Here is a 57,671-nt window from a genome sequence, read left to right as displayed (position 1 = left end):
CACGAACGGCGGCTTCGAGGCGGACGACGCCAGCGGCGGCCCGGTGACGCCGCCGTCGGGGTGGACGGTCGTCGGGAGCAATCCCAGCATCGGTGTCGACGATTCGAACCCGAACACCGGTTTGAACGAGGCGTTCCTCGGTACCATCGGAACCACCGGGACGCTTCAGCAGACGCTGACGACCGTCGCGGGCACGACCTACACCATCAGCTTCGCCTTGGAGAACGGCGATCCCACGGGCGGCCTCAGTTCTTTCGCCGCGGACTTCGGCGGCCTGCTCCTGTCCGACACGTTCGCGACATTGCCGACGTCCTACAACACGTACAGCTTCACGGCGACGGCCACCGGCACCTCGACCGTCCTGGCCTTCACCGAGCAGAACGATAATTCCAACTGGTTCCTCGACGACGTCTCGGTCACCGCGGCCAGCACGACGGTGCCCGAACCGTCGACCATGCTGCTGTTGGGCTCGATGCTGGCCGGCTACGCGCTGATGTTCAGGTTGCGCCGCAGATAGCCGGGGGCCGAGGCGCCCTACGGCCGTCGCATCGAACCGCCGCCGATCACATCGGAAAGAGCAATGAAAGCCGCAATTCCCCAGGCCGTTCCGACCGAGCCGGACAGCGGAGCCGTCTCGCTCGCCTTCATTCTGGGGCTGCTCGGCATTGCCGCCGATGCCGCCCAGATCCTCCATCAAAGCGGTAAGCCCACCCTCGGCGAGGCCGACTTGCTGCGGGCCGTAAAGCAATTTCCGGTGAAGGCCAAGGCGGTCAACTCGAGCTTCGACCGGCTGGCCAAGACCGCATTTCCCGCCTTGGCGGCGCTCAAGGACGGCACCTGGCTGGTCATCGGCCGCGTGGGAGAGGGCAAGCTGCTGGTGCAGGACGCCCGGACGACACGCCCCGAGGCGCTGACCCAGGAGGCGTTCGTCGAGCGCTGGAGCGGCCGGCTGATCCTGCTGACCCGGCGCGCGGCGCTGACCGATTCGGCCCGGCGCTTCGACATCGGCTGGTTCGTGGGTGCCGTCAAGAAATACCGCGGCCCCCTCACCGAGGTGCTGATCGGATCGTTCTTCCTGCAGATATTCGGTTTGCTGACGCCGCTGTTCTTTCAGGTCGTGATCGACAAGGTGCTGGTCCATCGCGGCCTGTCGACGCTCGAAGTGCTGGCGATCGGGCTCGGCCTGCTGTCGTTGTTCGACGTCGTGATCGGCGGACTCAGGACCTACCTGTTCACCCATACCTCGAACCGGATCGACGTCGAGCTGGGCGCCCGGCTGTTCCGCCACCTGCTGTCGCTGCCGATGGCCTATTTCCAGGCGCGCCGGGTCGGCGACACGGTGGCGCGGGTTCGTGAGCTGGAGAACATCCGCAACTTCCTGACCTCGTCCGCGATCACGATGGTGCTGGACCTGTTCTTCGCCGTGGTCTTCCTGGCGGTGCTGTTCATCTACAGCCCGTTGCTGACGGCCGTGGTCGCGGGCGCCCTGCCGTTCTACATCGCCCTCAGCCTCAGCGTGACGCCGCTGTTCCGCAGCCATCTCGCCGACAAGTTCCGCCGCAGCGCCGACAACCAGGCTTTCCTGGTCGAGGCGGTCGCCGGCGTCGAGACGGTGAAGTCGATGGCTTTGGAGCCGGTGCTGCAGCAGCGCTGGGAGGAACAGATCGCGGGCTATGTCACCGCCGCGTTCCGCGTGGTGCGCGTTGCGATCGTGGCCACCCAGAGCGCCACCTTCATCAGCAAGGTGGTGAACGTGCTGGTGCTGTTCCTGGGTGCCAAGCTGGTGATCGAGAACGAGCTGACCGTGGGCGAACTGGTCGCGTTCAACATGCTGTCCTCGCAGTTGACCGCGCCGGTCCTGCGCCTGGCCCAGCTGTGGCAGGATTTCCAGCAGGTCCGTCTGTCCATCGACCGGCTGGGCGACATCCTCAACACCAAGCCCGAGCCGGGCCAGCGCGGCATGGCCAGCCTGCCGCCCATCACCGGCAACATCCAGCTCGAGGCCGTCACCTTCCGCTATCGCATCGACGTGCCGCCGGTGCTGGGCGACCTGTCGCTGACCATCCCGGCCGGCCAGGTGCTGGGCGTGGTCGGATCGTCCGGGTCCGGCAAGAGTACGCTCGCCAAGCTGATCCAGCGGCTCTATGTGCCGGAGAACGGTCGCGTGCTGATCGACGGCATCGACCTGGCGCTGGCCGATCCGTCCTGGCTGCGCCGGCAGATCGGCGTGGTGCTGCAGGAGAACGTGCTGTTCAACCGGTCGGTGCGCGAGAACATCGCCTTGAGCGATCCGGCCATGGGCATGGAGCGAGTGATCAACGCGGCACAGCTGGCCGGTGCGCACGAGTTCATCGCCGGCCTGCCCGAAGGCTACGACACGATCATCGGCGAGCGGGGCGCCTCGCTGTCCGGGGGCCAGCGGCAGCGCATCGCGATCGCGCGTGCCCTGGTCTCCAGCCCGCGCATCCTGATCTTCGACGAGGCCACTTCAGCGCTCGACTACGAGAGCGAGGCGGCGATCCAGGCGAACATGCGCCGCATCTGCCAGGACCGCACCGTGGTGCTGATCGCCCATCGCCTGTCGACCCTGCGCGGTGCCGACCGGATCATCGTGGTCGAGAAGGGCAAGATGGTCGAGGACGGCACCCACGACACGCTGCTGCGCGCCGGCGGCCGCTACGCCCATCTCTGGAACCTGCAGGAGGGGCCGCGCAGCCTTTCCGCCATGACGGGAGCCTGAGCCGCCATGGCGCGCATCATTCCGTTCTTCGTCCGGCCCAGTGCCGCGGGTCCGCGCAACGCGGTCGAGCGCGCGTTCCTGCCGGCGGCACTGGAGATCGTCGAGACGCCGGCGTCGCCGACCGCACGCCTGTCGGCGCTGCTGATCCTGCTGTTCCTGGCCTCCGCCCTCGTCTGGTCCTATTTCGGACATGTCGACATCGTGGCATCGGCCCCGGGCAAGATCATGGCGCTCACCAGCACCAAGGTGGTGCAGCCTTACGAAACCGGCGTGGTGCGGGCGATCCTGGTGGCCGACGGCGACAAGGTGAAACAGGGCGACGTGCTGGTCGAACTCGATCGGACGGTATCGACGGCCGACCGGTCGCGCTATGCCGACATGCTGCTGCAGGCGCAGCTGGACCAGGCCAGGCTGAACGAGCTTATGGTACCGACGGGTGGTGATCCCTTCGCCCGTGTCGCCGCCGCTGCGGACCTGCTGGCCGCGGCGCGCGCCCGGCTCGATGCCGAACAGCGGGAGGAAGCCGCCAAGGTCGCGCGGCTGGACACGCAGACGGCGCAGAAACGGTCCGAAGAGGCAGCGGTCGAGGCCGGGATCGCCAAGATCGACGCCGCCTTGCCGCTGGTGCGCGCGCGCGCCACCATCCGCGAACATGCCATGACCGCCGAATACGGCAACAAGCTCGACTACCTGCAGCAGCAGCAGCAGTTGGTCGAGATGGAGCACGAGCGCATCGTGCAGCTGCGCAAGCATGACGAGGCCGAAGCCTCGCTCGTGGAACTGGGGATCGAGCGCGCGCAGACCGAGGCGCAGTTCCGGCGCACGGTGCTGACCGATCTGGCCAAGGCCAACCGGGAAGTGGCCGAGGCCTCGACCGAACTGGCCAAGGCCGACCGGAAGCAGACGCTGGAGAGCCTGACCGCTCCGGTCGACGGCGACGTCCAGGACCTGACGGTTCATACTCTGGGCGGTGTCGTGACGCCGGCCCAGCAGATCCTGCGCATCGTGCCGTCCAGCGGCGGGATCGAAGCGGAGGTCGTGGTCGCCAACCGCGACGTCGGCTTCGTCCAGACCGGCCAGGAGGCGGAGATCAAGATCGACACGTTTCCCTTCACCCGCTACGGGCTCATCCCCGGCCATGTGCGTGAACTGGCGCGCGACGCGGTCGAGGAGCCGCGCGCCGACCAGCGCCGCCAGGGATCCCAGAGCACGGGCGACGATCCGGCCAGCATCGAGCGGTCCGGGCAGCTCGTCTATACCGCCCGCATCACGCTCGACCGCAACAGCCTGACGATCGACGGCCATACGGTCGAACTGGCGCCCGGCATGTCGATCACGGCGGAAATCAAGACCGGCAAGCGACGGGTCCTGGACTATCTGCTTTCATCCTTCCAGCGCTACTCGCACGATGCCTTGCGCGAACGCTAGCTGCTGAACGGCCACACGGGGATCGCATCGCGACGGCGGGAGACTAGATTGGAAAACGGCATTCATTTCATCTCGGGTCTGCCGCGGTCGGGATCGACGCTGCTGGCCGGGATCTTGCGGCAGAACCCGCGCTTCCACGCGATGATGACCAGCCCCTTGGGCAGCATCTACATGGCGATGCAGGTCGCGGTCAGCCGCAAGAACGAGGCCGCCGTCTTCATCGACGAAGCGCAGAAACGCGCGCTGCTGAGCGGAGTCTTTCCCAATTATTACGGTGGGATACACCGGGAAAAGGTCGTGTTCGACACCAATCGCCTGTGGTGCACCAAGCTGCCGGCGCTGGCGGATCATTTCCCGAACGCCAAGATCATCTGCTGCGTCCGAAACATCTCGTGGATCATGGACAGCATCGAGCGGCTGGTCCGCCGCAACATCCTCGACCTCTCTGCGATCTTCGGTTTCGATCCCGGCGGCACCGTCTACACGCGGGTCAATCGGCTGGCGGTGAGCGACGGCATGGTGGGATACGCACTCGACGCGCTGCGCGAGGCGTTCTTCGGCGAGCAGGCGGACCGCCTGATCCTGGTGGAATATGCAGCGCTCACCCGCCGGCCGGCCGAGACGATGGCACGGGTCTACGACTTCATCGGCGAGGCCCAGTTCGACCATGATTTCGACCATGTCGAATACAGCGCCGACGAGTTCGACGCGCCGCTCGGTTCGCCCGGCCTGCACACGGTGCGCCGCAAGGTCGAGTTCATCGAGCGGCCGACGATCCTGCCGCCGGAGCTGTTCCGCCGCTTCGAGGCGGACGCGTTCTGGACCAATCCGGAATCGAACATCCACAACGTCGCCGTCGTGCGGCACGCCGAATGAGCCCCGTAGAACCCTGTTCCTAGCCCTGCACGGTCGTATCGGGCCGATCGGCGCCCTCGGCCTGCTCCTCATGCCAGCGGCCCTGGGCATCCTGGAACGAGATGGCCGCCTCCTCGCCGGAAAGACGCTGCTCCGCCGCCGCGCGCTCGGCCGCCCGGCGGGCCACGTCGTGCGAGACATAGGTTTCGGAAAAGACGTGGTCGACCTGATAGGCCCAGCCCCCGTCATGTTCGACGATCTTGTAGACGACTTTGGCCATCGGTGTCCTCCTGAAGCTCACGCATCATGAACGGTTTGCGCGTCGGGCAGTTGCGCGGCCGTGAAGTTGAAATACCGATTTCCCATTCCCGTTGGACAAACCGGTCGATAGCCACCATATGGGAATGCCTCCTTCCCGTGGACGTTCGTTTTTCATGTTGTCCCGACGCGGCGTCCTCCAAGACCCGGTCCATCGGCCCCGATGACCGCTCCGGTGGCAGGCTTCCCGATGTATGATTTCGCCGACCTGCAGGCCGCGAACGATGCCGTCTGGCAGGTCGTGGCGGCGCGGCTGGCGGCAGCGGGCCACGATGTTCCAGTCGGCCTCGATCGCAGCCGTACGGTCGACCAGCTGTGGCAGGATCCGGCACTGGTGCTGGCGCAGAGCTGCGGCTATCCGCTGCTGACCTCGCTGCGCGGCCGGGTGCGGCTGGTGGCGACGCCCCGCTATCGGGCCGGCGGCTGCGCCGGCGCCTGGTGGGGCAGCGCGCTCGTCGTCCGGGCCGACGACGCCAGCCCCGATCTGGCGACCTTCCGGGGGCGGCGCTGTGCCGCCAACCAGCCGCATTCCAACACCGGGATGAACCTGCTGCGCGCGGCCGTGGCCGAACTGGCGATGGGGCAGCCGTTCTTTCGCACCGTCACCTGGACCGGCTCCCATCGCGGCAGCCTGGCGCTGGTCGCCGATGGCGGCGCCGATCTGGCGGCGATCGATGCGGTCACGCTGGCCCATCTGGGGCGCATCGAGCCGGAACGCGTCGGACAAACCCGCATTCTCGGCTGGACCGCCGCGACGCCGGGACTGCCGTTCGTCACCGCGCGCGACACGGACGATGCGACGGTCGACATCATGCGCGCGGCCCTCGACGAGATCGCGAGCGACCCGGCCCATGCCTGGATCCGCGGCATCCTGTTGCTCGACGGCTTCGACCCCGTGCCCGAGGCCGAGTACGAATGCATCCTGGCGCTCGAACAGCGGGCGATCGACCTCGGGTATCCGCAGCTCGTCTGAATGACGGCACTCCGGGCCGACGCCGGTTTCGTCACGATGGAGAAATAGCTACTCGGCCGGCTCTTCCTGCCGGACACGGCCGAGCGTGATGGACGGCACCAGCGATACCATCAGCGCGATGATGAGGGCGACCGCCAACATCGCCCAGAACATCATGTGCAGCGAATGCTGCAACGCCAGGCGCACCGCGGGGTCGCCGGCGATCGCGTCGGCCGGGGCCTGCAGCAATTGCTGCAGCTGGGTGCCGGTGATCGCGACGCCATTGGTACCGTGGGCGAGGCCGAAATTGACCACCGCGCCGAACACTGTGGCGCCGATGGTGCTGCCCAGGTTGCGGGCGAAGATGTTCGATGCGGTCACGCTGCCGCGCTGGGACCAGGCGACGATTTCCTGGATCAGCACCAGCGAGCTGACGCTGAGCAGGCCCATGCCCAGGCCCATGACGAGGGAACCCGCGGCCGCCGCGACCGGGGAGCTGTCCGGGCCCAGCGTCACGAAGAAGATCGCGCCGACCGGGATCAGTCCGCTGCCGATCAGCATGATGCGGCGCAATCCCACGCGCTGGAACGAGCGCGCGGCGATGGTGGCACCGGTCGGCCAACCCAGCACCATCATGGTGAGGGCAAGGCCCGCCACGATCGCGGAACGCTGCAGCACGACCTGGACATACATCGGCAGGAACGTCGTCAGGCCCATGAGCGCCATGCCGGCCAGCAGGGTGGCGCCGTTCGCCGCCGCGATCGGCCGGCGGCGCCACAGCGCGAACGAGATCATCGGATCGGGCGCGCGCCGCTCCTGGGCGACGAACAGGATGGAGCAGACGACGAACAACCCGCCGGCGATCAGCGTGTTGGCCTCGTTCAGGCTGCCGGCCTCGGTCAACGCGTACATCAGGGCCGCGATGGCGATCGCGAACAGCCCGGCGCCGGCATAGTCGATCGAGCGCTTCTGCCGCTTGACGTCCTCGCGCAGGAAGAACGTGAAGCCCACGGCGGCAGCGAGGCCGATCGGCGCATTGATCCAGAATACCCAGGCCCACGAGAGGTCGCGGATGATCAGGCTGCCGGCGAGCGGCCCGACCACCGCCGAGAAGGCCCAGACGCTGGCGAGCCAGCCCTGGACCTTGCCGCGCTCGTTCGCCGGATAGAGATCGGCAACGATCGTGAGCGCCATCGGCTGCACCGCGCCGGCGCCGACGCCCTGGATCAGCCGGAAGACGATCATCGAGGGCATGGACCAGGCAAAGCCGGCGAAGATCGACCCCACGACGAAGATGGCGATGCCGATGAGCATGACCGGCTTGCGGCCATAGAGATCCGACAGCTTGCCGAACATCACCGTCATGGCGGTCTGGGTCAGCAGGAACGACGAGAAGACCCAGCTATAAAGATCGAGGCCGCCCAGCTCTGCCACGATCTGCGGCATGGCGGTCGAGATGATCGTCGCCTCGATCGCCACCATGAACATCGATGCCATCACCGCGGCCACGACGAAGCCGCGCGACGATTTCACAGGTTGAGACACGGGATTCGATACCTTGCTGGTCGCGCGCGTCGATCACGTCGCGCGGTGGCCGAGGCGGTGCCGGCAAGCGACTGCCGCGGGCATCGGTCTCGTCATGGGCTATGCCCAAGCTTGGCACGAACCCGGAAAACCGGGGAAGCGCGTGTTTGGGGGAGGGGCTATGCGTACGGCCCGTGCCCGGATCTCAGCGCACCCCCATCCGGCGGCTGACCAGCAGCGAGAACAATCCCACGCAGCCCATCACGCTCAGATAGATGCCGGGGCTCATCGGGTTGCCTGTGACGTCGATCATCGTGAGGACGACCACCGGCGTGATGCCGCCGAAGAAAGTCTGGGATGCGACATAGCTGATGGAGGAACCGATCGTCCGCCGGCTCGCCGGGAACAGCTGGGTCAGCACGGTGCCGACCGGGGCATAGTAGAAGCTGTAGAACACCAGGCCGATCACCGCCTGGATCAGCGCCAGGGTGCCGACGGTTGGATAGGCGTGCAGCAGCAGGAACAGCGGATAGGCGATCACGATGCCGACGATGATCGAGCAGCTCATGACGATGACATTGCCGAACCGGTCGGCCAGGATGCCCGCGACCATCGGAAAGATCGTGCTGACCAGCCCGCCGGCGATGCTGCCCGCGAAGGCCGCGGTCGGCGGCAGGTGCAGCTGCGTGATCGCATAGGTCGGCATGTAGATGTTGACGTAGCTGGCGACATTGCCGGCGCAGACCACGCCGGCGCCGACCAGCATGCGCAGCTTGTCGTGCCGCAACGCGTCGCGCAGCGGATGTGCCGTGGCCGGTCCCGCTTCGAAATCCGGTGATTCCGCGATGCCCTGGCGGATGTAGAGCGCCACCGGGCCGATCAGCAGGCCGAACAGGAACGGCACGCGCCAGCCCCAGGCGTTCATCGCCTCCGGTGCCAGCACGCTGTTCAGCACGAAGCCGAAGGTCGCGGCGACGACGATCGCCAAGCCGGTCGTGGAGAATTGCAGGCTGGCGAAGAACGCGCGGCGGCGCGGGTTCTGCTCCGCCAGATAGGTATTCGCCGACCCGAACTCGCCGCCGGCCGAGAAGCCCTGCAGCAGTCGGGCGGCGACCAGCAATGCCGGTGCGGCGACACCGATGCTCTCGTAGTTGGGCAGGATGCCGGTGATGAGCGTGCCGATCAGCATCAGCCCGGCCGACAGCACCAGCGCCTTCTTCCGGCCGGACCGATCGGCATATTGCCCGATCAGGACCGCGCCCAGCGGTCGTACCAGATAGGCGGACGCGAAGGTGAGCAGCGTCAGGAACAGCCCGACCGTCGGATTGGACGCGGGGAAGAACTGGTGCGAGATCACGACGGCGAAGGTGCCGTAGATCAGCAGGTCGTACCATTCGAAGAAGGTGCCGATCGTGGCCGCGACCACTTCGCGCGTGCGGCTGGCGGTCCGGGGCGGCGGGCTCGTCGGCATGGCAATGTCCTTGGCGTCGAAAATCGCGGAAGTCGATCTGCGGGAAAGCGAGCATGCGCCGATCGTGCGGCGGCGCAAAGGGCTCGATCGCTTCGTCCTGCAACGAACCGATCCTGCATGACGCCGGCCCTCGGACGGGTGACAGTGCCGGCCCGTCCATCAGGAGATCCCGAAATGCAAAAATCCGAAATGTACGAATGCGCCCAAGGCGGTCTGGTCGTTCTGGCCCAGTGGCAGGCGGCGCCTGGCCAGGCGGAGCGGGTAGCCGAAATCCTCGGCCGCTACCTGCCCCAGGCCCAGGCCGAGGCCGGTGTCAGGCTGTTCCTGATCGCCCGCGGCAAGGAGGACGCGGACCGCTTCGTGTTCTACGAGCTGTTCGCCGACGAGGCCGCCTTCGCCGCCCACCAGCTGACCGCGCATTTCAAGGCGCTGATCGTCGGCGAAGCCCTGCCGCTGCTCGCCGACCGGCAGCGGACGCAATACGTCCTGGTCCGACCCGAGGCAGCTTAGAGGGCTAGTACCACCTTCATCGCGCGGCTGCGGTCCCCGGCCAGCTCGAAGCCGCGGACCGCCTCGGCCAGCGGCACGACTTCGGTCAACAAGGGCGACACGTCGATCGTCCCGGCCGCCAGGAAATCGACCGCCCAGGCGAATTCCTCGTGGAAGCGGAACGTGCCGCGCAGGTTGATTTCCTTGGCGACCAGCAGGTTGACCGGCAGGGTCATCGGGCCGCCGCCAAGGCCCAATTGCACGATGGTGCCGGTCGGGCGCGTGACGTCCAGCGCGCCGGTCAGGGCGGCGGCGCTGCCCGATGCCTCGAACACCGTATCGAAATAGCCTTTGTCCGCCTTGAAGGGGGCGAGGGCATCCGTATCGCTCGCGGTATTGAGGGCGATATCTGCGCCGATCTTGCGCGCCAGCGCCAGGGGCGTGTCCGTGATGTCGGTCGCGACGATCTCGCGCGCGCCGGCCTGGCGGGCGACCAGGATGGCGAGTGCGCCGATCGGGCCGGTACCGGTGACCAGCACGCGCTTGCCCAGCAGCGGTCCGGCCTGACGCGCCGCATGCAGGCATACGGACAAGGGTTCGGCGAATGCCGCCAGCTCCAGCGCCAACCCGGTCGGAACGGGCAGGGCCTGGGCCTCGCCGCACACCAGCACTTCACGGAAGCCGCCCTGGACATGGGGCATGCGCATGGCGCTGCCGTAGAAGCGCATCTCCAGGCAATGGTTCGGCTTGCCCTCCAGGCAGAAGCGGCAATGGCCGCACGGCTGGCTCGGGTTGACCGCGACCCGGTCGCCGGGGCGGACGCGGGTCACGGCGCTGCCGACCTCCATCACCTCGCCGGCGATCTCGTGGCCGAGGATCATCGGTTGCTGCAGCCGCACCGTGCCGAAGCCGCCATGCTGGTAATAGTGCAGATCGGATCCGCAGATGCCGCCGGCACGGATACGGACCTTGACGTCGTTCGGACCGACGGCAGGGATCTCGACCTCTTCGATCCTGAGGTCGCGGGGCGCGTGGATGACGGCGGCTTTCATGGCATGGCTCCGTGGAACGGTCGTGGGATCGATGAAGCGCTCGACGCTCATCGAAGATCTTGCTCCGGGAGCATATAGAATGTTGTGATATTTCACAGCAAGGTTTAGCGTGATGCCTGCCGGGGATGTTTCGCTCAAGAAGCGCCTGGGCTGGCAAGGCAAAAAAAGGGAGGTGCCAATGAAGATCGTCTCGATCGAGACGTTGCGAACCGAGGAGTTCGCGAACGTCATCTGGGTCCGCGTCCATACCGACAGCGGCGTGATCGGATTGGGCGAGACCTTCTATGGTGCGGGCGCCGTCGAGGCGCATATCCACGATACGCTGGCCGGACGCCTGCTCGGCCGCAACCCGCTGCATATCGAGGCGATCCACCGCGACATGCTGAACCTGCCGATGGCGCAGTCCAGCACGGGCGTGGAATATCGCGCGGCCTCCGCAGTCGACATCGCGCTGTGGGATACGTTCGGCAAGGTGTGCGACCAGCCGGTCCACCAGATGCTGGGCGGCCTGTGCCGGCCGAAGCAGCGCGTCTACAATACCTGCGCCGGCTATGGCTACGTCCGCTCGACCAACATCAAGCCGGTGTCCAACTGGAACCGTGCCGAGGCGGTGGCCGCCGGTCCCTACGAAGACCTGAACGGCTTCATGACCCGGGCGGACGCGGTGGCCGAGAGCCTGCTGGAATCCGGCATCACCGCCATGAAGATCTGGCCGTTCGACCCGGCGGCGATGGAAAACGACGGCATGTCGATCTCGCCCGCCCAGCTGAAGACGGCGCTGGAGCCGTTCGAGAAGATCCGCAAGGCGGTCGGCGACAAGATCGAGATCATGGTCGAGTTCCACTCGCTGTGGAACCTGCCGATGGCGAAGAAGCTGGCCCGGATCCTCGAGCAGTATGATCCGACCTGGTACGAAGACCCGATCCGGATGAATTCGCCCCAGGCGCTCGCCGAATATGCCCGCTCCACCAGCGTGTGGACCTGCGCCAGCGAGACGCTGGGCAGCCGCTTCCCCTACAAGGAAATGCTCGACCGCGACGCCATGCATGTGGTGATGGCCGACCTGTGCTGGACCGGCGGCCTGACCGAAGGCCGCAAGATCGCCGCCATGGCCGACACCTACCATCGCCCCTTCGCGCCGCACGACTGCATTGGCCCGGTGGGCTTCATCGCCGGCATCCATGCCTCGTTCAGCCAGCCCAACACCTTGATCCAGGAGAGCGTCCGCGCCTTCTACACCGGCTGGTACAAGGAACTGGTCACGGTGCTGCCGGTGATCGAGAACGGCTTCGTGCTGCCGATGGACGGCCCCGGCCTGGGCACGGAACTGCTGCCGGCCGTGTTCGAGCGGTCCGACCTCATCGTCCGCCGGTCGGTGGCCTCGTGATGAAGGGGCAATTGTTCGATCTCGCCGGTCGGACCGCCCTGGTCACCGGCTCGTCGCGCGGCCTGGGGCGCGCCATGGCCGAGGGCTTGGCCGTGGCCGGTGCCGCCGTCGTGCTGAACGGCGCCGACGGCACGAGGTTGGCCACCGCGGCAGCCGAGATGCGCGCTGCCGGCCATACGGTGCACGAGGCCCGCTTCGACGTCACGAACGAGGAGGAAATCACCGCCGCCTTCGAGGCGCTGGATGCGCAAGGCGTCGCGGTCGACATCCTGGTCAACAACGCCGGCATCCAGTTCCGCCGCCCGATGATCGAACTGGACACCGTCGATTGGCGCCGGGTGATCGAGACCAATCTGACCAGTGCCTTCGTCATCGGGCGCGAGGCAGCGAAGCGGATGATCCCGCGCGGCCATGGCAAGATCGTCAACATCGGCTCGCTGACCAGCGACGCGGCGCGCGCGACGGTCGCGCCCTACACGGTGGCGAAGGGCGGCATCAAGATGCTGACCCGCGCCATGACCGCCGAGTGGGCCCAGCACGGCATCCAGGCCAATGCGATCGGTCCCGGCTACATGCTGACCGACATGAACCAGGCCCTGGTCGACGACCCGACCTTCAACGCCTGGGTCGTCGGACGGACGCCGTCCAAACGCTGGGGCAAACCTGGCGAGCTGGTCGGCACCGCGGTTTTCCTGGCCTCCGCCGCCTCCGACTATGTCAACGGCCAGATCATCTATGTCGATGGCGGCATGCTCGCCGTGCTTTGACGCCCCTCATCCAGAAAGAACAAAAATGACAGGGACACTCTCGCGCCGGGCGTTCGTCGCCGCTTCGACCTTCGCCCTTGCCGCCCCCACCCTGATCGGCCGCGCCCAGGCTGCGACGGTGCTGAAGGTCTCGACCTCTTATCCGAACGATCCGAAATTCTCGACGGCGCGCATCTGGTACGACCTGTTCCTGCCGCGCCTGCAGGCGGCGACCGGCGGGGCGGTCACCACGCAATTCTTTCCGGATAACCAACTGGGCCAGGAGGCGGACGTCGCCAACCAGGTCAGGCTCGGCGTGGTCGATGCCATGCTGGTCGGCGCCTCGATCTGGACCAACCTGGTGCCGGAATTCGGCGTGTTCGACCTGGGTTTTCTGTTCCAGGACTACGACCACCTGCTGCGTGCCACCGCCACGCCGGCCGGCGCCGGGCTGCAGCAATTGCTGGTCGACAAGGCGGGGACCCATTTCCCGGCCTGGGGCCGCAACATCGGTGCCCGCAATTTCATCACCAAATTTTCCTTCAAGGAACCGGCCGACCTGGCGGGACACAAGATCCGCTGCCTGCCCAGCCCGACGGTGACCGAGACGGTGCGCCTGATGGGGGCTGCGGCGACGCCGATGGCGTTCGGCGAGATCTATACCGGCCTTCAGGCCGGCGTGATCGACGGCATGGAGCATGATGCGCCCACCATCCTGTCGGCCAAGTTCTACGAGACGGCCAAAACCTTCACCTACACCCGTCACATCCACACGCCGTTCGGCGCCTTTGTCAGCGACCGCACGCTGAAGCGCCTGCCGGCCGACCAGCGCGAGGGATTGCTGCGGGCGATCCGCGAGGCGACCGACGACTGGTTCACCCGCGCCGCGAGCGTCGAGAGCGACGCCGTGAACGAGCTGAAGGCCAAGGGCGTGGAGGTGCACGAATGCGACCGCGCCGCCTTCCGCGAGCGCGTGATGCCGCTGTGGGACACGTTCGCCAAGTCCACCCCCGGGGCGAAGGCGATGATCGACGCGGTCCGCGCGACCGAGAAGGCTTGAGCCGGTGACCCGGCTGTCGCGGCGCGGCGCGTGGCCGCGTCTCGTGGCGGCGCTGCTCTGGGCGGTCGAAGTCGCCGCGGCGGTTCTGCTCGTCGTCGATCTGTTCGTCGTGATCGGTTCGGTGCTGTCGCGCTATCTGTTCGACGCCTCCGTGGTCTGGAGCGACGACGTGGCCCGCACGCTGCTGCTGGCCGTCAGCTTCCTGGGGGCCGCGGCGGCGCTCGCCCGGGGCGAGAATGCCGGGGTGACGTTCTTCGTCGACCGCCTCGCCCCGCGCCACCGCATCCGGGTCGAGGCGGTGGTCGACGTGGTCATCCTGGCCGTGGCCTGTGCGCTTGCCTGGAACGGCTGGCAATTGCTGGCCGACACGGCGGGGCAGACGGTCGGTGCCGGCATCCCGCAGGAGGCGTTCTTCGGCCCGTTGTGCCTGGCCGCGCTGGCCTTCGCCGTGTTCGCGCTCGACCGTCTGCTGGCCCATGACCGAAGCCGTTTGCTGGTGGCAATCGCGGTGGTCGCCGTCATCGCGGTGGTCTTCTGGGGCTGGGGTGCCTATGCGCCGGATACCCTGCCGGGCATGCCGTGGCTGATGGGGCTCGCATTCGTCGGATCGCTTGTTGCCGGCATGCCGATTGCGTTCGTGCTGGCCTTGTCCACGCTCGTCTATATCTGGATGGGCGACCTGCTGCCCGGCGAGATCTTCGCGCAGCAGATGGCGCGTGGCATCGACAATTTCGTGCTGCTCGCCGTGCCGTTCTTCATCCTGGTCGGCTATCTGATGGAAGCGAACGGCATGTCCGTGCGCCTGATCGCGCTGCTGCAGCGCGGCGTCGGCCGCCTGCGCGGCGGCCTCGACGTGGTGATGGTGCTGAGCATGGTCGTGTTCTCCGGCATCTCCGGCTCCAAGATGGCCGACGTAGCCGCCGTCGGGTCGGTGCTGGTGCCGGCGGCCCGCAAGTCCGGCCAGAAGGCCGGCGATGCGGTGGCGCTGCTCGCCGCCTCCGCGGTGATGGCGGAAACCATCCCGCCGTGCGTCAACCTGATCATCCTGGGCTTCGTCACCAACCTGTCGATCGGCGGGCTGTTCATGGCCGGGCTGCTGCCGTCGGCGCTGATGGCACTCGCGCTCATCGGCCTGGTGATCCTGCTGGGCAGCCGGACGACCACGCCGGTCGTCCTGGGTGCGGAGACCGGCGGCAAGCGCGGCATGTGGACGAGCGGCCTCGCGGCATTCGGGCTGATCGCGATGATCTTCGGCGGCTATCGCTCCGGCTTCGCGACGGCGACCGAAATCTCCGCCTTCGCCGTCGCCTATGCCGTCGTGATCGGGGCGCTCGCGTTCCGCGAGACCAGTTGGCGCGGCCTTGGGACCGTGCTGCGTCATGCGGCCGTGCGATCGGGCATGGTGCTGTTCATCGTGGCGACGGCACAGAGCCTCGCCTATGTGCTGACCCTGCAGCAGATCCCGCACGCGATCGCGGAGCTGCTCGTGTCGATCTCGGCTGCGCACGGCAGCTGGCTGTTCCTGCTGCTGTCGATCGCGATCCTGATCGTCATGGGATCCGTATTGGAAGGGGCCGCGGCGCTCATCATCTTCGGCCCGCTGCTGATGCCGGTCGCCCGCCAGCTCGGCATCGACCCGCTGCACTATGGCGTGGTGCTGGTCATCGGCATGGGCATCGGCCTGTTCGCGCCGCCGCTCGGCCTTGGACTCTATGGCTCTTGCCTGATCGGCGGGGTTAAGCTCGAAGAGACGGTCTGGCCGATCATGAAGTACCTGGGCCTTCTGCTCGCGTGCCTGATCCTGATCGCGCTCGTTCCGCAGATCACCACGACGTTGCCGCGCCTCGCCGGATATTGACGACGATCGGACGGCGCGCAGGACTGGTACGTTGACGCTCTTGGCAAACCAGCAAAAACCGACGATATAGTCGGAGGATTGGTCAAAAGCATACTCCGATCGGCCGCATTGCGGCCGGGCGGCAAATCAACAACAAGAGTGGGGAGGAAGTCGGTGTCGATCGCAGCATCGCAGCAGACCGCCATGGACGGTGCCGTCCGGCATCTCGTGAGCAAGTACAATCCCAAGGGCAACCGCGTCGGTTGGCTGATGATGTCGTCGATCCTGGTGGAGGCCTGGGACCTCTACTCGATCGCGTTCGTCCTGGTCTTCATCCGCGACCAGTATCATCCGGACCCGTGGCTTCTGGGCCTGGCCGCCGCCGGCACCCAGGGCGGTGCCCTGGTCGGCGCGCTCTTGGGCGGCTGGCTGTCCGACAAGATCGGCCGGCGCGTGATGTTCCTGGCGACGATGATCCTGTTCATCATCCTGGCCTTGATGCAGGCCTTCGTGACCAGCGTCGGCTGGCTCGTGGTGGTGCGCTTCGTCCTGGGCGTTCCGCTCGGCAGCGACATCTCCAACGGCTACACCTACATCATGGAATCCATGCCCAAGGGCAAGCGCGAGATCATGGGCAACCGCTGGCAGTTCATGTTCGCGATCGGCGAAGTGGCGACGCTCGCGGTCATCGCGGTGTTTCTGGTCGCCAACCTGGACCATGAGATCATCTGGCGCGTGACGCTCGGCCTCGGCGCGCTGCCGGCGCTCGTCATCCTGCTGATGCGCCACGACCTGCCGGAGACGGCGGTCTGGCTGATCCGTCACGGTCGGTTCCGCGAGGCCAAGCAGGTCTCGAACCAGATGTTCGGCGACAATCTCGACATGCTGCCCGACGAGGACATCGTGGTGCCGAAGCCGCGCCCGTCCGCGTTCCTGGCCGACATCCGCAAGGACCCGATCCGCTGGCGCGCCACGCTCTACGGCTGGATCGCCTGCTTTGCGCAGGGCAGCGAGTTCTCGACCTTCGCGTTCTATCTGCCGGTGCTGTTCCTGATGGTCGGTGTGTCGTCCGTGCTGGGCATCGACCTCGTCACCATGGCGCTCTATTGCATCGCCGCCATCGCCGGCTGGGTCGGCCCGCTGCTAACCCCCAAGATCGGCCAGCGCGGCATCAGCATCGCCGGCTTCTCGATCGTGCTGGTCTCGCTGCTGGTCGCGGCTGGCGCGCTCTATACCGGCCACACCATGATCCTGCCGTTCGCGGCGGCGACCATGCTGTGGGGCCATTATTGGGACGCGTCCAACTGCATGACGATCCCGACCGTCGTCGCCAAGCCGGAATATCGCGGCACCGCGAGCGGTTTCGCCTACATGTTCGTGAAACTGCCCTCGTTCCTGGCGATCTTCCTGTTCCCGACGCTGTTCGCGGCGGTGGGCCAGGCGACGGCAACGCTGATGGTCGCCATCTTCCCGTTGATCGGATTGCTGGCCGCGATCTTCATCCTGCCGGAGGTCTACGGCTACGAACACGACTGACAGGGGCGCGGGGGTGGTCGTGCGATGCGGCGCGCGGCCACCCCCGCGGGCACTGTGGATTATCTGATTTTAGGGGGTCTATTGCAGCGGGTTCATACTATTCCGTAAGCCCGGCCATGAGAGCTGGCGAACCGAAAGAACAGAAAGACGGTGAGCCAGTTCAATCCACCTCGACCAGCAGCGGATGGTCCAGGTCGTCGAACAGATTGTCGCTGCCGTCTTCGGTCTGGACCATCAGCACGACATATTCCGAGGGCGCCTCGAGTGCCGTGACGCTGCGGTGCCAGACGTCGCGCCGATAGGTGACGCCCTGCGTCGAACCGGCGACGAACGCCCGCGCGCTCGCCAGCAGCGGCCGGCCGTCCGCCGCGGTCCCGCATACCACGATCAGCGATCTGCCGCCCTTCAACGGGATGAAGGTCTGGGCCGAATGGGGATGGCGCTCCAGGCGCGTGATCTCGACCGGGCCTCGAACCGGTGCCTCGACCCGCAGCACCGCCATCGTCACGCGCGTGGCCGCGGCCGTATGCTCGAACGTATCGGCGCAGGGCATCAGCGGCGGCTCGCCGCGATGGGTGACGACATCGCCGAACGGCGCGAACGCCTCGGCGGTCAGCGGAACGGCGGTGATCGTCATCATTGAAGCCTCGATCGAAGCGGGCGGGCGAGGGCCCATCCATAACTCCTGTTGTAATATTTCACAATATGTCTATCGTTGCTGCAGAGACTGGCGCACGACGTCGGCCAAGGGGAGGGTGCGTAGTGACCGAAGGCAAGCGAGCGGTGCGTCGGCTGGAAAGCATCTCGACGGATGTCGGAACCGCGGATCAGGCACCCCGGGCCCGGCAGAACCGGATGAACCATTTCGAGCTGGCCTACGACCGGATCGAAAGCCTGATCGTCACCTGCGCGCTGAAGCCGGGGCAGGTGCTCGCCCTGCAGGATCTCCAGGACCTGACCGGCCTGGGGCGCACGCCGGTCCACCAGGCCGTGGCACGCTTCGCAGCCGATACGCTCATCCTCATCCGCCCTCGCCATGGCCTTCAGGTTGCGCCGATCGACCTGGCGCGCGAGCGGGTGCTGCTGGCGCTGCGTGCCGATCTGGAGCGATTCGTGATCCGGCTCGCCGCCGAACGCTCGGGCGCTTCCCACCGCAACCAGATGCTGCACCTGCAGCGCACGCTCCGCGAACGCCGTGACGTCATGGACATCGACGAGTTCAACCTGTTCGACCGGCGCCTGGATCGGCTGATCCTCGCGGTCGCCGGCGAGCCGTTCCTGGAGCATGCGCTGCGGCCGCTCCACACCATGTCGCGGCGCATCGGCTGGATCCACTACGCCCAAATCAAGGGCGCGCTCAGCCTGCAGACGACGATCGACTGTCATCTGGCCGTGCTCGAGGCGGTGGCCAATCGCCATATCGATCGCGCCATCGCCGCGTCGGACGAGCTGGTCGCCTTCGTCGACAGCATGTTCGACGTCATGGAACGCGAGATCGACCCGTCGCTGCTGGATTGCAGCATCGAACCCATCAAGACGCGCTGAGAGGGCCTTATGCGGATCGTTTTCCACGGCGCCAATGCCGCATCGTTCAGTGAGGGTTTCGCCGAACTGGTCGGCGCGGATGCCGAAATCATCGTCCTGCCCGACGCGCTCGAAAGCGTCGCCGATCGGGCGGCCTATGCGTCGGCCGACGCCATCGTCGGTGCCAAGTTCGATGCCGGCCTGCCGCGCCCGGAACGGCTGCGGCTGTTCCATGTGCCGGGCGCCGGCTATGACGCGGTCGATCTGGCGGCCCTGCCGGCCGCGGCCGTGGTGTGCAACTGCTTCGGCCACGAACAGGCCATTGCGGAATATGTCATGGCGGCGCTGCTGCGCCGGCAGATCCCGCTGGACGATGCCGACCGGCGGCTGCGGCAGGGCGACTGGACCTATTGGGCCGGTGCCCGAAGCCGGGTCCATGGCGAGATCGCCGGCTCGACCATCGGGCTGCTGGGCTTCGGCCATATCGGCAAGGCGATCGCCGCGCGCGCCAAGGCGTTCGAGATGAATGTGCATGTCGCCAACCGCAGCCCGGTGGCACCATCGGCCCTGGTCGACCGCGCCTATACGCTGGACCAGCTGCCGGCCTTCTGGGCGGCGGCCGACGCGTTCGTCGTCTCCGTGCCCCTGACCGACGAAACGACGGGCATCGTCGGCGCCGCGGCCTTCGCGGCGATGAAGCCGGAGGCCGTGATCCTCAACGTCGGGCGCGGCGCCACGATCGATGAGCAGGCGCTGTATGACGCCTTGCGGACCGGGCGCATCGCCGGCGCGATGATCGATACCTGGTACCGCTATCCCTCGTCGTCGGACCCCCATCCGCAACCGGCGAAGCTGCCGTTCGCCGAACTGCCGAACATCCTGATGACGCCGCACATGTCCGGTTGGACCATGGGTACCATCACCCGGCGGCAACGGACGATCGCCGACAACATCCGGCGCCGCCTGGCGGGCGAAGCCTGCACCAACGTGGTGCGCGACGCGACCTGACAGCCCGCGACCGGAGAGATCGCGCGAACGCGACATCCACGATACGCACGACGCCGGCAAGACCGGCCTTAGGGGAGGAACGATGATGAAGCTCACGAAAGCATTGCGATCGGCGGCACTGGTCCTGACCGCCTGCGCCGGTTTCGCGCTCGCGACCACCGGTGCCTCGGCCCAGACCGTCACCGACATCGTCAAGCGCGGCAAGGTCCGCATCGGCGTGCTGGTCGGCGCGCCGCCCTACGGCTCGATCGATGCCCAGGGCGCGCCGGTCGGCTATGACGCCGATGTGGCGACCCTGGTCGCCAAGTATATGGGCGTGCCGCTGGAGATGGTGCCGCTGACCCCGCCGTCGCGTATTCCGGCGCTCGAGGCCGGCAAGGTCGATTTCCTGGTCGCGACCCTGGCGCCGACCGCGGAACGCGCCAAGGCGGTCATGTTCAGCATTCCCTATAGCGCCTTCCAGGTCGGCATCTGGGCGAAGAAGTCCGATCCGATCAAGGCCTGGGCCGATCTCAAGGGCAAGCGGGTCGGCGTCAATCGCGGCTCGAGCGTCGAGGGCGAGCTGGTCAAGCGCGAGAAGGAGCTGAACCTGACGATCTCGCGCTTCGAGGATGACTCGACGACCATGCAGGCACTGTTCTCGGGCCAGGTCGAGGCGGTGGCCAGCCCGGACGCGCAGTCCAACGCGGCGATCAAGGCGCGCGGCGACGTGGACATGGAACAGAAGTTCATCTTCTCGACGCAGCCGAATTCCATGACCATGAAGAAGGACGCGTTCGAGCTGCACCAGTATCTGAACAACGTCATCTACCTGATGAAGCTCAACGGCGAACTGGACGAGATCAGCCGCAAGTGGGTCGGCTCTCCGTTGCCGAACCTGCCGACGTTCTGATCGCGCTTGCGGCTATCGGCGCGCCGCCGGGGTGGCGGCGCGCCTGCAGGGGAGGTGGCCGATGGGCTTCCAGTTCCAGTTCGAGCCTGTCATCGCGGAATGGCACCTGATCTTCGAAGGGCTGCTGCTGACCATCTGGCTGTCGCTGGGGGCGATCGTCCTCGGCTCGGCGCTCGCCGTGGTGCTGACCGCTGCGCGCCAGCTGTGCGGCCGGGCCGTGGGCGTGGTGGTCGAGGCCTATGTCGAGCTGATGCGAAACACGCCGTTCCTGGTGCAGCTGTTCCTGATCTTCTTCGGGCTGTCGGGCCTGGGGCTGCGCCTGAGCGCGGCCGAGGCGGCGCTGCTCGCCATGACGCTCAACCTCGCGGCCTATTCTGCCGAAATCATCCGCGCCGGTGTCGATTCCATCCACAAGTCCCAGCGGGAGGCCGGCCTGTCGCTGGCGCTGACCAGGCGGCAGGTGCTGCAGCATGTCGTGCTGATCCCGGCCGTCGCCAAGGTCTGGCCGGCGCTGTCGAGCCAGTTCGTGCTGATGATGCTAGCCTCCAGCATCTGCTCGTTCATCTCGGCGCAGGAACTGTCGGGCGCCACCTCGATCGTCGAGCAGCGCACGTTCCGCAGCTTCGAGAGCTACATCGTCGCCACCGTGCTCTACCTGGTGCTGGCCCTGGCGCTCAAGGCCATCCTCGGCATCGTCGGCCGCCTGGCGTTTCCCCGCGTCTCCGGGCTCGCCCGGGTGCAGACGAAGGGAGAGACGGCATGATGACCACCTTCGGCTGGCCGGAAGCGCTGTTCGTCGTCGGCGCGGTCCGCTGGACCCTCTTGCTGACGGTCATCGCCTTCATCGGCGGCGGCATCCTGGGCGGCATCGTGGCGCTGCTCCGGCTGTCCAAGAACGCGACGATCCGCTGGATCTTCACGATCTACATCCAGGTCATCCAGTCCATCCCGGTGCTGATGGTGCTGTTCCTGTCCTATTTCGGCCTGTCACTCGCCGGCATCGAACTGCCGCCGCTGCTCGCGGCGTCGCTGTCGCTCGGGATCTACGTCAGCGCCTACCTGGCCGAAATCTGGCGCGGCGCGATCGAGGCCGTGCCGTTCCAGCAATGGGAGGCCTCGGCTTCGCTGGCGCTCAGTCGCGGCCAGCAATATCGCTACATCATCATTCCGCAGGCGCTGCGCGTCTCGCTGCCGCCGACCGTGGGCTTCCTGGTCCAGCTGGTGAAGAACACCTCGATCGTCTCGGTCGTGGGCTTCGTCGAGCTTTCGCGCGCCGGGCAGCTCGTCAATAACGCCACCTTCCGGCCGTTCGAGATCTTCGGCGTCGTGGCGCTCGTCTATTTCCTGATCTGCTTTCCGCTGTCGCGGCTAAGCCGGCACCTCGAAAGGGTTCTTCATGTCGGTCGTCCTCATTGAGAACGTGCACAAGAGCTTCGGCCCGATCGAGGTTTTGAAGGGCGTTTCGCTGACCGTCGAGCGCGGCCAGGTCGTGGCGCTCATCGGACGCAGCGGCTCGGGCAAGTCGACCCTGCTGCGCTGCATGAACGGGCTGGAGCCGTTCCAGTCCGGGCGGATCGAGGTGGCCGGGCACGTGGTCGATCGCGACGACAAGCACCTGCGCGACCTGCGCAAGGACGTCGGCATCGTGTTCCAGAGCTACAACCTGTTCCCCCACCTGACCGTGGCGCAGAACATCATGCTGTCGCCGCGCATCACCAAGGGCCTGAAGACGGCGGAGGCGAAGGCGCTCGCCGAAAAGGTGCTGTCCCAGGTCGGGCTGGCGGAGAAGTTCGACGCCTATCCCGACAACCTGTCCGGCGGCCAGCAGCAGCGCGTCGCCATCGCCCGGTCGCTGGCCATGCAGCCCCGGCTCATGCTGTTCGACGAGGTGACCTCGGCGCTGGATCCGGAACTGACCGGCGAGGTGCTGGCGGTGATGGAGCAGCTGGCACGGGACGGCATGACCATGGTCCTGGTCACCCACGAGATGGAATTCGCGCGCAAGGTCGCCGACCTGACGGTCTTCATGCACCAGGGCAAGATCTGGGAAAGCGGACCGTCGCGCGCGATCCTGTCGACGCCCACGACGCCGGAGCTGCAGTCGTTCGTCGGCGCGAACATCAAGTAGCGACCGCTGAAGCGCACGGGCGACCCGGCGCGCACCCCTCTGCCGTCAGCAGCCTCGACCGGTTCAGCCCGGTTGTCCTTCATGCCGCACGCGCCGCGATGGCGACATCTTCGCGAATATGCAATCAGATGCCTGCGGCAGGATTGAACGTCGACCGCCCCGCTCTGAAAAATCGTTCGCACACAAAAGAAATGTCGTTCGCATGCAAATGAAGCCATGGTACTTTTGCGAAAGGCGCCACGGGGGAGATCCACGCGATGTATGATCATGTGCATACCGAAAAGCTGGTCGATCAATGGCTTATCGAGGATGTCGGCAACGGCGACCTGACGGCCAACCTGATCATCGATGCTGCGGCCTCCACCACGTTCGACGTCAATGCGCGTGAGGATATGGTCGTCGCCGGGATCGAGGTGATGGCGACCGTGTTCCGCCGCTACGTGCCGGGCGTGTCGATCGACATCCGTGTCCAGGACGGCGCCCGCGTCGCCAAGGGCACGGTGCTGGCCCGGGTCTCGGGCCAGGCGCGCGGCCTGCTGACGGCGGAGCGCACGGCGCTCAACATCCTCCAGCGCCTGTCGGGCATCGCCACCGAAACGGCGCGCTTCGTCGCCGCCATCGCCGGCACCAAGGCGCAGATGATCGACACGCGCAAGACGACCCCAGGCCTGCGCGCGCTGGAAAAGCACGCGGTGCTATGCGGCGGCGCCCGCAACCATCGCCTGGGCCTCGACAGCGGCGTCATGCTCAAGGACAACCACATCGCGGTGTGCGGCGGCATCTCCCAGGCCGTGGCCCGCGCCAAGGCGGCCGTGCCGATCCTGGCCAAAGTCGAGGTCGAGTGCGACCGGCTGGACCAGGTGCGCGAAGCGCTCGAGGCCGGCGCCGACGTGATCATGCTCGACAACATGAGCCTGGCCGACATGCGCTCGGCCGTGGCCTTCATCGACGGCCGCGTGCCGCTCGAGGCGTCGGGCGGCGTGCGCTACGAGACGATCCGCGGCATCGCCGAGACCGGCGTCGATTTCATCTCGTCGAGCAAGATCACCCAGTCCGCCCCGGCCGTCGACATCGGTCTCGACGAGGCGGTCTAGGGGGCGCCCGGCGATGGCGGCTCCGGGCCGGCTCGTCCTCGTCGTCGGTCCCAGCGGATCCGGCAAGGACACGCTGATCGACGGCGCGCGCGAGGCGCTCGCCGTCGATCCGGCTTGGCTGTTCGCCCGCCGCGTCATCACCCGACCAGAAAGCGCCGGCGGCGAAGCGCACGAGGCAGTCGATGTGGAAACGTTCGAGCAGCGGCGCGCGGCGGGCGCCTTCCTCGTCTCCTGGGATACCCACGGCCTGAAATACGGCCTGCCGGGCAGCCTGCTCGACGAATTGCGCGCCGGGCGGAACGTGGTCGCCAACGTCTCGCGCACCGTCATCGCGGACTTGGCCGCAAAGGTGCCGCACACCCTGGTGCTGCGCGTGTTCGCGCCGATCGAGGAGCGGGCGAAGCGCTTGGCCAGCCGGGGACGCGAGAGCGAGGCGGATGTGGCTGCCCGCTTGGCCCGCGAGGTGCCGGATACGATGGCGGGCATCGAGACCGTCATCGTGGTCAACGACGGCGACGTCCGCATCGGCATCGAACGCTTCCTGGCCGGCCTGCAGGCCCAGCCCCGTCGCCTCGTCGTCCGTGCCGTCGCCATCGACACCTGGCGCGAGAATTTCGCCTATCTGCACAGCGAATGCACCGCCGTCGTCGCCAGCGAATATCTGGGACCCAGCTTCATCGACATCGTCGCCGGCGCGCGCAGCATCCGGGCGCGCGTCCACCTGACCGACCGGCACGACATCGTCGAGCCCAGCGAGATCGGCCTGTCGGGCCAGGCCTTCGCCGCCCTGGGCGTGCCGGAGGGTACACCGGTGCTGGTCGAGCGCATGCCGACGCCGGATAGCCTCGACCTGCTGCGCCGTAAAATCCAGGGCCAGCCGCTCGACGAGGCGCAATACGACATGGTGATCCGCGACGTGGTCGAGGGCCGCTACGCCGATCGCGAGATCTCGGCCTTCCTGGTCACGGCAGCCTCGTCGCTCGACGATCGCGAGGTCGAGGCGCTGGCGCGGGTCCGGGCGCGCTTTGCGGAAAAGCTGGTGTGGGACGAGCCGATCGTCGCCGACAAGCATTCGCTGGGCGGTATCCCGGGCAGCCGGATCACGCTGATCGTCGTGCCGATCGTGGCCGCCCACGGCATCGCCATTCCCAAGACCTCGTCACGGGCGATCACGTCGGCGGCCGGCACCGCCGACGCGATGGAGGTGCTGGCGCGCGTCGACCTCAGCGTCGCCGAGGTGCGCCGCGTGGTCGATCTGGCACGCGGCTGCGTCGCCTGGAACGGACGCATCAACCACTCGCCGGTCGACGACGTGATGAACGCGATCACCCGGCCGCTCGGCATCGATTCCGTGCGCTGGTCGGTCGCTTCGATCCTGTCCAAGAAGCTCGCCGCCGGCGCGACCCATGTCGTGATCGACGTGCCGGTCGGCCCGCGCGCGAAGACGCGGACGGCGGAAGAGGCGCGCGAACTCATCGACCTGTTCGAGACCGTCGGGCGCCACCTGGGCCTGGTGGTGGAAGCCCATGCGACCGACGGCAGCGGTCCGATCGGCCGCGGCATCGGGCCGGCGCTCGAGGTGCGCGACGCGCTGCAGGTGCTCGACGGCGACCCGGCAGCACCGGACGACCTGCGCGACAAGGCGCTGTTCTTCGCCGGCCGGATCCTGGCGTGGGATCCGGCGGTCGGCCTGGAAGGCGGCGCGCGGCGGGCACGCGCGCTGCTGGAATCGGGAGCCGCCCGCGCGGCGCTCGACAAGATCGTGGCGGCCCAGGGCCGGCATCCGAAGCCGGCGCATCTGGCGCCGCTGGTGCGCGAAGTCCGCGCCGCCCGGTCCGGCATCGTCTCCGCGATCGACGGCTGGAAGATCGGCGGCATCGCACGCCGTGCCGGCGCGCCGGCGGACAAGGGTGCGGGGGTCGACCTGCTGGTGCCGGTCGGTGCCCGGGTCTCGACCGGCGAGCCGCTCTACCTGATCCGGTCGAGCGTCGATGCCGATTTCCAGACGGCGCTGGCCGAGGCGCGCCGCGACGACAGCTACCGCTTCGCCGAATGACCGGGCTGGGCGCCCGCTTGACGCTTCCGGCCCGATCGTCCAGATTATTTGTATACCAATAAAGTGACGGGAGCCGCCTCAACGAGACCATAGATCTCGCCGGCTTTCACAATACAGGGCACCTCCAAGGGGTGTTTTGTTCCGATCGATAAAAACATAATGAATACAGGGCGTCAGGTTCACTTCGAGGGGGCATTGCCGACAATGACTGGATTGATCCGTGGATATTGGCGAGGCTTGGTCGCGCTGGCGATCTTCGGCACGCTCTGCGCTTCCGACCCGGCCAAGTCTGAGGAAATCTCCGTCACCCAATGGGGCAACAGCCTCTACGGCCTGCCGTTCGCCGTCGCCATGGACAAGGAGATGTTCCAGAAGGCCGGCATCTCCATCACCGGCATCCTGGGCTCGGGCGGCGGCGGCACCACGGTGCGCAACATCCTGGCCAGTCCGACGCCCTATGGCGAGGTGGCGATCGCCGCGGCACTGGCGGCCGCCCGCGAGGGCCTGGACCTGGAGATCGTCAATGTCGGCACGCGCAGCGTCGCCGAATCCTCGATCGTCACCATGCCGGCCTCGCCGATCCACTCGCTCGAAGATCTGGTCGGCAAGAAGATCGCCGTGACCTCGCCCAAGTCGGTGTCGGAGATGCTGTATCTCCTCGACCTCAGGGCGAAGGGCATCGATGCCTCCAAGATCTCGCGCGTCTATTCCGGCGGCTACGGCCCCGGCCTGACCATGCTGGAGCAGGGTGCGGTTTCGGCGGCGGTGCTGATCGAACCGCTGTCGATCATCAAGAAGGCGCAGTACCGCACGGTGGTGGCGGCGCGCGACATTCTGCCGCCCATGACCACGTCCGTCGGCATCACGACCCGCGCTTATGCCAAGGCGAACCCGGACAAGCTGCGCGCGATCATCGCCGGCCGCCGCGCCGGCGTCGATTTCATCTACGCGCATCCGGACGAGGCCGCGGTCATCCTGCAGAAGAGCTACGGGCTCGATGCCGCCGTCGCGAAGGAGGCGGTCGACAACATGATCGGTCCGAAGATGTGGAGCGACGGCGAGTTCAATCAGACCGAGCTCGACCGCATGGTCGATGCGTTGCGCCTGATCGACGAGGTCAAAGGCACGGTCGACTGGCCGACGCTGATCGACCGGACGTTCCTGCCGGCGGATCTGCAGGGCAAGCAATGATGGAGCCGGCCCCCGTCACGAGCGCGACGGAGCCGGCGGCAGGGGCGACGGAAATCCACGCCCGTCTGAGAGGCATCACCCGCGTCTACGGCGGACGGGGCGGTGCCGCGGGGCTCCATGCCCTGGGACCGGTCGATCTCGACCTGCGCCGCGGCGAATTCTTCTCGGTCGTCGGGCCTTCCGGCTGCGGCAAGTCGACCTTGCTCGACGTGCTGTCCGGTCTGGTGCCGCCGACCGCGGGCACGGCGGAATTCGAGGGCAGGCCGATAACGGGCGTGCCCGACGGCATCGGCGTGGTGTTCCAGGAAGACGCATCCTTCGCCTGGTTGACGGTGCAGGACAATATCGCCTTCGGGCTGCGGCGGGCCGGCGTCGATGCTGCCGAGATCGCCCGGCGCGTCGCCCATGCGATCGGCTTCATGGGCCTGCGCGATTTCGCCAAGGCCTATCCGGCGCAATTGTCGGGCGGCATGCGCCAGCGCGTGTCGATCGCGCGCACCCTGGTCATGCGGCCGCGACTGATCCTGCTCGACGAGCCGTTCGGCGCGCTCGACCAGCAGACCCGCCTGCTGATGGGCGACGAGCTGCTGCGGCTGTGGCGCGAGACCAAGGCGACCGTGCTGCTGATCACCCATGCGCTCGACGAGGCGATCATGCTGTCGGACCGGACCGGCGTCATGTCCGCGCGCCCGGGCCTGTTCATCGATATCGTCGAAACCGGCTGGCCGGCCGAGCGCGACAGCCGGGTGGTCTCCGATCCGCGATTCGGCGCCATGACGGCACGCCTGTGGACGCAGTTGCGTGAGGAATCGCTGAAGATCATGGGCAACCAAGTCCCGTCGTCCTCACATTGACCCGTCGGGAAGCCGCGCATGAACGGAGGGCGACCATGAGCTCGGTAGGAACGCTGCGCTTCGCCGTGATCGCGATCATGGTCGGCCTGCTGGAACTGGCGTGCCGCACGGGGCTGATCGGACCGACGGTCATCATCCCGCCCTCGGCGATGGTTGAGAGCCTGTGGCAGATCCTCGCGGAGGGCGACCTCACCACCGACATCCTGTCGACCTTCGGCAACGTCCTGGCCGCGGCGGTACTCTCGGTCGTCGTGGGCTTCGTCGCCGGACTCGCCATCCATCCGCTGCCGCGCCTGCGCGGCGCGTTGGAGCCGCTGCTGGCCAGCTACTACGCGATCCCGACCTTCATGTTCTATCCGCTGTTCATCGTGTTCTTCGGCGTCGGCAACCGGGCGATCATCGCCATCGCGTTCCTGCTGGCCGTGGTGTCGATGGTGACGAGCACGCTCACCGGCCTCGACCGTATTCCGCCGATCCTGCGCAAGACGGCAAAGATGTACCGGATGAACCGGGTCTCGACCGCCCTGCTGATCGAATTGCCGGCGACGATCCCGCACCTGTTCACCGGCATCAAGCTGTCGGTCGCCTATGCCTTCATCGGCGTCATCGCCTCCGAATTCATCCTGTCCGGCGCCGGCATCGGCTATTCGATCTCCTACGCCTACAACAACTTCAACAATCGCGCGATGTACGGCCTGATGCTGCTGGTCGTGGTCGCGGTCACCACGGTCAACATGGTGCTGCACAGCATCGACCGCCGGTTCCAGGAGCGGTCGCGGCGATGACCGGCAAGCTGCGCAAGCCTGCCGACTTCCTGCTCCTGATGTTGGCGCTCGTGGTGATCTGGCAGGCGCTGCATTGGGTGGCGGGCGACATCGCCATTACCTCGCCGGCGGCGACATTGGCGAAGCTCGGCCAGATGCTGCACACCCCAAAGTTCTGGAGCGACATCGCCGAGACGGGCCGGGCCTTCCTGTTCGCGCTGCTGATCTCGGTGTTCGGCGGCGTGGCGCTGGGGGCGCTGCTCGGCATCAACCGGCTGGCCGCGACGGTCAGCGAACCGATCCTGGTCGCGGCCTATTCGCTGCCCAAGGTCACGCTCTATCCGCTGGTCCTGCTGATCTTCGGGCTGGGCCTGCCGGCGAAGGTGGCGTTCGGCGCGATGCACGGGCTGATCCCGGTGACGATCGTTACGATGAACGCGCTGTTGAACCTGAAGCCGGTGCTGTTGCGGACGGCACGGGTGATGCGCCTGTCGCCACTGCAATCGCTCACCACATTGCTGTTGCCGGCGGTCCTGCCCGAGATCTTCTCCGGCCTGCGGCTCGGCTTTTCGCTGAGCCTGGTCGGCGTGCTGATCGGCGAGATGTTCGCCTCGCAACGCGGGCTGGGCTTCGTCATCATGAACGCGATGAACCTGAGCGACGTCGCGACCATCATGGCCGTGGCCGTGCTGCTGACCGGCTTCGCCTTGCTGGCGAGCGGCGCGCTCGGCCTGATCGACCGGCGGATCCACCGGTAAGCGCGGCGGTCTGCCCGGGCGCCGATCCCGTCAGGGCGTGACGTTCACCCACAGCACCAACGTCGCGGTCCCGCCGGCATTGCCGAACCGGTGGGGCCGGTCGCTCGCGAAGCGGAAACTGTCGCCGGATTCCAATTGCCAGGTGCGTCCCTCGACACGCAGTTCGAGCGTGCCTTCCAGCACGAAGCCAGCCTCCTCGCCGCCATGGACATAGTCCTCGTCGCCGGTCGTGCCGCCCGGTTCGATGCGGACCATGAACAGGTTGAGCCGGCTGGCGCCGCGCGGTGCGGTCAGCAGCTCCTTGGTGATGCCGGCCTGCCAAAGTCCCAGCTGGCCGCGCTGGGCCTGCCGGACCACGACGGTGCCGGTCTCGGGCTCGCTCGCGGCGGCGCTGTCCGGGAACAGTCCGGCAAGGCCGACCCCCAGCACGTCGGCGGCTCCGGCCAGCAGCTTGAGCGATGCGGTCGACAGACCGCGCTCGACCTGGCTCAAGTGGCCGATCGAAACGCCCAGCCGCTCCGACATCTGCTGCAGAGACAGGTCGCGGGCCTTGCGCAGCGCACGCAGGCGCAGGCCAACCGAAGAATCGAGCGGCAGGGGCTGCGGCGCGGCACCAGTCGAATCCAGCGAATCCTCCGGCAGGCCCGTGATCGGCTCGCTCTCCTTCATCGTAAAATTTCATCCTCATGAAATCTCTTGCCGGATCAGCATAATTCGGCCAGCATGATTTCACCATAATGAAAATAGACGCGTCGAGCGATGACCCGTTAGAGGTCGTCCCGCGCTGTTACAGGCAGGCCAACAACGGGAGTCGAGAAATGGTGAGGACTGGAATCTTCGCAGCCGCAGCTTTGTTTTGCGCCCTCTGGGCGCCGGCAATCGGGCCGGCGATGGCCGCCGACCCGGTGCTCAAGATCGGCTCGACGCCGACGGGCGTGCCGTTCACCTTCCTCGATACCAAGACCAATACCATCCAGGGGATCATGGTCGACCTGATCACCGCGGTCGGCAAGGATGCCGGCTTTGTGGTCGAGATCCAGCCGCTGCAGTTTTCGACGCTGATCCCGGCGCTGACCACCAACAAGATCGACCTGATCGCCGCCGCCATGTTCGCGACCCCGGCCCGGCGCGAGGTGATCGACTTCACCGACACGGTCTACAGCTACGGCGAAGGCTTGGTCGTGCCCAAGGCGGACACCAAGGATTACGTCACGCTGGCGGACCTCAAGGGCAAGACGGTCGGCGCCCAGGTCGGCACCGCCTTCGTCGAGCCGCTGCAAAAGAGCGGCCTGTTCCCCGAAGTGAAGATCTACGACACGATCCCCGACATCCTGCGCGACGTGAACGCCGGGCGGATCGGCGCCGGCTTCGCCGACTATCCGATCGCGGCCTACAACCTCTCGCAGGGCGGTTTCCCTGAATCCCGGCTGGTCAAGAGCTATAAGCCCAGCATCATGGGCTCAGTCGCGATCGGACTGCGCAAGGGCGATCCGCTGCTGGCGAAGCTCAACGCCTCGCTGGCCAAGCTGCAGGCCGACGGGACGGTCAAGAAGATCCTGGCGAAATGGGGTCTGGAGTGATCGGCCGCTGAGCCGAAGCGGCTGCGGACATGACGCGTTTCCTTACCGACTCGGCGGAGTTCCTGCCGATCCTGCTGCAGGGCCTGTGGCTGACCATCCTGGTCAGCCTCGGCTCGCTCGTGCTGTCGACCATCCTCGGCCTGATCTGGGCGTTCCTGCGCGTCTCGGGCCTGTGGCCGCTGGCGATGGCGAGCCGGCTGATCGTCAACGTGATCCGCGGCATCCCCATCATCGTGCAGCTGTTCTACATCTACTTCGTGCTGCCGGACCTGGGCATCTCGCTGTCGGCGCTCCAGGCCGGCATCATCGGGCTGGGCATCGCCTATTCGGCCTACCAGGCCGAGAATTTCCGGGCCGGCATAGAGGCCATCGACCCAGGGCAGATCGAGGCAGCCCATGCGATCGGCATGGGCTGGTGGCTGGTCATGCGCCGGGTCGTGCTGCCCCAGGCGGTCAAGATCGTGCTGCCGTCCTACGGCAACATCATGGTGATGATGCTGAAGGATTCCTCCCAGGCCTCGACCATCACGGTCGCGGAGCTGGCATTGCAGGGCAAGTTGATCGCGTCCTCGACCTTCAAGAACACGACGGTCTTCACGCTCGTGGCCTTGCTCTACCTGTGCATGAGCGTGCCGCTGATCATCCTGGTCGGCCATCTCGAACGACGGGCGGCGCGGCGATGATCGAACTCGACGACGTCCACAAGCGCTTCGGCGATCATGAGGTCATCCGCGGCGTTTCGGCCAAGGTCGAGCGCGGCGAGGTCGTCTGCGTGATCGGGCCGTCCGGTTCCGGCAAGTCGACCCTGCTGCGCTGCATCAACGGGCTCGAGCGCTACGAGGCCGGCACGATCAAGGTCGAGGGCGTCATGGTCGATGCGGCGGCCCCGTCGATCCGCGCGATCCGGACCCAGGTCTCCATGGTGTTCCAGCGCTTCAACCTGTTTCCCCACCGCTCGGCCCTGGAGAATGTCGTCGAAGGCCCGATCTTCGTCAAAGGCGAGCCCCGGGCCGAGGCGATGGTGCGCGGTCGGGCATTGCTGGCCCAGGTCGGTCTCGCCGGCCGCGAGGAGGCCAAGCCCGGCCGGCTGTCCGGCGGCCAGCAGCAGCGCGTCGCGATCGCCCGCGCGCTCGCGATGCGGCCCAAGGCCATCCTGTTCGACGAGCCGACTTCGGCACTCGACCCGGAACTGGTGGGCGAGGTACTGGGCGTCATGCGCGCGCTCGCCGAACAGGGCATGACCATGGTTGTCGTCACCCACGAAATGGCATTCGCCCGCGAGGTGGCCGACCGCGTGCTGTTCCTCGACGGCGGCGTCATCGTCGAACAGGGCCCGGCGCGTGCCGTGCTGGGCGACCCGCAACATCCGCGCACCCAGGATTTCCTGCGGCGGGTGCTGAACCCGATTTGAAGAATGACACCGTCATTCCCGCTTCCGCAGGATGACGGGAAAGACGAACACAGGTCGAACCACGGAATGACCAGACCGCAGCGAAGGATCCTAAGGATGGCCGAACCCTTTCCCCTGTCGCCGTCGCTCTGGGCCGCGACCGCGCCGCCGTCCGCGGCGACACCGCCGCTGGGCGAACCAACCCGCGCCGACGTCTGCGTCATCGGCGGCGGCTATTGCGGCCTCAGCGCCGCGCTGCACCTGGCGGAGCAGGGCACCGATACGGTGTTGCTGGAGGCGCGCGAGCCGGGCTGGGGTGCGTCTGGCCGCAACGGCGGCCAGGTCATTCCGGGCCTCAAGTACGATCCGGCCGACCTCAAGGCGAAAGTCGGCGACGAGCGGGGACGGGCCCTGGTCGATTTCGCCGGGCGAACCGCCGATACGGTGTTCGACCTGATCGACCGGCATAGCATGGACGTGCCGCACGTCCGGGCCGGCTGGATCCAGGGCGCCCATACCGAAACGGGCCTGAGCGAAGTCGCACGCCGGGCGGAGCAATGGGCGGCCTGGGGCGCGGAAACCGAGTTGCTGGACCGGAACGCGGTCGCGCGCAAGCTGGGCACCGACTCCTACCTGGGCGGCTGGGTCGACAAGCGCGGCGGCGCCATCCAGCCGCTGGCCTTCGCGCGCGGCCTGGTGCGGGCGGCTCAGGCCGCTGGTGCGAGGATCCACGGCGAGACCAAGGTGACCAGGCTGGAGCCGCGCGGCACCCGCTGGCATGTCGAGACCGACCGCGGCGTCGCGGTCGATGCCGGCCGCGTGCTGCTCGCGACCAACGGCTATACCGGCGATCTGGTCCCGGGCCTGCGCCGCACGGTCATCGCGGTCAATTCCTTCCAGGTCGCGACCGAACCACTGACCGACAATCTGCGCAAGACCATCCTGCCCGAGGGGCATGTGTCGTCGGATACCCGCAAGCTGCTGCTGTATTTCCGCTTCGATCACCAAGGCCGCCTGTTGATGGGCGGCCGCGGGCCGTTCCGCGAGCCGACCGGGCCGGACGATTGGGCGCATCTGGAACGGGTGCTGGGCAAGCTGTTCCCGCAGATCAAGGACACGCCGATCGCCTATCGCTGGTGCGGCCGGGTCGCGGTCACGCGGGATTTCATGCCGCATCTCCACGAACCGGCGCCCGGCCTGCTGGTCGATATCGGCTGCATGGGCCGGGGCATCGGGCTGCAGACGACCATGGGCCGGGCGCTGGCGCGCTATCTGACTTCGGGCCAGGCGACGGACCTGCCGCTGCCGATCCTGCCGATCCGGCCGATCCCGTTCCACGGGCTCAACCGGGCCTATGTCTCGGCCTTCATCGCCTGGTACCGGATGACCGACGGTGGGGTGAAGTAGGCATCAGGCCGAAGGGTCGTTGACCGCTTCGAGCCACAGGTTCCAGGCGCGGTCGATCTGGCCGTCGTTGGTCGCGGCTGCCGCGGCAGCCTCCTCGCCGGTCAGGAAGATCGGCGGGCCGAGGCGCAGCGCTTCTGCCTGCAGCTTGGCATTGACCTCGGTATAGACCGCCCGGAACACCGCCTGGCGCACGGTCGTTCCGACGACGGTCGAGCCATGGCCGCGCATCAGGACGACCGCGCCCGGGCCCAGCCGGTCGGCCAGCGCCACGCCCAGCGCCGGGGTGCGGATCAGCATGTCGGTCGCCGGCCCTGCCGTGTCGCGGATCTCGAACACCGGTGCCGCCTCGCCCAGGAAGCCGCTCATATGGCAAATCGGCCTGAGCGGCGCGCTCGGCACGACGCCGAACGGCACGACCGCCGGCGAGTGGCTGTGCACCACGCCCATCACGTCGGCGCGTGCCCGATAGATCTCGCCATGGATGAAGCGTTCCAGGTAGGGACGTGGGCCGGACGGATCGACCGGCGTGCCGTCCAATTCGAATTCCAGGATGTCGGCGGTGCGCACCTGCGCCGGCGCCATGTTGCGCGCCAGCAGGAACCGGTCGGACCGGCCCGGATGGCGCGCGCTGACATGGCCGAAGCCGTCGACCACGCCCTGTTGGAACAGGATATGGTTGGCTGCCACAAGGTCGTCGATGACGACCACAAGGTCGTCGATGACGACGGCCAACTTCTCGTCGGCTTGGCTCATGGCGAAGCTCCTCAGATGCGGACGCGCGACAGTACGCTTTGCGGGAACAGGTCTTCCGGCGTCAGCAGGCGATGGCACACGCCCTGTTCGTAGGCGTAACGGAGAAACGCGTCGAGCGTCGTCTTGTTGCCGTCGACGCCATAGGGCCAATGATCCTCGCCGAACAGTTCCTGGGCGCGGCGCGCATGCTCGAAGCACCAGGGGATCGGAAAGCGCGGCGCCGTCACCTCGAGCGCGCGGGCGACGCTGCGGCGCTTCGCTTCCTCGAACGCCTTCAGCAGGCTCATGGCGATCCAGGGATTGGCCTCGACGGCGGAGCGCTTGATCGCCACCACATGCATGATCGGGAAGATGCCGGTCGCGCGATAGTAGTCCGCCTCGACCGCCATATAGTCCGGGAACAGCCGGACGATGTTCGGATGGTTATGCTCGAAGCAGTCCGGCGCATGGGCCGACAGGATCGCGTCGACCTCGCCGTCGACCAGCATGCCGCTCAGGCTCTTGGTCGGGGCCGGGGTCAAGCGGATGCCGGCCGGCAGGTTGAGCGCCACCTTCTCGCCGCGGCCCGGCTCGTTGACGCCGGCCTGGACCCAGTCGATGCCCGTGAGGTCGATGCCATATTGATCGACCATGAAGCCGCGCGAATAGACGGCAGCGGTCTGCGCCCATTCCGGCAGGCCGATGCGCTTGCCGGCCAGATCCCCGGGCGTGCGCACCGGGCCGTCGCGCCGGACATAGACCGAGGAATGGCGGAAGATGCGCGAGGGGAACACCGGGATCGCCGTGAACGACGTGTCGCCCTGGGAGATCAGCGAGGCATATTTCGCGAAGGACAGCTCCGACACGTCCCATTCGCGATGCTTCAGGAACCGGAAGAAGATCTCCTCGATCGGCAGGCTGAGGCTGGTGAGCCTTATGCCGTCGGGCACGATGCGGCCGGCGGTCAGGTCCTCGACGTGATCGTAGCGGCTGATCGCGAGGGTCAGGGGAACTTCATTCATGGATGATGCCTTGCGTCTGCCGTTCAGGCTCGCGATTGCGGAATAATGCTTCGAACCCGAAGCATCTTTTCCGCCTACGCCTTTGTCAAGCGGGGGCGCCGGTCGCCGATGTCGCAGGCCCGCGCCGGATGGAGTCGCGCCGGCGGGCCTGCTGCTTTTCGAGATTGCCGCGGATGCGGTCGAGCACCAGGCGCAGGAAGCCGATCTCGCCGTCGCTCAGGCCGTCGAGCGCCGTCTGGTTGACCTCGATCGCGAAGGGCAGCAGTTGGCTTTTCAGCGCCGAACCGCTTTCGGTCAGGTGGACATGGACCTTGCGCCGATCGTCGAGCGAGCGCCGCCGCTCGACATAGCCGCGCCGCTCCATGTTGCGCAGCTGCTCGACCGTGGTCTGTTCCATGGCGCCGACGCGCTGGCTCAGCTGGCGCTGGGTCAGTCCGTCCTCCTCCCACAGCGCGCGGAAGAAGTACCACATGCCGATCGGGATATCGTAGGGCGCCAACCGGTCCTGCAGTTCCTGAGCGAACTGCCGCTGGGTCGTCCGGATCGCCGCCCCGATGCTGAAGGCCAAGGGGTAGTCGACACCCTTGCCCGCCTCGCGGGATGATATGGCTTCGCTCATGGCTCCTCGCTCGCCAAAACATTCGGCGCCGAAGTATTTTAGCGCGTCATCGCCGAGCCGGTGAACGAAATCGACGGCTGCCGTCTCATTGCATCGGCTGAACCGCGCCGCACTCGCGCGATAGCCAATGGCCTGACTGGGTCGCGTCGACCGAGAAGGGCATGGTCTTGCCGCTGCCGTCCGTATGGGTCCCGGCCATCTTGACCGTGCCATGCACATGGGTCCGGTCGTCGAACTGCACGGTAACGTGGCCCTTGGCGTTGTTCTGCGGGCTGTCGCAGACCATATCGAACGACATGCTCCGGTCGGTGCGCTGCAGGTTTTCCTGATGGCATCTGCCGTTCTGGTTCGGCATCGCGCCGAACTTGTCCAGGGTCTGCTGGGTGACGCAGGACTGACTCGTCGTCGTGGTTGGCTGGCCGGGTGGGCTGACGCCCATCTTCTTCAGCTTCTCGAGGGTTTCGGCGGGGATCTGGATGCCGCCCATCGACATGGTCATCTGCATTTCCCACAGGCCGGTATCGACCGGGACGTCAGCGGCCCGCGCCGGGGCGGCCAAGGCCAGCGCGATGGCCACGCCGAACATCATGCTTCGCTTGTTCATGCATCGTCTCCGTCAGCGTCTTCAGTGCAGGACCTTGCCGATCGGGAAGGACCTGAGCTCACTCTGCGCCGCCTTGAACTCGGCGTCCTGGGCGTGGCCGCGCTCGCGGGCCAGTTGCCCGACCCGCTTCGAGACATATTCGCCGAGCGCCAGCGCGCCGATGTCGCCGTCGCCATCCTGGCCGGCCCGGCCCGACAGCGCTTCCTTCAGCGCATAGACGAACACGCCGTTGCGGTTGTCGTAGCTGTCGAGCGCTTCCTGCACCGAACTCGATGCGGCCAGGATATAGCGCCCGCTCTCATGGCCGACGTTCGCCAGATTATCGGCCGTCACGGTGCCGGAATGACAGGTGTCGAGCAGCAGCAGCGCGTCATGGGCCTGGATGCGCGACAGGGCGGTAATCAACGTGGATTCGTCGATCGCCCCTGCGGCCAGCGCCTTCATCGACGAGATGTCCGACACGTCCTGCGGCACCAGCAGGAAGCGATGGTCGTCGTCGCTCGCCACGCCGTGGCTCGCCACATAGAACAGGAACGTGTCCCGGCTGCGCACCTTATGTCCCAAGCGCTCGAAGGCGGCGAGGATGCCGGCCTTGGTCGCGTCCTTGTCGGTCAGCAAGGTGACGTCGACCGACTTGTAGAGTGGCGCCGCCGATTGCTTGATGCTGTCGGCAAAGGTTTTGGCGTCGGCCACGGCGAAATGCAGCGCCAGATTGGGCAGCGCATAATGATCGATGCCGATTGCCAGGACATAGAGCGTGCCGCGCTGGTCGCCCGATGCTTCCTCGGCGCCGGCGAAGTCTATCGTGGGCGTTTCGGCGAAGATGCTGTTGCCGCCGTCATAGGCGCGGATCTGGATGTTGTCATGGCCGGGGTCGATCGGCACGTCGATGTCGGCGGTGCCGGCCTTGTCGGCAAGCGTCGGCGCCGGGAAGCGGCCGGCGTTGCGCTCGTTGACGAAGGCGTCGATCGCGCCGACGCCCAGGCCGCGGTCGCCCAGCTTCAGATGCAGCCGCAGCTTGTCGGCGCCGGCCGGCAGCACCGCCTGGCGCTGCGGGCCGAACGGGACGGGCGCGCAACTGCCGTCGGCGACCGGAACGCAGGCGCTTGCGACCTCGACCGTCGGCTGGCGGGCGAGGCGGGCGCGGATATCGCCCAACTCCGCAAGCCGCGCCCTCGATGGTTCCGCATCGCCCGACAGGCGGGCCCGCACGGCGGCCGGCGCGTAGAGCGTGCGATAGGCCTGGGAAAAGCTGACCCATTCGGGCTGCTGGTTGTGCGCCCGGTTGAGATGGACGCCGATCAGCTCGGCACCGCCGCGATCGGCATGGTCGAACAGGCCTTCGGGCGTGAACAGGGTCCAGCGCGCACCGTCGCCATGGGTGAACAGGGCCGCGCGTTCGCTGAGCGGCGCGTCGGCGGTCAGCCCGTACCAGCGGATGGTGCCGTCGAGTAGTGCTGCGATGGCGAGATGTCCGTCCGAACTGGTCGTCACCGCCCAGGCGGCGGCAGGCACCGCGACGGAGGCGATCGGCTTGCCGTCGCGGGCGACCAGGCGCAGGTGGGTGTCGGTGCCGATCAGCACCCGCTCGTCACCGGGCAGGATGGTCAGGCTGCGCGCGAATTCCGCCTTATCGAGCGCCACCGCGGCCGAGCCCAGCCGCGGGGCGTTGGAATCCTGCCAACCGCTCGGCGCCAGCCCGGGGGCGGTGGGACGAGTGGCCGCCAGGTTGGCATCGGTGTTGGTGATCGCCGTCAGTTGCCGGGTTGCGGCATCGAAGCGGAGGATGCCCTTGCCGGTGGAGAATTCGACGGTCTCGCCGTTGGTCGAAACGGCGAAGCGGCCGCTGCGCGCCGGCCGCAGATCGGCGAGCGGCGGGTCGGGCTTCAGCGCGACCTTGCCGTCGGCGCCGATCCGGCCCCAGCCGGGATCTTCGGTCGAATAGACCGCGCCCCCGCCGGGCACGGCCAGGATATGCAGGATCGTGTCGTGTGCGGCCGGCAGGTCGCTGGCCGGACCCAGGCCGAAATCGCCCCAGCGGCGCAACACGTTGCCGGCGCTCGTCCTGGCATAGCCGCCGGCCATCAGCTGGACGCTGCCGCGATCGTCGGCGACCCAGGCGAGCGCCAGCAGTCCCGCACCCTGCAGGCCGGTCGTGTCGGGCGCGAAGACCGGCTTCAGGCTTTGGGCGTTCAGCACGTCGACATGCAAGTGGCCCTGCTTGTCCGCGTTCTCGTAGGCGACGCCCAGCAGCCCGCCGTCGGGCGACAGGGCCAGGCCCCAGGGGCGCAGGCCCGGTTCCGGCTGGAGCTCGGCCGATTTCTTGCCGTCGGCACCATAGGCCCTGACCTTGCCGTCCGACGATGTGGCGAACAGCCGGTTCTGGCGATCGAACAGGATGGCGCGCACCGGTCCGTCGATCATGCGATCATCGAACAGGGCTTTGCCGCTCGCGGCATCCCAGACGCGGATGCCGCCCTGCATCAGGGCGGCGGCGAAGCGGCTGCCGTCGGGTGAAACGGCGAGGTCGCTGACGGGGGCCGGCAGCCCCGGCAGCAGGCTGACCAGCACGCCCTTGTCCGCGTCGAAGATGTAGATGCAGAACGTACTGCTCCAGGCGCCGCCCGTGGCGCCGCCGGCGAAGACGCGGTGGCCGTCCGGCGTCAGGGCCACCGCATAGATCTCGCCTTCCTCCTTGGCACCGATCGGCGGCCGCAGCACCGATTTCTCGCGGCCGTCGGGCAGGGACCAGAGCCGGATCGTCTTGTCGTAGCCGGCGCTGGCCATCAGGTGTCCCGATGCATCGACCGCCAGGCGTGGCACGGCGCCGGTATGGCCGCCGGCTTCGATGCGCAGGAACGGCGTCTGCGGCGGTTCCTGGGCGCCCGCCGGAGCGAGCGCCCAGAACAACGCCAGGACGCCGAGGAGGGTGCTGCGGATCAACCGGCGACCTCGAAGCCGCTGGCGACGGCGGTCTGCGAGACGGCCACGCTCTGCGAGAAAGCGTCGCGCCGGGCGGCGTTGCTGCCGTCGAGCGTCCGCACGTCGGAGCCGTTGGAGACGGCCGGCGCGCTCGGCACGCTGACCGGAACCGAACGGGAGCCGTTGCCCTGCTGCAGGTCGGAGACGGGCGTATAGCCGCGCACGCCGGCGCCGGTCTCGACCAGCGCATAGTCGCCGCGCTTCACCGTAACCTTGACCGGCTCCTTGGCGGCGACCTGGCCGATGTCGGGGGCGGCCGGATCGGGGCGCAGCTTCAACGTGCCGGCGCGACGGACCGTGGCGGGCTTGGCCGGCACGGCTTCCGCCGACACGAAGGCCGGCGTGCTGCTCGGCGCCAGATTGTCGGCCGCGACGTCGAACTGCTGGCCGCGCTGGGCGATCTGGGTGTCGATCTGTTTGGCGAGCGCCAGATCGCGTTGCGCATGCTGGCGGACGACCGCCATCTGGGCCACCGCGGTCGTGCGGTCGATCTGATGGGCGGTATAGCTGTCGTTGATCATGCGCGCCTGCCGGAAACGGCAGTCCATCAACTGGTCGAACGCGAGCTGGGTCTTGTCGATCTGCGCATTCTCGCGGGTCAGGTCGCCCTGGACCTGGGTGAACATGCCGGCCTGGTCCTGCTGCTGCTGGCGAAGCGCCGACCAATAGCCGGCGGCAGCGCCGGCGGCCACGCCCGCGGCGGCACCGATCGCCGCCCCCTTTGCGTCCTTGGAGATGAGCGCGCCGGTCGCGGCCCCCAGCAGGCCGCCGATCACGGCGCCCTTCAGAATGCTCTCGCCATAGAAGTCGCCGGTCGAATCGAGCGCCACCAGCTGCGGCCGGCATGAATCCGAGCCGTCGTCCGAACCGATGCGGGAACTCTGCGTATTGAGGCCGCCCCCGGCGGCGCAGCCATTCAGCACGGCCAGCGCCGCCACGAGAGCGACGCCGCGACGGGCGGCTCCAATTCTTTTGTTCTGAGCAGTCATCGCAACACCCGTATTCATGATGGATCCCGCACGGCCGTTCGAAGAGGCCGATGGTGGGCACGGAAACAGAGGAGAAGGCAAACGGCCGGACGACAATCGCGGCCTTCATCGAGCCAAAGGTGCTGATGCGGGGCCGTTTCAACCGGCCCACTTCACTATCGCCAACTTCGAACGCTTCCGGTGAGACGAGGTTCACAAGCGTCCGCCGCCGTCGACATCATACCAACATAGTTTTTCGTTAGGTTCGAATGGTTCGATTGCGCGGCCATGAATTCCTTGAGACATTGGCGCCGCGCGACCCGCGGTAGGTTGGTATCGAACCCTGCGGCGGTCGTACTCCTCTCGCTCTCGAAAAGGGATGTCCATCAGTGAGCGACACACGGGTTGTGGCGAACGAGATGACCAATACCGGGACCGCAGCCGCGAAGGTGCGCGAGTGGCTGGCCCAGGCGACGGCGTTCCACAAGGCCACGCTGCTGCCCGAGGCGGCGGCGCTCTACGAGCAGGTCCTGGAGCTGGCGCCGTCGCACGCGATCACCCTGCATCTCCTGGGGGTGCTCCGTCATACTCAGGGGAAGTTCGACGAGGCGGTCGTCCGGCTCGAGGCCGCCGTCGCGGCAGCGCCGGAAAACCCGTCCTTTCATGCGGCTCTCGGCGCCGCCCTGCGCGGCGCCCAACGCGGCGAGGAAGCGCTGGCGGCCTACGATCGGGCGATCGAACTGCGGCCGGACTTCGCGGAGGCGCACAATCATCGGGGCATCGCGCTGCAGCAGCTGGGGCGGATCGATGCGGCGATCGAGGCCTATCGGGCGGCGCTGGCGGCGCGTCCGGACTATGCCGATGCCTACAACAACCTTGGAACCGCCCTGCGCCGTGCCGGGCGCAAGCCGGAGGCGGCGGCCGCCTATCGCGATGCGCTGGCGCACCGGCCCAATTACGTCGATGCGCTTGGCAATCTCGGCAAGCTCGAAATCGAGCTGGGGCAGAATCTCGCGGCCGTCGAGACCTATCAGCGACTGCTGGCACTGCGCGGCGACGACGTCGATGCCTTGGAGGCGTTAGGAAATCTTTTGGTCGTGCTCGATCGGGACGAGGAGGCGCTGGGCTATTACACGGCGGCGCTCGATCTGCGGCCGCGCGATGCGGGTCTGCTCGACCGACTGGCCGTCGCCCTGCTGGTGGTCGACCGCTTTCCCGAAGCGCTCGCCCTGCTGGACACGGCGGTCAAGATCGATCCTAAGCACGCATCGGCCCAGCTGCATTACGGCATCGCGCTCGAAAAGACCGGCCGGGTCGAGGAAGCGCTGACGGCATTGCGCACGGCCGGATCGCTCGATCCGGATCTGCCTCTGGTCCATTACACCCTGGGCATGTTGTGCTTCGCGATCGGCGCGCTCGACGACGCGCGATCGACCTTCGAGGCCTGGTTCGCGCGCGAACCGGACCATCCGACCGCGCGGCACATGGTGGCCGCCTTGTCCGGCAACGACGTGCCGTCGCGCGCCTCTGTGCCCTACATCGTCGAGACCTTCAACACCTTCGCCAAATCGTTCGATCGCCAGCTGGAACGGCTGGAATATTGTGGGCCGCAACTGGTCGACGGGCTGCTGCGTGCCCATGCGGCGCTCGACGGACCGACGCTCGCCGTCGCCGACCTCGGTTGCGGCACCGGCCTGTGCGCCCCGTTCGTCCGGCCGTTCGCCCGAACGCTGACGGGTGTCGACCTGTCGGCCGAGATGCTCGACCGGGCGCGGCGGCGCGGACTTTACGACGAACTCGTCGAGGCGGACCTGGTCGATTTCCTGGCCGGGCGCCCGGGCGCGTTCGATCTGATCGTCGCGGCCGACACGTTCATCTATTTCGGCGATCTGGCGACCGAGTTCGAGACGGCTGCCGCCGCTCTCCGTCCCGGCGGGCACTTCGCTTTCACGCTCGAAGATGCCGGCGACGATCCGAAGACTTCTTATGTGCTGGGTCCCTCGGGGCGGTATCAGCATGCGCAAACCTACGTTCGTGCCTGCGTCGCGGCAGCGGGATTTCGCTTGGTCGCATTCGATCCAGCCATCGTCCGGACCGAGGCGAGCCAGCCGGTCCCGGGGCACATCGTCCTGGCCCAAATGCCGTGGGCTAAATAACCACATGGCCGGCATGAAGATTATTGCAATTTTTTCACGGAACTTTTCCACAGTCGCCCATGCCGTGTGTCGTGCGGGAGTTGTTCGCATTGACAGAGCCGGGGTGTGCACGATAGCTTCAAAACATTGAAAACGCTTGATGACAAGGATGTGGCGGACGGCTGGACCGCTACTGGTAAAAGCGTTAGTTAAGCTACCGTAGTACCTTTCAGATTCCTCTCGCGAACGGTTCGGACGTGGCGATTTTCGACGTCGACAAGCTCTTGATCGAGATCAATCCGGGCGCCCCATGCGGCGAAAACCTGGAGTACGACCCGGTATTCAACGCCCTGGAGCAGGCCTCCAAAGGCAAGGACGAGCAGCAGTTCGGTACCACGGTCATTCCCGGCGAGGAGCCGGACTGGGTCGAAGTGCGCCGTCTGGCGCTGGAACTGCTCGAACGGACCAAAGACTTACGGATCTATGATCAACTGCTCCGGGCATCGCTGCGTCTCGAGAGCATGAACGGGCTCGCAGCCGGACTGTCGCTGGTGCGTAAGGTGCTCGACCAGTACTGGGACGGGCTGCATCCGCAGTTGGACCCCGACGACGATCTCGATCCGGTGGCGCGGGTGAACATCATTGCCGGCCTGTGCGATGGTTCCAGCTTCTTGCGCCCGGTGCGCGAGGCGCCGCTGGTGGCGTCGCGCACCTTCGGCCGGTTCGGCCTGCGCGATGTGACCGAGGAAGGCAAGAGCGATCCGGCCGCCGTCAATGCGGCATTTCTCGATGTGGCGGTCGAAACCCTGCAGGAGACGGCCGAGAGCGTGCGCTCGGCGATCGAGGACGTCCGCGGCATCGAGGAGGTCATCACCGACAAGGTCGGCTCCAGCAACGCGCCGGATCTGTCGGCCCTGGGTGGCGTGCTGAAAGAGATTTACCGCGTGCTCCAGGCCAGGCTGTCGGCGCGGGGTGTCGGAGCCGAGGAGGCGGGTGGCGCCGAGGGCGAGGAAGAAACGGCGGAAGGCGGCGAGGGCGCGCCGGCGCGCGGCGCTGCGGGCGGCGGCGTTCCGGGGCAGCTCAGCAATCGGGACGACGTCTTGAAGACGCTCGACCGCTTGTGCGAATATTATGCCCGGTTCGAGCCGTCCAGTCCGGTGCCGATCCTGCTCCAGCGCGCCAAGCGTCTGGTGCCGCTCAGCTTCATGGACATACTGCAAAACCTTATTCCCGACGCTGTGACGATGGCCCAGATCTACAACGGGCCGTCGGCGGAGGAATAGGCGGCGACTTCTTGAGAAGAACGACAGACCAGGCAAGAAAGAGGACGGACGTGGCGCGGTTTTCCGCCCGGCACCGCCCCGCTCCGAGGCAACCCCAGGAAAAGAGGCGACTATGGCCAAGGCAAGCAGTCAAAAATTTATCGCCCGGAACCGGGCGCCGCGCGTTCAGATCGAATATGATGTCGAGCTGTACGGCTCGCAGAAGAAGGTGCAGCTGCCGTTCGTGATGGGCGTGTTCGCCGATCTGTCGGGCAATCCCACCGAGGCGCTGCCGGGTGTCGCCGATCGCAAGGCAGTCGAGATCGACGTCGATAATTTCGACGACCGGCTGAAGGCGATGAAGCCGCGCGCTGCCTTCGCCGTTCCCAACACGCTGACCGGCGACGGCAATCTCCAGGTCGACATCACGTTCGAGAGCATGGAAGATTTCACGCCCGGCGCCATCGCCCGCAAGGTGGGGGCACTCAACCAGCTTCTGCAGGCGCGCACGCAGCTCTCCAATCTCGTCACCTATATGGATGGCAAGAGCGGGGCGGAGGAATTGATCGGCAAGCTTCTGTCGGATCCGGCACTGCTGCAGGCGCTCGCCTCGGCGCCGAAGCCGACCGAAGAGGGTTCATCGTCGGGTTCGGGGGAATAAGCCAATGTCCGAGCTGCAAAATGCGGTCGCCCAGGGCGACCAATCGGTAGAGTTCAGCGAGTTCGCCAACCTGCTCGAGAAGGAGTTCCGCCCGAAGAGCACCGAGGCCCAGTCGGCGGTCCAGACGGCGGTTCGCACGCTGGCCGAACAGGCGCTGGCCAGTTCGGTGACGATCTCGGCCGACGTGGTCAACACGATCAGCGCGATCATCGCGCAGATCGACCAGAAGCTGACCGAGCAGATCAACCTGATCCTGCACAACCAGGATTTCCAGAAGCTCGAAGCCGCCTGGCGCGGCCTGCACCATCTCGTGAACAACACCGAGACGGACGAGCAGCTGAAGATCCGGGTGATGAACATCTCCAAGAAGGATCTGGCCAAGACCTTGAAGAAATTCAAAGGTACGGCCTGGGATCAGAGCCCGATCTTCAAGAAGATGTACGAAGAGGAATACGGTCAGTTCGGTGGCGAGCCGTACGGCTGCCTGGTCGGCGACTATCACTTCGATCATTCGCCTCCGGACGTCGAGCTGCTGTCCTCGCTGGCGCAGATCTCGGCTGCGACCCATGCCCCCTTCATCTCGGGCGTGGCGCCCACGCTGATGCAGATGGACAGCTGGTCCGAGCTCAGCAACCCGCGCGATCTGACCAAGATCTTCCAGACCCCGGAATATGCGGCCTGGCGTTCGCTGCGTGAATCTGACGACGCCCGCTACATCGGCCTCGCCATGCCGCGCTTCCTGGCCCGGCTGCCCTACGGCGCCAAGACCGACCCGGTCGAGGCGTTCGATTTCGAAGAAGAGACCGAGAGCGCGGACAGCAGCAAGTATGTCTGGGCCAACTCGGCCTATGCCATGGCGCTGAACATCAATCGCTCGTTCAAGATGTACGGCTGGTGCTCGCGCATCCGCGGCATCGAGTCCGGCGGTGCGGTCGAGGGTCTGCCGACCCATACGTTCCCGACCGACGATGGCGGCGTGGACATGAAGTGCCCGACCGAGATCGCGATCAGCGATCGGCGCGAAGCCGAACTCGCCAAGGTCGGCCTGATGCCGCTGATCCACAAGAAGAACTCGGATTTCGCAGCCTTCATCGGCGCCCAGTCGCTGCAGAAGCCGGCGGAGTACGAGGATCCGGACGCGACGGCCAACGCCAATCTGGCGGCGCGGCTGCCCTACCTGTTCGCGACCTGCCGCTTCGCCCACTACCTGAAGTGCATCGTCCGCGACAAGGTCGGTTCCTTCAAGGAGCGCGAAGACATGCAGCGCTGGCTGCAAGGCTGGATCAACCAGTACGTCGATGGTGATCCGAGCCGTTCCAGCGAGCAGACCAAAGCCATGAAGCCGCTGGCTGCGGCCGAAGTGGTGGTTGAGGAGGTCGAAGGGAACCCGGGGTATTATTCCTCGAAGTTCTACCTGCGGCCGCATTACCAGCTCGAAGGCCTGACGGTCTCGCTCCGTCTCGTTTCGAAGCTGCCTTCGTCCAAGGCCGCATGATGTGTGAAGCGCGTTACGCCATCCTGGCGTAGCGCGAGGTAGTCTATTCAACGTCTATTCTAAATATGGGAGGCTCTCATGGCCCTTGATATGTTCATTCAGCTTAACGGCGTTACTGGCGAGTCCAAGGATTCGGTGCATAAGGGCGAAATCGACGTTCTGGCCTGGTCCTGGGGCCTGTCGAACAGCGGCACGTTCCATGGCGGTGGCGGCGGCGGTTCGGGCAAGGCGAATTTCCAGGACCTGTCGTTCACCAAGTATATCGACAGCTCGTCCGCAGCCCTGTTGCTCAACGCCGCCAGCGGCGAACACATCACCGACGGTTTGCTGACCATCCGCAAGTCGGGCGGCAAGGCTCCGCTCGAATACCTCAAGATCACGCTGAAGAAGATCCTCGTCAGCTCCGTCTCGACCGGCGGCAGCGGCGGTGAAGACCGCTTGACCGAGAACGTCACGCTCAATTTCGGCGAAATCAACTACGCCTACGCCGAGCAGAAGGACGACGGCACCGGCGCGCCGGCGAAGGAATTCAAGTGGAACATCGAAGAGAACATTAAGGTCTGATTCCGTTCGTCACGCTCCTCTGCTTCAGGGGAGGGGAGCGTGACGTCTCTGAATAGATATGGACGGAACCGGCGACGGGAAAATGTCGCCGGTTCCGCTATGCCTGGCAGTTGCGCCATGCGCGCATGCAGCCGAAGGAGAGACGCATGTTTGAAGACCTGCTCCGCGATGGCGATCTCTCGAAAACCCTGGCGGAATTGCAGGGGCGAGTCCGCAAGGATCCGTCGAACGCCAAGCTGCGAACCTTTCTGTTCCAACTCCTGTCGGTCGAAGGCAACTGGGACCGGGCGCTGACCCAGCTCAAAGTCGTGGGCGACCTCGAAGCGACGTCGCTCGCCATGGTACAGACCTATCGCGAAGCGCTGCAGTGCGAAGCGCTGCGAACGGCCGTCTTCGCCGGCGAACGCTCCCCTCTGCTGTTCGGCGAGCCCGAGCGCTGGATGGCGCTGTTGCTGGAGGCCCTGCGGCTGGGCAGCCATGGCGCCGTGGCGCAGTCCCAGGCGGTGCGGGCCGAGGCCTTCGATCTGGCGCCGAGCAGTACCGGCAGCATCGAGGGTGCCGGCTTCGATACCCAGAATTTCACCTGGCTGGCCGATGCGGATTCCCGTTTGGGTCCGATGATCGAGGCGATCATCAACGGGCGCTATTATTGGCTGCCGCTCAATCGCCTGAAGCAGATCGACATCGAAGCGCCGGAAGACCTGCGCGACGTGGTCTGGCTGCCGGCCCATCTGACGCTGACCACCGGCGGCGAGACGGTGGCCCTGCTGCCGACCCGCTACCCGGGTTCCGAGATCGCCGAGGATCCGGCGTTGCGCCTGGCGCGGCGCACGGAGTGGACCGACCAGGGCGAGGATCTGTTCGTCGGTCTGGGCCAGCGTATGTTCACCGCCGATACCGGCGATTACTCGATCATGGATGTGCGTCGGATCGTCCTGGACGCGCCGCCGGACGCGGTCACAGACGCGCCACCGGACGCGTAAGTCGGTATGGCCGAACTTACCCAACAGGAACGTTTGCAGCCGTCGCTGTTGGACCGGCTGGTCGATAGCGAGCCCGAACAGAAGCAGGAATCGCGCGATCAGCGCGTGCTGTCGCTGCGCCGGCTGCGCGAGGGCGTGCTGCGCGATCTGGGCTGGCTCCTGAATTGCACCAACCTGGCGTCGGTCCAGGACCTGGACGCCTATCCGCACGTCGCCGATTCGGTGCTCAATTTCGGTGCGCCCGCCCTGGGCGGCATCACGGCGTCGAATTTCAAGCAGATCCAGATCGAGATGGAACGGCGGCTGCGCCAGGTGATCGCCTCGTTCGAACCGCGCATCCTCAAGGATACCCTCAAGGTGCGGCTCGCGGTCGATGCCGACCTGATGGCGCACAATGCGGTCGTGTTCGAGATCGAAGGCGAGCTGTGGGCCCAGCCGGTCTCGCAGCGCATCTTCCTGCGGACCGAGGTCGATCTCGAATTGGGCGCCGTGAAGGTGATTGATTTCACCGGCGCCAGGGGGACCTGATGGACCCCAAGCTGCTGCGATACTACAATTCCGAGCTTCAGCATTTTCGCGAAATGTCCGGGGAATTCGCCAAGGAATTCCCGAAGGTCGCCGGTCGCCTGGGGCTCGATAGCTTCGAATGCGCCGACCCCTACGTCGAACGGCTGATCGAGGGCTTCGCCTTCATGGCCGCGCGCGTCCGGCTCAAGGTCGATGCGCGCTTTCCCCGGTTCACCCAGCATCTGCTGGATCTGGTCTATCCCCACTATCTGCAGCCGACGCCGTCCATGGCGGTGGCGCGGCTGTTTCCGGACCTGACCGAGGGCGGCCTCGCGGACGGGTTCAAGGTGCCGCGCGGCACCGGCATGCGCAGCCTGCTCGGCAAGGGTGACCAGACCGCGTGCGAATATCGCACCGCGCATGACGTGACCCTGTGGCCGCTCGAGGTGGCCGAACTCGAATATCTGGCGTCGCCCGGCGCGGTCGCGACGCTCGGTGTCGGCGAGATCCAGGGCGCGCCCGCCGCGATCCGCCTGCGCCTGAAGACGACGGGCGACATTCCGTTCGACAAGCTGCCGCTCGACCGGCTGACCCTCTATCTGGGTGGCGTTTCCGAGAAGTCGATGCGGTTGTACGAAGCGCTCGTCGCCCATACCCAGGCGATGGTCGTCCGCCCGACCCGGCGCCCGGTGCCCTGGCAGGAGATCGTGCGCAATGCGCCGGTCCGCGCCATGGGGTTCGAGCCGGAACAGGCGTTGCTGCCGTTCGGTGGGCAGTCGTTCGACGGCTATCGGCTGCTGCACGAATATTTCGCCTGTCCGGCCCGCTTCATGTTCATCGACCTGGTGGGACTGGCGCCGGCGATCCGGCGTTGCGCGGACACCGAACTCGATATCCTGATCCTACTGAAGCGGGCGGATTCCCGGCTCGACCACGCTATCGGGCCTGCGGATTTCACGCTGTTCTGCACGCCGATCATCAACCTGTTCCCCAAGGTGGCCGACCGGATCCACCTGACCGAGCAGACCGAAGAGCATCATGTCGTGGTCGACCGCACCCGGCCGATGGATTTCGAGGTCTACCGGGTGCTCTCGGTCGGCGGCGTTTCGGCCGGCAATGAAGTGACCCAGGAATTCCGCCCGTTCTTCGGTGCGACCGACCTGGGCGGCATCGATCCGGAACAGGCCTATTATGCGGTCCATCGCGAGCAGCGCCTGCTGTCGGGCCGGCAGCGGACGCGCGGCCCGCGCTCGTCCTATATCGGCAGCGAGACCTTCGTGTCCTTGGTCGATGCGCGCGAGGCGCCCTACAGCCATACGCTCCGGCAATTGGCGGTCGAGGTGCTGTGCACCAACCGCGACCTGCCGCTCGACATGCCTGTGGGCAAGGGCACGACCGATTTCACCATGCAGATCGGCGCGCCGGTCAATTCCGTTCGCTGCGTCGCCGGGCCGACCTGGCCCCGGCCGTCCCATGCGGAGGGTGACACCACTTGGCACCTGATCAGCCACCTGTCGCTCAACTATCTGACCTTGGTCGACAAGAGCCCGGAAGACGGTGCGGCGGCGTTTCGCGAGCTGCTGTCGCTCTACGCCGACCTGGGTGAGGCCAGCGTCCGCAAGCAGATCGAGGGCGTGCGCTCGATCTCCAGCAAGCCGATCGTGCGCCGGGCGATCCATCCGGGTCCGATCGCCTTCGTGCGCGGGCTCGAGGTCACCTTCACCTGCGCCGAGGAAGCGTTCGAGGGCACCGGCGGCTTCCTGCTGGCGGCTGTGCTGGAACGGTTCTTCGCGAAATACGTGACGATCAACTCTTTCACCGAGACCGTCTTCCGGACGGTCACCAGAGGCGAGATCATGCGATGGCAGAGACGGCCCGGTCAGCGCCATCTGGTCTAGAGCTGATGCAGGCTCTGGCGGAGAAGCCATATCATTTCGGCTTCTTCCAGGCGCTGCGCCGGCTCGAAAACCTATATGCCGACAAGCCGCGCACCGGGACCTCGTCCCATGCGGCGGAGGATCCCGTGCGCTTCGCCCAAGAGGTGCACATGATCGCCGCGCCCTCGACCCTGGCGGCGTTCGAGCCCGGCACCGCCGGCGGCCTGCCGCGCCTGACCAGCTATTTCTTCGGCCTGTTCGGACCGAACGGCCCCTTGCCGCTGCACCTGACCGAGTTCGCCAGCGAACGCCAGCGCCATCACGCCGACCCGACCATGGCGCGGTTCCTCGACCTGTTCCACCACCGCATGCTGTCGCTGATGTATCGGGCCTGGGCGATCAACGAGCCGGCGGTCAGCTTCGACCGGCCGGACGACGATCCGTTCGGCCGCTACCTCGGCGCCACCTTCGGCCTGGGCACGAGCGAGCTGCGCGACCGCGACGTGCTGCCCGACGAGGTGCGACTGCACTATGCCGGGCAGTTCGCGGCCCAGACGCGCCATGCCTCCGGCTTGCAGGCCATCCTGGCCGGCTATTTCGGTCTGCCGGTCCAGATCGAGGAATTCGTGCCCGGCTGGATGAAGCTGCCGGACGAACTGCGCTGGAAGCTGGGCGATTCGCCGGAAAGCGGATCGCTGGGCCAGACCACGGCACCCGGCGCCCGGGTCTGGAGTTGCCATCACAAGTTCCGCATCTCGTTCGGGCCGCTCAGCCTCGAAGAGTACGAACGCCTGCTGCCGGGCGGCGAAAGCCTGGCGCGACTGGTACCGCTCGTGCGCTTCTATGCCGGCGACGAGCTGACCTGGGACATCAAGCTGATCTTGAAGCGCGACGAGATCCCCCAGCTGAAACTGGGCGGTCGGGCGCGGCTCGGCTGGACCAGCTGGGGCCTTACGCGGCCGGCCGAACGAGACGCCGAAGACCTCGAACTCAACCCGCTGGGCCAAGCCGCATGAGCGACCGTCCAGCGGCCCATATCGTAACCCGCGACCTTTGAACGAACCTGCCTGTAGGAGCCAGTGATGACCGAGATCAGCCGCGTCGCCTTGTTCGGCAAGCTCAATCCGCTCGCCTACAAGGCGATCGAGAGTGCCACGATTTTCTGCAAGATGCGGGGCAATCCGTATGTCGAGCTGGTGCACTGGCTGCACCAGATCCTGCAGTCGCAGGATTCCGACGTGCATCGGATCATCAAGCATTTCGAGCTGGATCCCTCGCGCCTGGTGAAGGATATCACCGAGGCGCTCGACCGGCTGCCGCGCGGCGCCTCGTCGATCTCGGACCTGTCGACCCATGTCGAAGATGCGGTCGAGCGCGGCTGGGTGTTCGGCTCCCTGATGTTCGGCGAAAGCCAGGTCCGCACCGGCCACCTGATCGTCGGCCTGGTCAAGACCTCGACCCTGCGCAACGCGCTGGGGCAGATCTCCAAGGAATTCGGCAAGGTCACGCCGGACGCGCTCAGCACTCAGTTCGCCAAGATCACCGGCGGATCGCCGGAAGAGGCGATGCGCTCGACCGACGGGGCCGCATCGCCGGGCGAGACGAGCGGCGCCATGCCGCCGGCCCAGATGGGCAAGCAGGAAGCGCTGAAGCGCTTCACCGTCGACCTGACGGAAAAGGCACGCAAGGGCGAGATCGATCCGATCGTCGGCCGCGATGACGAGATCCGCCAGGTGGTCGACATCCTGATGCGCCGGCGCCAGAACAACCCGATCCTGACCGGCGAGGCCGGCGTCGGCAAGACGGCGGTGGTCGAGGGCTTCGCGCTGCGCATCATCGCCGGCGACGTGCCGCCGATGCTGCGCGAAGTCAGCCTGCTGTCGCTCGACATCGGCCTGCTCCAGGCCGGGGCCAGCATGAAGGGCGAGTTCGAGAACCGCCTGCGCCAGGTGATCGACGAGGTCCAGGCGTCGCCGAAGCCGATCATCCTGTTCATCGACGAGGCCCATACCCTGATCGGCGCCGGCGGTGCCGCCGGGACGGGCGATGCGGCGAACCTGCTGAAGCCGGCGCTGGCGCGCGGCACGCTCCGCACGGTCGCGGCCACGACCTGGGCCGAATACAAGAAATACTTCGAGAAGGACCCGGCGCTGACCCGCCGGTTCCAGACCGTCCAGGTCGACGAGCCGACCGAGGACCGCTGCATCCTGATGATGCGCGGCATCACCTCGGTCATGGAGAAGCATCACCGGGTGCAGATCCTGGACGAGGCGATCGAGGCCGCCGTCCGACTGTCCCACCGCTACATTCCGGCGCGCCAGCTGCCCGACAAGTCGGTCAGCCTGATCGACACGGCCTCGGCGCGGGTCGCGATCAGCCAGCATGCGGTGCCGGCCGAGGTCGACGACAGCCGCCGCCGCATCGAGTCGCTCGAGACCGAGAACCAGATCATCGGCCGTGAGAAGGCGATCGGCCTCGACACCGCCCATCGCGAAGAGACGGTCGCGGCCTCGCTCGCCACCGAGCGCGAGCGGCTGGCCGGCCTGGAAGCCCGCTGGCAGACCGAAAAGGAACTGGTCGACAAGGTCCTGACCCTGCGCGCCAAGCTGCGTGGGTCGACCGGCACCGTCGAGGGCACCAAGAGCGACCTCGAGGCCGCGGCAGCAGCGGAAGCGGCCAAAGTCGCGCCCGCAGAAGGCCTGGCGGCACCGGTTCCACCGGCCGAAGGGCAGGATCGCGAGGCCCTGCTGGCCGAGCTCAAGACCCTGGTTGCCGAGCTCGACACGCTGCAGGGCGACAGCCCGCTGATCCTGCCGTGCGTCGATGCCCAGGCGGTCGCCTCGGTGGTCGGCGACTGGACCGGCATCCCGGTCGGCCGCATGGTCAAGAACGAGATCGAGACCGTGCTGAAGCTGGCGGGTACGCTGAACCAGCGGGTCATCGGTCAGGCCCATGGCCTGGAGATGATCGCCAAGCGCATCCAGACCTCGCGCGCCGGCCTCGACAACCCGAACAAGCCGATCGGCGTGTTCATGCTGTGCGGGCCGTCGGGCGTCGGCAAGACCGAGACCGCCCTGGCCCTGGCCGAGGCGCTCTACGGCGGCGAGACCAACATCATTACCATCAACATGAGCGAGTTCCAGGAGGCCCATACGGTCTCGACGCTCAAGGGCTCGCCGCCGGGCTATGTGGGATATGGCGAAGGCGGCATCCTGACCGAGGCGGTGCGCCGCAAGCCCTACAGCGTCGTGTTGCTGGACGAGGTCGAGAAGGCCCATCCGGACGTCCACGAGATCTTCTTCCAGGTGTTCGACAAGGGCGTCATGGAGGACGGCGAGGGCCGCCTCATCAATTTCCGCAATACGCTGATCCTGCTGACGTCCAACGTCGGCAGCGATCTGATCATGAACATGTGCAAGGACCCGGACCTGATGCCGGACGCCGAGGGCCTGGCCAAGTCGCTACGCGAGCCTTTGCTGAAGGTGTTCCCGGCAGCATTGCTCGGCCGTATCGTCACCATCCCCTATTATCCGCTGAGCGACGACATGCTGGCCTCGATCATCCGCCTGCAGCTCGGCCGGATCGAGAAGCGGATCAGGGCCAACCACAAGATCCCGTTCATCTACGATGCCGACGTGGTCAAGCTGGTGGCGGCGCGCTGTACCGAGTTGGAAAGCGGCGGCCGCATGATCGATGCGATCCTGACCAACACCGTCCTGCCGACCCTGAGTCAGGCATTCCTCGAGCGGATGCTCGAAGGCCGTCCGGTCACCAAGGTCGAGGTCGGCGTGGCCGACGGCGAGTTCACCTATGCCTATGATTGATCGGCAATGGTAGGAATGCTGGAGAACGACGGGGCGGGGCCGCCCGGGGGAAGGAAGAGGCATGTCCTGGGACAATAAGGTCAATTGGTCGGAGGGCATGTTCCTCGGGGCCCAGCATTTCCAGCAGGCCGACCGCTATATGGAAAAGCTGGTGCGGGGCCGGACGGCGCCGCTCCGGCCGTTCGGCTGGGGCCTCACGCATCTTCGGTTCAATCGCGAGCTCCTCAGCCTGGGCAAGCTCGCGATCGAGGAAGCGCGCGGCATCCTCGAAGACGGCACGCCCTTCGCCGTTCCCGAGGACGCCGACCAGCCGATCCCGCTGGAGCCGCCCGAGACGGTCCGCGACGCCATCATCTACCTGGCCCTGCCGGCCTACCAGCCGGGCGCTGCCGAGGCGGACCGGCGCATCGGGCTCGAGACGGCGGCCCGCTTCGTCGTGGCCGAACAGGCGGTCGAGGATGCCAATGCCGACAATCGCGCCGGTACCACGGTCGAGGTCGGGCAGCTGCGGTTCCGTATCCTGATCGACGGCATGGATCGCAACGGCTTCATCTGCCTCGCCATCGGCCGCATGGTCGAGATGCGGGCCGACCGGCAGATCGTGCTGGATGACACCTACATTCCTTCGGTGGCCGATTGCCAGGTCTCGAAGAACCTTTCGAACTACCTGACCGAGATCCAGGGGCTGCTGCATCACCGGGGTGAGGCGCTCGCCGGCCGCGTGTCCGATTCCGGCACGCGCGGTGCGGCGGAGATCGCGGATTTCCTGCTGCTGCAACTGGCCAACCGCTACGAACCGATCTTCCAGCACCTGAACGAATGCCCATCGGTCCATCCCGAGACCTTCTTTGGCGTGGCCGTGCAGCTGGCGGGCGAGCTCAGCACATTCTTCACGACGACCAAGCGGCCGCCGGCGTTCGGGACCTATCGCCACCACGATCTGACGACGACCTTCGGCCCCGTCATCCGCTCGATCCGGCAGTCCTTGAGCGCCGTCGTCGAGCAGACGGCGGTCTCGATCCCGCTGCAGGAACGCAAGTACGGCATCTATGTCGCCGCCATCATGGACAAGCAGCTGCTGGCGACGGCCGGCTTCGTGCTCGCGGTCCGGGCCGACATCCCGCCCGAACGGCTGCGCCAGAGCTATCCGGCCCAGGTCAAGCTGGGACCGGTCGAGAAAATCCGCGATCTGGTGAACTCGGCGCTGCCCGGCATCGGCATCCGGCCGTTGCCGGTGGCGCCGCGCCAGATCCCGTACCATGCAGGCGTGACCTATTTCGAACTCGACCGATCCAGCCCGCACTGGAAGATCCTGCAGGCCTCGGGCGGGCTCGCCTTGCATGTCGCCGGCGACTTCCCCGGCCTCGACATGGCGCTTTGGGCGATCCGGGAATTGCAGTGAATTGTTTTTTCGGTCGTCATGGCCGGGCTTGACCCGGCCAGTCACTTGGTTAGGCCATGGCCCTTGCGTTCAGCTCCACCGTCATTCCCGCGCAGGCGGGAATCCAGCTTGAGCCGCTTTTGCGGCGACATGAGTCTTTTGTTTCCGCGCTACCTTGCGTAACGCCGGATCCCTGCCTTCGCGGGGATGACGATATGGATCGCCTTGTTTTTACACGGATCCCTGCCGCAGAGCGGCCCTGTCGGAGTGGCTTGCGCGCGCCCTGCGTGGTACTAAGCTCCGTACCCGTTCTTCAATCCACGGGCCTTGAACGAGGTGTGGTTCGAGGCGTCATGGACCGGTCGAGAACCCTTCGATGCCTTTGATCGTTTCCATGCAGACCACCGATCCCGCCCTCGGCACGCAGTCGCCCCGGCGCATCGAGATCGATCGTCGTCTGAGCATCGGCCGGGGACCGGAGAATGATCTGGTATTGCCCGATCCGGCGCGCGTGCTGTCGAAGAGCCATTGCGTGATCGAGGCCGGCAGCGGCGGCTACGTGATCGTCGATTGCAGCACCAACGGCGTGTTCCTGAACAACAGCGCCGAACGCCTGCCGCGCGACGTGCCGATGCCGATCCAGCCGGGCGACCTGCTGCAGATCGGCGGCTATGCGCTGGAGGTCACCGGTTTCCACCAGGCCGCGGCGCCGGTCGACGATTTCGAGGCGGAATTCGCGCCGCGCGCCGCGCCGCCCGTCTCGGCCGAGCCGGATCCGTTCGACGACCTGCTCGGGGATTTCGGCAGCGATTCCCGGAGCAATTCCAGCCGGCCGGCCCCGGGCAGCGCCGGCGACTTCACGCCGTTCGATCCGCCGGCCTTCGACGATCGGATGTCGGATCACCGGCAACCGGAGTCGATGCCGGACTTCCAATCGTCGCGCCCCATGCTGCCCGACAATGACGACGACCTGTTCGGTCCTTCGTCCAGCGCCGAGGAATGGACCGGCGCCTCGCAGCCGGATCATTCGGCCGGCACCTCCGCGTTCTTCGCGCCGCCGAAGGTCTCGTCGCCGGGCATTCCGGACGATTGGGACGACCTGTTGGATTTCGCGCCGCCGGGTGCCGCGGCACCACAGGCGCCGGCCGCACCCAAGGTGGTGGTGCCGGAGCAGGAAGACGAACCATTTCCGGCGCCGTCGCCGCCGGCCGTGGCTCCGGTGCCGCCGTTGCCCGAGCGCAACGCATTCGACGAGCCGTCCGATCGGGCGTCCGCTGCGCCGGTGGCCAGGCCCGTCCCGCGGGCGGTGCCCGTCGCGACGGATGCGGATCGTGGCGCAGTCGCGGCCCTGCTGCAAACGGTCGGGATCACCGGCGTGAGTCTGGACGATGCCGAAAGCGTGGCGCTGATGGAACGGGTCGGCCGCATGCTGAGCGTGCTCGTGCCGGGCCTGATCGAGATCCTGGCGGCCCGCGGTTCGACCAAGCAGGAATTTCATATCGAGCGCACCATGCTGGGCGCCCATGACAACAACCCGCTGAAATTCGCCGGCAGCGCCGACGAGGCGATGCGTGTCATGCTGCTGCAGCACGTGCCAGGCTTCCTCGCCATCGACCAGGCGGTCGACCAGGCGGTGAGCGATATCAAGACCCATCAGCTGGCCGTGCTCGCCGGCATGCAGGTGGCGCTGAAGACGGTCATCGGGCGGTTCGAGCCCGGCCAGCTGGAAGCACGGCTCGAACGCAGTTCGCTTTTGGACGGCATCCTGCCCGGCGCCCGCAAGGCGCGGTACTGGGACCTGTTCAAGACGCTGCACAGCGAGATCGTGCGCGAGTTGCAGGACGATCTGCAGAAGCTGTTCGGTGCGGATTTCGCCGAAGCCTACCGGACGCAGATCGACCGGCTGGCCGGGGGCGGCGAAGGCGGTTGACGGCGAGTGCGGGTTTGGGGATGACGCGTCACGGCGTCTCTGGAATAACGGCGCGGGGCGTGCCGGATCGACAATCGGGGGAAA

The 57,671-nt window shown here is 66.7% G+C and carries 51 protein-coding genes (1 of these 51 running past the window's edge); 39 read left to right on the top strand and 12 right to left on the bottom strand.

Going from position 1 to position 57,671, the window contains the following annotated elements:
• The 4 genes from VGV37_RS21375 to VGV37_RS21360 all read left to right on the top strand — a co-directional run.
• Positions 1-517, top strand: the 3' portion of a protein-coding gene (locus VGV37_RS21375; protein WP_326881790.1) for a PEP-CTERM sorting domain-containing protein. Its footprint begins 77 nt before the window's first position; the window shows 517 of its 594 coding nt (coding positions 78-594); its start codon lies off the left edge, out of view; its stop codon occupies positions 515-517.
• A 63-nt stretch (positions 518-580) separates the two neighbouring features.
• A complete protein-coding gene (locus tag VGV37_RS21370; RefSeq protein ID WP_326881789.1) occupies positions 581-2,740 on the top strand; it encodes a type I secretion system permease/ATPase in 2,160 nt (719 codons plus the stop codon).
• Between the two features lie 6 nt (positions 2,741-2,746).
• Entirely contained in the window at positions 2,747-4,168 is a 1,422-nt protein-coding gene (locus VGV37_RS21365) for an HlyD family type I secretion periplasmic adaptor subunit (RefSeq protein ID WP_326881788.1), read from the top strand.
• A 48-nt stretch (positions 4,169-4,216) separates the two neighbouring features.
• Positions 4,217-5,044: a sulfotransferase gene (locus tag VGV37_RS21360; RefSeq protein WP_326881787.1), complete on the top strand. Its 828-nt coding sequence runs from the start codon at positions 4,217-4,219 to the stop codon at positions 5,042-5,044.
• Between the two features lie 19 nt (positions 5,045-5,063).
• Here the strand turns inward: VGV37_RS21360 and VGV37_RS21355 are convergent, their stop codons facing one another.
• Entirely contained in the window at positions 5,064-5,303 is a 240-nt protein-coding gene (locus VGV37_RS21355; RefSeq protein ID WP_326881786.1) for a hypothetical protein, read from the bottom strand.
• Positions 5,304-5,516: 213 nt separating this feature from the next.
• Here VGV37_RS21355 and VGV37_RS21350 point away from each other — a divergent pair, with 213 nt between their 5' ends.
• Positions 5,517-6,314, top strand: a complete 798-nt coding sequence (locus VGV37_RS21350; RefSeq protein WP_326881785.1) for a phosphate/phosphite/phosphonate ABC transporter substrate-binding protein — start codon at positions 5,517-5,519, stop codon at positions 6,312-6,314.
• A gap of 48 nt (positions 6,315-6,362) precedes the next feature.
• On the opposite strand, the gene VGV37_RS21345 is transcribed toward VGV37_RS21350, so the two are convergent.
• Positions 6,363-7,838, bottom strand: a complete 1,476-nt coding sequence (locus VGV37_RS21345; RefSeq protein ID WP_326881784.1) for an MDR family MFS transporter — start codon at positions 7,836-7,838, stop codon at positions 6,363-6,365.
• 184 nt (positions 7,839-8,022) lie between these two features.
• Positions 8,023-9,288 carry an MFS transporter gene (locus tag VGV37_RS21340; protein WP_326881783.1) on the bottom strand — a complete coding sequence of 422 codons (1,266 nt, stop codon included), beginning with the start codon at positions 9,286-9,288 and terminating at the stop codon, positions 8,023-8,025.
• A gap of 174 nt (positions 9,289-9,462) precedes the next feature.
• Here VGV37_RS21340 and VGV37_RS21335 point away from each other — a divergent pair, with 174 nt between their 5' ends.
• Positions 9,463-9,798 (top strand): antibiotic biosynthesis monooxygenase family protein, encoded by a 336-nt coding sequence (locus VGV37_RS21335; protein WP_326881782.1) that lies wholly within the window; start codon positions 9,463-9,465, stop codon positions 9,796-9,798.
• On the opposite strand, the gene VGV37_RS21330 is transcribed toward VGV37_RS21335, so the two are convergent.
• Entirely contained in the window at positions 9,795-10,880 is a 1,086-nt protein-coding gene (locus tag VGV37_RS21330) for an L-idonate 5-dehydrogenase (protein WP_326881781.1), read from the bottom strand. The two genes, VGV37_RS21335 and VGV37_RS21330, sit on opposite strands and share 4 nt — an antisense overlap.
• Positions 10,881-11,007: 127 nt before the next feature.
• Here VGV37_RS21330 and VGV37_RS21325 point away from each other — a divergent pair, with 127 nt between their 5' ends.
• The 5 genes from VGV37_RS21325 (at position 11,008) to VGV37_RS21305 (ending at position 17,395) form a co-directional block, all read left to right on the top strand.
• Positions 11,008-12,216 carry a mandelate racemase/muconate lactonizing enzyme family protein gene (locus VGV37_RS21325; RefSeq protein ID WP_326881780.1) on the top strand — a complete coding sequence of 403 codons (1,209 nt, stop codon included), beginning with the start codon at positions 11,008-11,010 and terminating at the stop codon, positions 12,214-12,216.
• Positions 12,216-12,983, top strand: coding sequence for an SDR family oxidoreductase (locus VGV37_RS21320; RefSeq protein WP_326881779.1), 768 nt, complete (start codon positions 12,216-12,218; stop codon positions 12,981-12,983). Before VGV37_RS21325 ends, VGV37_RS21320 begins: the two co-directional genes overlap by 1 nt.
• Positions 12,984-13,008: 25 nt before the next feature.
• Positions 13,009-14,022 (top strand): TRAP transporter substrate-binding protein, encoded by a 1,014-nt coding sequence (locus tag VGV37_RS21315; protein WP_326881778.1) that lies wholly within the window; start codon positions 13,009-13,011, stop codon positions 14,020-14,022.
• 4 nt (positions 14,023-14,026) lie between these two features.
• Positions 14,027-15,880, top strand: coding sequence for a TRAP transporter large permease subunit (locus VGV37_RS21310; protein ID WP_326881777.1), 1,854 nt, complete (start codon positions 14,027-14,029; stop codon positions 15,878-15,880).
• Positions 15,881-16,033: 153 nt separating this feature from the next.
• A complete protein-coding gene (locus VGV37_RS21305) occupies positions 16,034-17,395 on the top strand; it encodes an MFS transporter (RefSeq protein ID WP_326881776.1) in 1,362 nt (453 codons plus the stop codon).
• Positions 17,396-17,555: 160 nt separating this feature from the next.
• Here VGV37_RS21305 and VGV37_RS21300 read toward each other — a convergent pair whose 3' ends face one another.
• Positions 17,556-18,035: an ureidoglycolate lyase gene (locus VGV37_RS21300; RefSeq protein ID WP_326881775.1), complete on the bottom strand. Its 480-nt coding sequence runs from the start codon at positions 18,033-18,035 to the stop codon at positions 17,556-17,558.
• Between the two features lie 122 nt (positions 18,036-18,157).
• Here VGV37_RS21300 and VGV37_RS21295 point away from each other — a divergent pair, with 122 nt between their 5' ends.
• From VGV37_RS21295 to VGV37_RS21240, 12 genes are all read left to right on the top strand, one after another.
• Positions 18,158-18,940 carry a GntR family transcriptional regulator gene (locus VGV37_RS21295; RefSeq protein ID WP_326881774.1) on the top strand — a complete coding sequence of 261 codons (783 nt, stop codon included), beginning with the start codon at positions 18,158-18,160 and terminating at the stop codon, positions 18,938-18,940.
• A 9-nt stretch (positions 18,941-18,949) separates the two neighbouring features.
• On the top strand, positions 18,950-19,927 hold the full coding sequence (locus tag VGV37_RS21290) for a 2-hydroxyacid dehydrogenase (protein WP_326881773.1): 978 nt from the start codon (positions 18,950-18,952) through the stop codon (positions 19,925-19,927).
• A gap of 82 nt (positions 19,928-20,009) precedes the next feature.
• Entirely contained in the window at positions 20,010-20,819 is an 810-nt protein-coding gene (locus tag VGV37_RS21285; RefSeq protein ID WP_326881772.1) for a transporter substrate-binding domain-containing protein, read from the top strand.
• Between the two features lie 61 nt (positions 20,820-20,880).
• Positions 20,881-21,582, top strand: coding sequence for an amino acid ABC transporter permease (locus VGV37_RS21280; RefSeq protein ID WP_326881771.1), 702 nt, complete (start codon positions 20,881-20,883; stop codon positions 21,580-21,582).
• Positions 21,579-22,235, top strand: coding sequence for an amino acid ABC transporter permease (locus VGV37_RS21275; protein WP_326881770.1), 657 nt, complete (start codon positions 21,579-21,581; stop codon positions 22,233-22,235). Before VGV37_RS21280 ends, VGV37_RS21275 begins: the two co-directional genes overlap by 4 nt.
• Complete coding sequence (locus VGV37_RS21270; protein ID WP_326881769.1) at positions 22,216-22,947, top strand: amino acid ABC transporter ATP-binding protein; 732 nt, start codon at positions 22,216-22,218, stop codon at positions 22,945-22,947. The genes VGV37_RS21275 and VGV37_RS21270 overlap by 20 nt, the downstream gene beginning before the upstream one ends.
• A 257-nt stretch (positions 22,948-23,204) precedes the next feature.
• Positions 23,205-24,041 carry a carboxylating nicotinate-nucleotide diphosphorylase gene (nadC, locus tag VGV37_RS21265; protein ID WP_326881768.1) on the top strand — a complete coding sequence of 279 codons (837 nt, stop codon included), beginning with the start codon at positions 23,205-23,207 and terminating at the stop codon, positions 24,039-24,041.
• Between the two features lie 13 nt (positions 24,042-24,054).
• Positions 24,055-26,097 (top strand): phosphonate metabolism protein/1,5-bisphosphokinase (PRPP-forming) PhnN, encoded by a 2,043-nt coding sequence (phnN, locus tag VGV37_RS21260; RefSeq protein WP_326881767.1) that lies wholly within the window; start codon positions 24,055-24,057, stop codon positions 26,095-26,097.
• Between the two features lie 237 nt (positions 26,098-26,334).
• A complete protein-coding gene (locus tag VGV37_RS21255) occupies positions 26,335-27,288 on the top strand; it encodes an ABC transporter substrate-binding protein (protein ID WP_326881766.1) in 954 nt (317 codons plus the stop codon).
• Positions 27,285-28,142, top strand: coding sequence for an ABC transporter ATP-binding protein (locus tag VGV37_RS21250; protein WP_326881765.1), 858 nt, complete (start codon positions 27,285-27,287; stop codon positions 28,140-28,142). Before VGV37_RS21255 ends, VGV37_RS21250 begins: the two co-directional genes overlap by 4 nt.
• A 35-nt stretch (positions 28,143-28,177) precedes the next feature.
• The gene (locus tag VGV37_RS21245) at positions 28,178-28,927 is read left to right on the top strand and encodes an ABC transporter permease (RefSeq protein WP_326881764.1); all 750 of its coding nucleotides are present in this window, start codon (positions 28,178-28,180) and stop codon (positions 28,925-28,927) included.
• On the top strand, positions 28,924-29,664 hold the full coding sequence (locus tag VGV37_RS21240) for an ABC transporter permease (protein WP_326881763.1): 741 nt from the start codon (positions 28,924-28,926) through the stop codon (positions 29,662-29,664). Before VGV37_RS21245 ends, VGV37_RS21240 begins: the two co-directional genes overlap by 4 nt.
• Before the next feature lie 30 nt (positions 29,665-29,694).
• Here the strand turns inward: VGV37_RS21240 and VGV37_RS21235 are convergent, their stop codons facing one another.
• The gene (locus VGV37_RS21235) at positions 29,695-30,333 is read right to left on the bottom strand and encodes a cupin domain-containing protein (protein WP_326881762.1); all 639 of its coding nucleotides are present in this window, start codon (positions 30,331-30,333) and stop codon (positions 29,695-29,697) included.
• A 221-nt stretch (positions 30,334-30,554) separates the two neighbouring features.
• Between VGV37_RS21235 and VGV37_RS21230 the strand changes: the two genes are divergently transcribed.
• The 4 genes from VGV37_RS21230 (at position 30,555) to VGV37_RS21215 (ending at position 34,041) form a co-directional block, all read left to right on the top strand.
• Positions 30,555-31,244 (top strand): ABC transporter substrate-binding protein, encoded by a 690-nt coding sequence (locus VGV37_RS21230; protein WP_326881761.1) that lies wholly within the window; start codon positions 30,555-30,557, stop codon positions 31,242-31,244.
• A 29-nt stretch (positions 31,245-31,273) separates the two neighbouring features.
• Positions 31,274-31,927, top strand: coding sequence for an amino acid ABC transporter permease (locus tag VGV37_RS21225; RefSeq protein WP_326881760.1), 654 nt, complete (start codon positions 31,274-31,276; stop codon positions 31,925-31,927).
• On the top strand, positions 31,924-32,655 hold the full coding sequence (locus VGV37_RS21220) for an amino acid ABC transporter ATP-binding protein (RefSeq protein WP_326881759.1): 732 nt from the start codon (positions 31,924-31,926) through the stop codon (positions 32,653-32,655). The genes VGV37_RS21225 and VGV37_RS21220 overlap by 4 nt, the downstream gene beginning before the upstream one ends.
• A gap of 96 nt (positions 32,656-32,751) precedes the next feature.
• Positions 32,752-34,041, top strand: coding sequence for an FAD-binding oxidoreductase (locus tag VGV37_RS21215; RefSeq protein WP_326881758.1), 1,290 nt, complete (start codon positions 32,752-32,754; stop codon positions 34,039-34,041).
• Positions 34,042-34,044: 3 nt separating this feature from the next.
• On the opposite strand, the gene VGV37_RS21210 is transcribed toward VGV37_RS21215, so the two are convergent.
• The 6 genes from VGV37_RS21210 to VGV37_RS21185 all read right to left on the bottom strand — a co-directional run bounded on the left by VGV37_RS21210 (position 34,045) and on the right by VGV37_RS21185 (position 41,007).
• A complete protein-coding gene (locus tag VGV37_RS21210) occupies positions 34,045-34,794 on the bottom strand; it encodes a class II aldolase/adducin family protein (RefSeq protein WP_326881757.1) in 750 nt (249 codons plus the stop codon).
• A gap of 11 nt (positions 34,795-34,805) precedes the next feature.
• Entirely contained in the window at positions 34,806-35,795 is a 990-nt protein-coding gene (locus tag VGV37_RS21205; RefSeq protein ID WP_326881756.1) for an ABC transporter substrate-binding protein, read from the bottom strand.
• A gap of 85 nt (positions 35,796-35,880) precedes the next feature.
• Positions 35,881-36,414, bottom strand: coding sequence for a MarR family winged helix-turn-helix transcriptional regulator (locus VGV37_RS21200; RefSeq protein ID WP_326881755.1), 534 nt, complete (start codon positions 36,412-36,414; stop codon positions 35,881-35,883).
• Between the two features lie 85 nt (positions 36,415-36,499).
• The gene (locus VGV37_RS21195; protein ID WP_326881754.1) at positions 36,500-37,018 is read right to left on the bottom strand and encodes a DUF3617 domain-containing protein; all 519 of its coding nucleotides are present in this window, start codon (positions 37,016-37,018) and stop codon (positions 36,500-36,502) included.
• Between the two features lie 21 nt (positions 37,019-37,039).
• A complete protein-coding gene (locus VGV37_RS21190; protein WP_326881753.1) occupies positions 37,040-39,961 on the bottom strand; it encodes a caspase family protein in 2,922 nt (973 codons plus the stop codon).
• Positions 39,958-41,007 carry an SH3 domain-containing protein gene (locus VGV37_RS21185; RefSeq protein ID WP_326881752.1) on the bottom strand — a complete coding sequence of 350 codons (1,050 nt, stop codon included), beginning with the start codon at positions 41,005-41,007 and terminating at the stop codon, positions 39,958-39,960. Before VGV37_RS21185 ends, VGV37_RS21190 begins: the two co-directional genes overlap by 4 nt.
• A 350-nt stretch (positions 41,008-41,357) precedes the next feature.
• Here VGV37_RS21185 and VGV37_RS21180 point away from each other — a divergent pair, with 350 nt between their 5' ends.
• The 12 genes from VGV37_RS21180 (at position 41,358) to tagH (ending at position 57,587) form a co-directional block, all read left to right on the top strand.
• Positions 41,358-43,124 (top strand): tetratricopeptide repeat protein, encoded by a 1,767-nt coding sequence (locus VGV37_RS21180; protein ID WP_326881751.1) that lies wholly within the window; start codon positions 41,358-41,360, stop codon positions 43,122-43,124.
• A gap of 236 nt (positions 43,125-43,360) precedes the next feature.
• Positions 43,361-44,386 carry a type VI secretion system protein TssA gene (gene tssA, locus VGV37_RS21175; protein ID WP_326881750.1) on the top strand — a complete coding sequence of 342 codons (1,026 nt, stop codon included), beginning with the start codon at positions 43,361-43,363 and terminating at the stop codon, positions 44,384-44,386.
• A gap of 112 nt (positions 44,387-44,498) precedes the next feature.
• Positions 44,499-45,026 carry a type VI secretion system contractile sheath small subunit gene (gene tssB / locus VGV37_RS21170; protein WP_326881749.1) on the top strand — a complete coding sequence of 176 codons (528 nt, stop codon included), beginning with the start codon at positions 44,499-44,501 and terminating at the stop codon, positions 45,024-45,026.
• A gap of 4 nt (positions 45,027-45,030) precedes the next feature.
• Entirely contained in the window at positions 45,031-46,521 is a 1,491-nt protein-coding gene (gene tssC, locus VGV37_RS21165; protein ID WP_326881748.1) for a type VI secretion system contractile sheath large subunit, read from the top strand.
• A 78-nt stretch (positions 46,522-46,599) separates the two neighbouring features.
• Complete coding sequence (locus VGV37_RS21160; RefSeq protein ID WP_326881747.1) at positions 46,600-47,085, top strand: type VI secretion system tube protein Hcp; 486 nt, start codon at positions 46,600-46,602, stop codon at positions 47,083-47,085.
• A 146-nt stretch (positions 47,086-47,231) separates the two neighbouring features.
• Positions 47,232-48,068 (top strand): type VI secretion system accessory protein TagJ, encoded by an 837-nt coding sequence (locus VGV37_RS21155; RefSeq protein ID WP_326881746.1) that lies wholly within the window; start codon positions 47,232-47,234, stop codon positions 48,066-48,068.
• Positions 48,069-48,074: 6 nt separating this feature from the next.
• The gene (tssE, locus tag VGV37_RS21150; protein ID WP_326881745.1) at positions 48,075-48,596 is read left to right on the top strand and encodes a type VI secretion system baseplate subunit TssE; all 522 of its coding nucleotides are present in this window, start codon (positions 48,075-48,077) and stop codon (positions 48,594-48,596) included.
• On the top strand, positions 48,596-50,473 hold the full coding sequence (gene tssF, locus VGV37_RS21145) for a type VI secretion system baseplate subunit TssF (RefSeq protein WP_326881744.1): 1,878 nt from the start codon (positions 48,596-48,598) through the stop codon (positions 50,471-50,473). Before tssE ends, tssF begins: the two co-directional genes overlap by 1 nt.
• A 5-nt stretch (positions 50,474-50,478) precedes the next feature.
• The gene (tssG, locus tag VGV37_RS21140; protein ID WP_326881743.1) at positions 50,479-51,468 is read left to right on the top strand and encodes a type VI secretion system baseplate subunit TssG; all 990 of its coding nucleotides are present in this window, start codon (positions 50,479-50,481) and stop codon (positions 51,466-51,468) included.
• Positions 51,469-51,534: 66 nt separating this feature from the next.
• On the top strand, positions 51,535-54,276 hold the full coding sequence (tssH, locus tag VGV37_RS21135) for a type VI secretion system ATPase TssH (protein WP_326881742.1): 2,742 nt from the start codon (positions 51,535-51,537) through the stop codon (positions 54,274-54,276).
• A 61-nt stretch (positions 54,277-54,337) separates the two neighbouring features.
• Complete coding sequence (tssK, locus tag VGV37_RS21130; protein WP_326881741.1) at positions 54,338-55,678, top strand: type VI secretion system baseplate subunit TssK; 1,341 nt, start codon at positions 54,338-54,340, stop codon at positions 55,676-55,678.
• A 355-nt stretch (positions 55,679-56,033) separates the two neighbouring features.
• Positions 56,034-57,587, top strand: coding sequence for a type VI secretion system-associated FHA domain protein TagH (gene tagH / locus VGV37_RS21125; RefSeq protein WP_326881740.1), 1,554 nt, complete (start codon positions 56,034-56,036; stop codon positions 57,585-57,587).
• Positions 57,588-57,671: the final 84 nt, after the last annotated feature.

This window comes from Aliidongia sp., assembly GCF_035943795.1.
Taxonomy (GTDB): Bacteria; Pseudomonadota; Alphaproteobacteria; order ATCC43930; family CGMCC-115725; genus Aliidongia.
Note: the sequence above shows the minus strand (reverse complement) of the source record. Positions and strands in the feature narration are given on the sequence as shown.

What these genes read in the sequence shown, in the direction of transcription:
- VGV37_RS21370 (WP_326881789.1), top strand. Translation starts at nt 581, where the DNA reads ATGAAAGCCGCAATTCCCCAGGCCGTTCCGACCGAGCCGGACAGCGGA.
- VGV37_RS21365 (WP_326881788.1), top strand. Translation starts at nt 2,747, where the DNA reads ATGGCGCGCATCATTCCGTTCTTCGTCCGGCCCAGTGCCGCGGGTCCG.
- VGV37_RS21355 (WP_326881786.1), bottom strand. Translation starts at nt 5,303, where the DNA reads ATGGCCAAAGTCGTCTACAAGATCGTCGAACATGACGGGGGCTGGGCC.
- VGV37_RS21340 (WP_326881783.1), bottom strand. Translation starts at nt 9,288, where the DNA reads ATGCCGACGAGCCCGCCGCCCCGGACCGCCAGCCGCACGCGCGAAGTG.
- VGV37_RS21335 (WP_326881782.1), top strand. Translation starts at nt 9,463, where the DNA reads ATGCAAAAATCCGAAATGTACGAATGCGCCCAAGGCGGTCTGGTCGTT.
- VGV37_RS21330 (WP_326881781.1), bottom strand. Translation starts at nt 10,880, where the DNA reads ATGAGCGTCGAGCGCTTCATCGATCCCACGACCGTTCCACGGAGCCAT.
- VGV37_RS21325 (WP_326881780.1), top strand. Translation starts at nt 11,008, where the DNA reads ATGAAGATCGTCTCGATCGAGACGTTGCGAACCGAGGAGTTCGCGAAC.
- VGV37_RS21320 (WP_326881779.1), top strand. Translation starts at nt 12,216, where the DNA reads ATGAAGGGGCAATTGTTCGATCTCGCCGGTCGGACCGCCCTGGTCACC.
- VGV37_RS21315 (WP_326881778.1), top strand. Translation starts at nt 13,009, where the DNA reads ATGACAGGGACACTCTCGCGCCGGGCGTTCGTCGCCGCTTCGACCTTC.
- VGV37_RS21300 (WP_326881775.1), bottom strand. Translation starts at nt 18,035, where the DNA reads ATGATGACGATCACCGCCGTTCCGCTGACCGCCGAGGCGTTCGCGCCG.
- VGV37_RS21290 (WP_326881773.1), top strand. Translation starts at nt 18,950, where the DNA reads ATGCGGATCGTTTTCCACGGCGCCAATGCCGCATCGTTCAGTGAGGGT.
- VGV37_RS21285 (WP_326881772.1), top strand. Translation starts at nt 20,010, where the DNA reads ATGATGAAGCTCACGAAAGCATTGCGATCGGCGGCACTGGTCCTGACC.
- VGV37_RS21280 (WP_326881771.1), top strand. Translation starts at nt 20,881, where the DNA reads ATGGGCTTCCAGTTCCAGTTCGAGCCTGTCATCGCGGAATGGCACCTG.
- VGV37_RS21275 (WP_326881770.1), top strand. Translation starts at nt 21,579, where the DNA reads ATGATGACCACCTTCGGCTGGCCGGAAGCGCTGTTCGTCGTCGGCGCG.
- VGV37_RS21270 (WP_326881769.1), top strand. Translation starts at nt 22,216, where the DNA reads ATGTCGGTCGTCCTCATTGAGAACGTGCACAAGAGCTTCGGCCCGATC.
- nadC (WP_326881768.1), top strand. Translation starts at nt 23,205, where the DNA reads ATGTATGATCATGTGCATACCGAAAAGCTGGTCGATCAATGGCTTATC.
- phnN (WP_326881767.1), top strand. Translation starts at nt 24,055, where the DNA reads ATGGCGGCTCCGGGCCGGCTCGTCCTCGTCGTCGGTCCCAGCGGATCC.
- VGV37_RS21250 (WP_326881765.1), top strand. Translation starts at nt 27,285, where the DNA reads ATGATGGAGCCGGCCCCCGTCACGAGCGCGACGGAGCCGGCGGCAGGG.
- VGV37_RS21245 (WP_326881764.1), top strand. Translation starts at nt 28,178, where the DNA reads ATGAGCTCGGTAGGAACGCTGCGCTTCGCCGTGATCGCGATCATGGTC.
- VGV37_RS21240 (WP_326881763.1), top strand. Translation starts at nt 28,924, where the DNA reads ATGACCGGCAAGCTGCGCAAGCCTGCCGACTTCCTGCTCCTGATGTTG.
- VGV37_RS21235 (WP_326881762.1), bottom strand. Translation starts at nt 30,333, where the DNA reads ATGAAGGAGAGCGAGCCGATCACGGGCCTGCCGGAGGATTCGCTGGAT.
- VGV37_RS21230 (WP_326881761.1), top strand. Translation starts at nt 30,555, where the DNA reads ATGGCCGCCGACCCGGTGCTCAAGATCGGCTCGACGCCGACGGGCGTG.
- VGV37_RS21225 (WP_326881760.1), top strand. Translation starts at nt 31,274, where the DNA reads ATGACGCGTTTCCTTACCGACTCGGCGGAGTTCCTGCCGATCCTGCTG.
- VGV37_RS21220 (WP_326881759.1), top strand. Translation starts at nt 31,924, where the DNA reads ATGATCGAACTCGACGACGTCCACAAGCGCTTCGGCGATCATGAGGTC.
- VGV37_RS21215 (WP_326881758.1), top strand. Translation starts at nt 32,752, where the DNA reads ATGGCCGAACCCTTTCCCCTGTCGCCGTCGCTCTGGGCCGCGACCGCG.
- VGV37_RS21210 (WP_326881757.1), bottom strand. Translation starts at nt 34,794, where the DNA reads ATGAGCCAAGCCGACGAGAAGTTGGCCGTCGTCATCGACGACCTTGTG.
- VGV37_RS21205 (WP_326881756.1), bottom strand. Translation starts at nt 35,795, where the DNA reads ATGAATGAAGTTCCCCTGACCCTCGCGATCAGCCGCTACGATCACGTC.
- VGV37_RS21200 (WP_326881755.1), bottom strand. Translation starts at nt 36,414, where the DNA reads ATGAGCGAAGCCATATCATCCCGCGAGGCGGGCAAGGGTGTCGACTAC.
- VGV37_RS21195 (WP_326881754.1), bottom strand. Translation starts at nt 37,018, where the DNA reads ATGAACAAGCGAAGCATGATGTTCGGCGTGGCCATCGCGCTGGCCTTG.
- VGV37_RS21185 (WP_326881752.1), bottom strand. Translation starts at nt 41,007, where the DNA reads ATGAATACGGGTGTTGCGATGACTGCTCAGAACAAAAGAATTGGAGCC.
- tssB (WP_326881749.1), top strand. Translation starts at nt 44,499, where the DNA reads ATGGCCAAGGCAAGCAGTCAAAAATTTATCGCCCGGAACCGGGCGCCG.
- tssC (WP_326881748.1), top strand. Translation starts at nt 45,031, where the DNA reads ATGTCCGAGCTGCAAAATGCGGTCGCCCAGGGCGACCAATCGGTAGAG.
- VGV37_RS21160 (WP_326881747.1), top strand. Translation starts at nt 46,600, where the DNA reads ATGGCCCTTGATATGTTCATTCAGCTTAACGGCGTTACTGGCGAGTCC.
- VGV37_RS21155 (WP_326881746.1), top strand. Translation starts at nt 47,232, where the DNA reads ATGTTTGAAGACCTGCTCCGCGATGGCGATCTCTCGAAAACCCTGGCG.
- tssE (WP_326881745.1), top strand. Translation starts at nt 48,075, where the DNA reads ATGGCCGAACTTACCCAACAGGAACGTTTGCAGCCGTCGCTGTTGGAC.
- tssF (WP_326881744.1), top strand. Translation starts at nt 48,596, where the DNA reads ATGGACCCCAAGCTGCTGCGATACTACAATTCCGAGCTTCAGCATTTT.
- tssG (WP_326881743.1), top strand. Translation starts at nt 50,479, where the DNA reads ATGCAGGCTCTGGCGGAGAAGCCATATCATTTCGGCTTCTTCCAGGCG.
- tssH (WP_326881742.1), top strand. Translation starts at nt 51,535, where the DNA reads ATGACCGAGATCAGCCGCGTCGCCTTGTTCGGCAAGCTCAATCCGCTC.
- tssK (WP_326881741.1), top strand. Translation starts at nt 54,338, where the DNA reads ATGTCCTGGGACAATAAGGTCAATTGGTCGGAGGGCATGTTCCTCGGG.
- tagH (WP_326881740.1), top strand. Translation starts at nt 56,034, where the DNA reads ATGCCTTTGATCGTTTCCATGCAGACCACCGATCCCGCCCTCGGCACG.